Here is a 54141-nt window from a genome sequence, read left to right on the forward strand (position 1 = left end):
GCGTGGGCTGCTGCACCTCGCGTGGCGCGGGCTGCGGGGCGTCGCAGGCCGCGGGCCGCGGGGCGTCGCATGGGGCGGGCTGCGAAGCGTTGCAGGCCGCAGGGCGCGGGGTGTCGCGTGGGGCGGGTTGCTGCACCTCGCGTGGGGCGGGCTGCGGGGTGTCGCGGGTCGCGTGGCGCGGGGTGTCGCGTGGGGCGGGTTGCTGCACCTCGCGTGGGGCGGGCTGCGGCGCCACGTCCCGCGGGGCGTCGGCGGTCTCGGGCGAGGTGGGGCGCGGGGCGTCGGGGGGCAACCGAGGCAGATCTGGGCGGGGGTGTCTCGGTTCCGGGTGGGGCACGGTTCTCGTTCCTAGCGTCGACGCCATGAAGGCACTGCAATTCGCCGGGTACGGCGAACCGAACGTCCTCGTCGTCGCCGATGTTCCGGAGCCGCACGCCGGACCCGGGGAGATCCGGATCGCGGTCCGCGCGGCCGGGGTCTCGCCCGGCGACGCGGCGATCCGCTCCGGGGCCTGGCGGGACCGCGTCCCGCTGACGCTGCCGTACGTCGTCGGCCTGGACGCGGCCGGGGTCGTCGACGAGGTCGGGGACGGCGTGGACGACGTCCGGGTCGGCGACCCGGTGTTCGGGCTGCGGTTCCGGGGCGGGACCACGGCCGAGCACGCGCTGCTGGACGCCTGGGCGCCCAAGCCGGCCGGGATGACCTGGGAACAGGCAGGGGGCGCGGCCGGCAGCATCGAGACCGCCGTCCGCGCCCTCGACGCCCTCGGGATCGAGGCCGGGCGGAGGGCGCCGATCGACGGCGCGGACGGGCGCACGGTGCTGATCGACGGCGCGGCCGGGGGCGTCGGGGCGATCGCGGTGCAGATCGCGGTGGCCCGCGGAGCCCGGGTCATCGGCACGGCCAGCCCGGCGAACCACGCGTTCCTGGCCGGCCTCGGCGCGATCCCGATCGAGTACGGCCCGGGCCTTCCCGACCGGGTGGAGCTCCCGATCGACGCCGCTCTCGACGTGGCCGGCCACGGATCGATCGCGGAGCTCGTCCGCCTCACCGGCGACCCGGACGCGGTCCTCACGCTGATCGACCCCCGCGCCGGCGAGCACGGCGTCCGGCTGTCGCGCTTCGACCCGACCGCCGACCTGCGCGGCGCGCTGCGCTACGGCGCCGGCCTCGTCGACGTCGGCCGGCTCGTCGCCCACCTGGCCGACGTCTACCGAATGACGGAGGGGGCAGCCGCGCACGCGCGGGTCGCGACCGGGCACGCGCGCGGGAAAGTGGTGCTGACCGTGCCGTGACCGATCGACCTTGGTCGATCGGGGGTCGACCCCCGGCCGCGGCCCGGGAACGCCGTCCGGCCGAACGATGGTCCTACCGACCTTAGGAGGACCGATGTTCGTGCCCGTGGCCGCGCTCTGGGTGCTGGCGCCGTACGCGGCCGAGTGCTCCTGGGGCGGGTTCGCGCTGACCGACTACCCGGCGGTGATCCTGTTCCTCGGGCCGCTGTACGGCGGGGCGGCGGTGCTGATCCGGGAGACGGTCCGGCGGATCGGCGGTGGCTGGCCGGCGATCGTGCTGCTGGCGGCGGCGTTCGGGGTCTACATGGCCGGGCTGGTCGACCAGTCGTTGTTCAATCTGGACTATCTCGACGACACCGAGTTCGCCGGGATGATGGATGATCCGCGGGACACGCTCGTGCCGTGGGTCGGGGTGAGCCTCGGAGATGCGCTGAACTTCGTCGGGAATCACGTCGCGCTGAGCATGTGTGCGCCGATCGCGGTGATCGAGTCGTTCGTTCGGCCCGCGCGGCGGACCGAGCCGTGGCTCGGGCGGTGGGGGCTGGGGGTCGTGTTCGTGCTGTTCGTGCTGGGCAGCCTGCTGATTCATGCCGACGCGGCCAAGGGGTTCGGCGCGGCTCCGCATCAGCTGGGAATCGCGGTCGTGACGGCGGGAGCGCTGGTCGCGGCCGCACTGCTGATCGGCCGCCGTACCGCTGGGCGCGCGGCGGCCCTCGACGGTGACGCGGTGCTCGACGGCCCGGCGGCCCTCGACGGCGACGGGAACGGGGACGGCGACGGGGACGGGGCCGGGCAGCGGCGGGCGCCGGGGGCGGTCTGGGTCGGGGTCGTCACGCTGGCCGCGGCCGCGTGTCCGGGCCTCGCCCCCGGATGGGCCGGCCCGGCGATCTACGTCGCCGCGATCGTGACCGCGTCGGTGATCGTCGTGCGGTGGTCCCGGCGCCCCGGATGGGGGCAGCAGCACGTGCTGGCGGCCTGGTCCGGCCCCCTGGTGCTGGCCGCCGGCACCGCGTACCTGGTCCCGAACTACGCTCCGGCCTCCCCGGCCCAGGCCCTCGTCGGCGACCTGGCGATCACCGTCATCACGCTCAGCCTGGTCATCGGCGCCGCGATCGCGGCCCGGCCTGCAAAGATCGGGGTATGGCGACGTTCGGGTTGATCCCTGGGGCGGGCGGGCAGGCCTGGTACTGGCATCGGGTGGTGCCGCTGCTCGAGGCGGCCGGCCACCGCGCCGTTGCGGTCGACCTCCCAGCGTCCGACGACTCGGCCGGGCTGAACGACTACGCCGACGCCGTGGTGGACGCGCTCGGCGGCCATGACGACCTGGTGCTGGTCGCCCAGTCGATGGGCGGCCTCACCGCGCCGCTCGTCGCCGCGCGGATCCCGGTCACGCGGCTGATCCTCGTCAACGCGATGGTCCCGACGCCGGGCGAGACCGGCGGGGAGTGGTGGACCGCCACCGGGCAGGACCGCGCCCAGCGCGAGAACGACCAGCGCGACGGCCGCGACCCGGACGCGCCGTTCGACCCGCTCGTCTACTTCCTGCACGACACCCCGGACGACGTCACCCGGGAGGCGATGAAGGGGGCTCCGGAGCAGTCCGGCACCCCATTCGGTGAGCCCTGGCCGCTGGCGGCCTGGCCCGACATTCCGACCCGCGTGCTGGTCGGCCGCGACGACCGGCTGTTCCCGGCCGACTTCCAGGTCCGGACGGCACGCGAGCGACTCGGTCTCGACGCCGAGCTCCTCGACGGCGGCCACCTGGTAGCCCTCAGCCGCCCCGAGGACCTCACGGCCCTGCTACTTCACTGACGCCCGCGCTCCGCGGGCAGCTCAGACGGCTGACCGGTCCGGTGCCTCGGACTCGAGCGCGGCCCGTAACCGCGCCCGGGCCCGGTGCAGGCGGGTCCGGACCGTCCCCGGGCTCAGGTCGAGGATCGCGCCGATCTCGACCGAGTTGAACTGCTCCCACGCGGTCATCGTCACGATGGCCCGGTCGACGTCCGAGAGCCGCGCCAGCGCCGACTCCAGCCCCTCCGAGTCCAGATCGGACTCCGGCGCCCGGAACCGCCCCAGCGCCGCGGTCAGCTCGTCGACCAGCCGCACCCGGCGGCGTCGGCTCCGGGCGTGATTGGCCAGCGTGTGGTACGCGACGCCGAACAGCCACGGGCGCTCGGCGTCGCCGTCCGGGATGTCGTCGATCCGGCGCCAGGCCGTCGTGAACACGTCCGAGAGCGCGTCGGCGGCGTCGGCCGGCTGGGCGCACCGACGCAACAGGAAGGCCAGCATCGGCGCCCGGTGCTCCCGGTAGAGCCGCTCGAACCGCGCGGAGTCGCTCATCGGCCCTGCCGATCCGCGTCGGTGAGGTACCCGGGCGCGAAGACGGAGGGTTCCGGAGACGGCGTCGGCCCGGTCGCCGCGCCACACATGATCCCGTGGAGGTACCGGAACCCGGCCACGTCGCCGATCCGGACGGCCTTGGCGGCCCGCTGCTCCCAGTCGGTTCCGTTGTCGCTGGCCTGCTTCAGGCCCTCCCAGTCCGGGATCTCGTCCAGTACCTTCCGGGCCGCCGCCTGCTGGGCCGCGTCGTGCCGGTCGTACCCGTCCAGCCAGTACTTCTGCCACTGGCAGGACGCATCGTTGGCCACGTCCCACCGCAGGGTGCGCTCCTGGAACTCGTACGGTCCGTGGTCCGCGATGGCTTTTTCGTTGAGCCACAGCACGTGCGAGTAGTCCCCGCCCGGAGGCAGCGGATAGTCCCGACCCAGCTTCTCCACCAGCGCCGGGAACTCCGGCGAGTCGGCCCGCAGGAACTCGCTGGTGTCGTTCTCGGTCTTGCCGGGCAGCCCGAACTCACCGGTGTGCAGTCCGATGAAGTCGGCCGCCGCGGGCGCTCCGACCGCCAGCGCCACCGCCAACGCGGCCGACGCGGCAACCACCGTGCCCCGGCGACGCGGCCGCCGCGGCGACGTGGCTTCCCCGGCCACGATGCGGTCCCCCAGCGCGTCGAGCGCCGCGGTGATCTCCGGGGTGTCGAGCGCGTCGACGCCCGGTCCGGCGTGCTCGGCGAGCAGCCGGTCGAGGTCGTCGGGCGGTCGCTGCGGCATCGGTGCTCCTTCGGGTCGGTCGACACCCCTTCCTGTCCGGATCGGACCCCGAGCGTTACACGTTCGCCGCCGGATCGGTCCGAAGAACGGACCCGTGAGCCCTAGGCTCCGGCCCATGCCGGGCGATCCGTCGGACATCCGCGCCTCGTACGACCGGGTCGCCCGCGCGTACGCCGACGACCTCTACGACGAGTTGGACGCCAAGCCGGCCGACCGGGCGCTGCTGAACGCGTTTCTGGAACTGGCCGGCGACGGGCCGGTCGCCGACGTCGGCTGCGGCCCCGGCCAGGTCACGAGCTACCTCGCCCGGAGCCACCCGGACGTCGTCGGTATCGACCTCTCGCCCGCGATGATCGCCGAGGCCCGTCGCCGCGCGCCGGACGTCCGCTTCGTCGTCGGGTCGATGACCGACCTGCCGACGCCCACCGACGCGCTGGCCGGCGTCGTCGCGTTCTACTCGCTGATCCACCTGACCGTCGCGCAGCGACGGACCGCCTACCGGGAGTTCTCCCGGGTCCTGACGCCCGGCGGTCAGCTGCTGTTGGCCTTCCACGTGGACGACGCGCGGGTGAACACCGGCGGGGTGCGACATCTCAGCCAGTGGTTCGGCTCGCCGGTCGACCTCGACTTCCACTTCCTCGACCCGGACGCCGTCGCCGCCGAGCTGGCCGCGGCCGGGTTCACGGTCGTGTCGAGCACGATCCGGGGGCCGGGCGAGGGCGAATACCCGAGCCGACGCTGCTACCTGCTGGCCCGCAACCGGCCGGATCCGGCCGCACCGGCGGTCACCAGCGTCCGGCCGCCGGCCCGTCGCCGGTCCCGCACTTCCCGCCTGCTGACCACGCTGATCCCGCTGCTGCTCGTGGTCGCCTGCTGCTGCGGAGGCTGCGAGAAGCTCACCGGCCTGCCCAGTTCGAAGCTGTTCGTCGCCGCGCGGCCGGACGTCGACGGGAAAGCTTTCACGACGGCCCGCCACGACGCCGAACGACGGCTCCAGCGGGCGCTGGCCGTGCCCGCGCCGCCGGGCGCGGAGCAGGTGGCCGAGACCCATCAGGCGACCTGCTATCCCGGCTCGCACGGGATCAAGCACAACGACGAGTTCGACAACCTCTGCCTGGAGCGGATCACCACCTTCTACAGCATCCGTGGCTCGACGCTGGCCGCCGCCACCGAGGCGATGCACCAGCATCTGCGGGACGCGGGCTGGCAGGTCCGGCGTCCGGTGCGCACGGCCGGACAGGGGCTGCTCGACCCGGACGTGCGGGTCGTCCGGCCCGAGGACAGCGGCACCCCCCGCTCGGCGATAGCCGCCACCTACTACCGGGGGTCCGACGAGGTGGCGATCACGTTCGGGCCCGATGACGGCGAGTTCCTGTCGCAGGCGATGACCGCGCAGTCGGTCACCGGCTGGATGCTCTTCGATCCGTACTGGTCGGACGAGGCGCGGCTCGACCAGGTCGCGCTCTGGCGCAAGCTCGACGCCGCCGGCGGCGACGCCGCCATCGCGATCACGGCCCAGCGCGAGTTCTTCCGCAACGGTTAGATCGCAGGAATGGAGATCTTCCTCGAGACCGAGCGGTTGATCCTGCGTCGCTTCACTCAGGACGACGTCGATCTGATCTACCAGCTGAACGCCGATCCGGAGGTCACCCGGTTCATCACCGGTGGCATCCCGACGCCGTACGCGGTGGTGCGCGACGAGGTGCTGCCGTACTGGAAGTCGCTGTACGAGCAGTACGAGGGGTTCGGGTACTTCGCGGCGATCGACAAAGCGACCGGCGAGTTCCTGGGCTGGTTCCTGTTCCGGCCGAACAAGAAGCCCCAGCGGGCCGACGGGTCGGTCCGCGACGGGATCGAGCTCGGCTACCGCCTGCGCCGGGTCGCCTGGGGCCACGGCTACGCGACCGAGGGCTCCCGGGCGCTGATCGCGAAGGGCTTCACGTCGCTCGGGGTGGAGCGGGTCTACGCCGAGGCGATGACCGTGCACGGCGCGTCCCGTCGGGTGATGGAGAAGGCCGGCCTGCGGTTCGTCGCCCCCCGCCGGGACGACTGGCCGGAGCAGGTCCCGGGCGACGAACACGGCGACGTCGAGTACGCGCTGACCAAGGCGGAGTGGGAGCGGGCTACGTCGCCCGGATGAACCGCAGATAGTCGTCGAGGCGGGCGGCGGCGGTGAGCATGGCCCGGGCTCGGGCGGTGAGCCGCTCCCGCCAGCCGGCCAGCGACTCGACCAGCGGCTCGACCCCGCCCGCGGTGCGGACCTGGGCGACGACCGGCGCGATGTGCCCGAGCAGGTAGCCGCCCCGCCGGAGCAGGTGCGCCAGCTCGGCGTCCCGGATGTCGTCGGCGTCGTAGAGGCGGTACCCGGTGACCCGCTCCCGCCGGGGCGTCAGGATGCCGGCCCGTTCCCATTTGCGCAGCGTCGCCGGGGTGACGCCGAGCCGCCTGGCGACCGCGCTGATCGGCAGCGCCCGCGGCTCCACCGGGGCGGCCGCGGTGAGCACCCCGACGGCCGCCTCGACCGCGTCCAGCGTCTCCCGATCTCGCAGGAGCTGGGCGTGGCTGCGATCGACGGCGCGCAGAGCGACGTCCAGATCGTCGTCGTCGACCGCGCGCATGATCTCGCCCGCGGTCGCGTACCCGTGGGCGGGGAGTTGGGCGAGGAACGCGCGCAGCGCGATCCGGTGCCGTTCGGTGTAGGTCCGGTGGCCAGTCGCGGTCCGGCCGGCGGCCGGAATCAGGCCCTGCCGCTCGTAGTTCCGGACCGCCTGGGCCGACAGCCCGTGCTCCCGTGCGAGGTCCACCGGCCGGAAGGCGTGTACTCCCGTTTGAGGTTTTCGGACGTCTTTCACGGCACCATTTCACCAAATCCTCAATCGCTGGTTCAAAGATACGGTTCAAGCCATGGACACTCTGCTCTCGTCGTCCCCGGAGCTGGTCGCGCTGGGTGAGCCGACGCACGGTGAACAGGAATTCCTGCGGCGGCGCAACGCGCTCTTCGCCGACCTGGTCGAGAACCACGGGTTCCGGTCGATCGCCATCGAGTCCGACCGGGTCGCCGGGCTCGCGGTCGACGACTACGTCCGCGGTGGGGCCGGCACGCTGGAGTCCGCGATGGAGACCGGCTTCACCCACAACTTCGGACGCTTCGCCGCCAACCGCGAACTCGTCGAGTGGATGCGGGACCACCCCGAGCCGCTGGCTTTCCACGGCTTCGACGCGCCGACCGAGAACACCGAGGCGCCCAGCCCGCGACGCTTCCTGACCGCGGTATGCGAGTACGTGGCCCCGTCGGCCTGGGCCGAGATCGACGACCTGCTCGGCGACGACGAGCCGTGGGACGAGGTGCTGGAGGCCGAGCGTTCGATCGGCGGGTCGCCCCGGGCGGTCGCGCTGCGCGGGCGGGCCGAGGACCTGCTGTCGATGCTCTACGAGCGGGCGCCGGGGCTGGTCGCGGGGTCGTCGCTCGCAGTCTGGCGGCGGATGGAGGTGCTCGCGAAGGCCGCGGTCGGGATGTTGCGGTACCACGCGGAGGTCGCGCGGCCCGGGCCGGACCGTATCGCCCGGCTGCTCTCGGTGCGCGACGCCTGGATGGCGCGGAACCTGCTCGACATCCGGCTGATCGAGGCCGATCGCGGGCCGACGCTGGTGTTCGCGAACAACCGGCACGTCCAGAAGTACCCGGGCCGGATCGACGTCGGCGGCACGGAAGCCGAGTGGGCCGGCGCCGGCGCGATCCTGTCGACGCTGCTCGGGTCGCGGTACGTCGTGATCACCGGGTCGCTGGGGGAGAGCGGGGTGGCCGAGGTGAGGGCGCCGGCGGCCGGAACGTACGAGGCCGAGCTGGCCGACGGGCTGACCGTGCGGCCGGTGCTCGACGCGGTGCAGCGCGCGGACGGCTCGTACCGGTACTTCCCGCTGGCCGCGGAGGATCTGGCGACGACCGACGCGGTGCTGCACGTGGCCCACGGAACCGCGGTGGCCGCGCCGCTGCCGGTGGGGGACCTGCCGGTCGGGCCGTCGGCCGACGAGCTGGCGGAGTGGATCGGGTCGCTGCCCGGGGTGGGGACGGTGGTGGCGACCGAGGAGATGGGGGCACCGCAGAACAACTGGGGGAACTCGTTCTTCTCGATGACCGGGGACGAGTACCACCCGTTCGCGACGATCGTGCTGCAGGACATGGCCGGGTTCGACGAGGAGTCGGCGCTCGGGCGGGCCGGGGTGTACCGGGTGAACGTGCACGCCGGGCGGGACGCGTTCGGGGCGCTGTTCGGGTTCGCGCCGCGCGAGCTGGCCGAGCGGCGGGGGGAGTTCGACTACTCGGCGCTGGACGTGCTGCTGCCGCACCCGGTGTACGGAGCGCAGGGCTGGGTGTGCGTGCTCAACCCGAGCGCCGAGCGGATGCCCGCGGTGATGAAGCTGGTCGGCGACGCGCGCCACGCGGCCGCCGCCCGGACGGCCCGCCGCGCCGAGGCCGGACCGCCGGCCGGTTCCGGCGGGGTCACGGGCTAGGTGTCGGACGACGGTCCGGCGCCGGCTCGCGTCGGCGTCGGTGGGCGGGTGCGGACGGCGTAGCCGGCGGCCAGGGTGAGCGCGGTCCAGCCGGCGAAGAGCCAGAACTCGCCCTGCCGCAGCCACAGGAACGGCCGCCCGATCAGCGGGACCACGAGCCGCGCCTGGCCCCGCACGGCGGTCACCGGAACCGGCGTCGAGTCCGGGGCCGGGTTGGCGTCGCCCTTGGTGCGCAGCCGCCCGTCGGCGGTTCGTCCGACCAGGCGGTGGGCCAGTTCGCGGCCGCGGTCGGCCGGGTCGGTGAAGATGACGATCCGGCCGGTCGGCAGCTCGCGGACCTCCCGGGCGTCGAGCGGGCTGACCACGACCAGGTCCCCGGGCCGGATCGACGGCGCCATCGACCCACTGACGATCAGCGCCGGACGGGTGCCGAGCGCGAGCGAGACCCCGGCCCAGCACATCAGCGACGCCATCGCGCTCAGGTAGGCGATCGCGGCGAACCGCGCGGCGGTGGTCCAGCCGGTCATCGGGGCGCCGCGTTGTAGTGCAGGGCGATCCGCTCGGGGGCCAGCTCGGTCGGGTAGATCGCGACCTCGTCGATCGTCGCGGCGAGGTGCTGGTAGGTCGGGGTGTACGAGGTGCCCCAGTCGTCGACCTGCGAATAGCTGATGCACCAGGCGCCGCTGCCGGTCGTCCCGGTGGTCACGCTCGCGTTCGAGGCGGCGAGCGACCCGTCGACGAACAGCCGGAGCCCGTAGGTCGGGCCGACGCTGCCGACCGCGTGGTGCCAGGCGCCGTCGTTGTACTTGGCGGTCGTCCCGATGCTCGGATACGGGATGCTCGCGCCGGACGGGTAGACGCCGAACCGGAGCGTGCCGGACGTCGTGAGCCAGAGATCCCGGTCCTTCCGGTTGGAGCAGTTCGTCTGGGCGGCCAGCCCGACCAGCACGCCGCCGAACTGCGTCGTGGTCTTGAACCAGGTCTCGACCGTCGTCGCACCGCTGACCGAGGTGAGCAGCGGCCCGGACGCGTGCCCGTAGTACCCGGCGAACCGGACGGCCGCGTCCGAGCCGGTGACCGGACCGGTCAGCGCGCCGGTCGCGCCGGCCCGGGCCTGGGGGTCGATGCGGTACTCACCGGGCAGGCCGTTGGGCCCGGCGTCCGCCGCGGTCTGCCCCTCGGCGTCGTTGAGCCGCCAGTAGAAGCGGGGGACGTCGGCCAGCACCGCGCTCGGGTAGGACGTCCCGGCGGTGTAGTGGGCGGTGACCCGGGTGGCGCTCAGCGCGCTCTGGTAGACGGCGGCCTCGTCGAGCGTTCCGGTGAGGTAGTCGCCGTAGGTGCCGGGCCAGGTGGTTCCGGACGCGTCGCCGCCGACCCGCCAGTACGACGGGCTGATCGCGGTGAGCGTCCCGACGCCGGTCGTCGGGGTCTGGGCGACGCCGTCGACGTACAGGATCATCGTGCCGGAGCTGTAGGTGGCCACCGCGTGGTGCCAGTTGCCGTCGTTCACCGCGGTGGCCGAGACCACGGTCTTCTTGACCGTCGAGCCGACCGCCCCGGTGGAGAGCCCGAACACCAGCCGGCCGGCCGGGGCGCTCGACTGGATCGCCAGCAGCCGGAGGAGGTAGCTCGAGTCGTTCTTGACGTTGTTGCCCAGCGACATCAGCACGCCGCTGGCCGCTGTCGTGTTGAACCAGACTTCCATCGTGAAGACGCTGGTCGGGCTGGCCGCGGCGGGCATCGCGACCTGGTTGGTGTTCGTCGCGGTGAACGCGACCGCGGTGTTCGAGCTTCCGCCGACCGGCGCGCCGGGCCGGCCGAAGTTCGTGGCCGTCGCCGTGTTCACCGAGTACGTGCCGGTCCGGCCGTTGCCGGACGAGTCGGTGAGCGTCGTGCCGCCGGCCGCCTCGGACAGCCGGTAGTAGGCCGACGGGCTGTCCCGCAGGACCTCACCCGGGTAGGTGAGGAACGTCGCCGTGGACTTGAACGCGTTGCCGGTGTTGTCGGTCGTGTTCCAGCCGCCGGCGGTCGGCGTCGCGGCCACCCCGACCAGCGCCGCCCAGGCGACGAGCACGGCGGCACCGTGGAAGCGTTTCCGGTGGCCGTCCGTGCTCGCTCCTCAGCTGTGGGCTTCCCAGATGAAGTCGGCCGAGGCGGTCGAGCTCTGCTGGGTGTTCGGCGTCGAGGGGCTAAGCGTGTACGTGATCCGGTACGTGCGGGTCTGCGCCGCGCCGGTGGGCGTCCAGGAACCTACGCCGGACGCGAAATCGGTGGCTGACGTGCCGAAACCCTGGACCGTGCCGTTGTAGATCAGGTTGCCGCTGAATCCCAGGCAGGAGTTGAACGACCCGCCGTTGCCCTCCTCGATCTGGAGGTTGACGTACTGGGCCAGCGAGCCCGACTGGGTACCGCGCATCTTGACGCTCGCGGTCTGGCTCGCTCCGTACGTGACCTTGATGCACTTCGTGCCGGTGTCGCCGGGGGAGAGGTTGAGCGCGGTGAACATCGCCGACCCGGTGTCGTCGTCGGTCAGCGCGACGCTGCCGGACGTCCAGGAGTTGCCCGGGTTGGTGACGACGGCGGTGAACGCCGCCTCGGTCGACGTCCAGACCAGCGCGCCGCTGCCGAGCAGGCCGGCCACGACGGCGAGAGCCCCCAGTGAGGGGGCCTTCGAGCTCGCTGCCTGCAGAAACGTCATCCGAGTCCTTTGGTCCGATTGGTTACCAATTGACTCGGCAGGAACGGCTGTGATCTGAGGCGCGTCAGCGCTTGTGCCGCTCCAGCACCCCGATAGCAACGATCGCGACGGCTCCCGATCGAGAAGGCCCGCGCGACGCTGGCCACGTCGTCGCCCGGGTCGCGTCTAGATGAGCGCCAGGGCCGCTCGCAGCGCGTCCGCACAGTGACCACGGAGCCAGGAATGAGCGGGATCGCTGTCGTACCGCCGGTGCCACGACAGGACGACCGGCGCAGCCGGGAGGTCGAGGTCGAGCGGATGCGCGCGGACGCCGAACGCGGCCCGGACGGGCGCGGACAGCCGCTCGGCCACCACGACGACCGCGCTCCCGGACCCGACCAGCGCGATCGCGCTCGCGACGGTGGGCATCGTGGCCACCACCCGGCGGCGGAGCCCGCGCTCGGCGAGCCGCTCGTCGAGGCCGTCCCGGGTACGCCCGCGGCGGGAGATCAGGACGTGATCGGCGGCGGCGAACCGTTCGAGGGTGAGCGGGGCCGGGTCCCGGGACACCACGATCAGCCGGTCTTCCCCGACGACCTGGTGGTTGATCTCCGGCGCCGGAACGGCCGAGCCGAGCTCCAGATCGACGTGTCCGCGGGCCAGGTCGGGCGTGTCGACCGGGGCCTCGGCCAGGAACCGGACCGTCACGCCGGGCGCCTCGGTGGCCGCGGCCAGCACCTGTGGGGCGACCGCGCCGACCAGCGCGTCGTGGCCCTGGATCGTGAACGTGCGCCGCAGGGTGGCCAGGTCCAGGGCCTGGGTCGGGGTGAGCACCTCACCGGCCCGCTGCACCAGCGTCCGTACCTCGTCGCGCAGGGCCAGCGCGCGAGGGGTGGGCGTCATCGTGCGGCCGGTGCGGACCAGGATGTCGTCGCCGGTGGCCTTACGGATGCGGGTCAGCGTCCGGCTCATCGCGGGCGCCGACAGGTGCAGGCGGTCGGCCGCGGCCTGGACGCTGTTCTCCTCGAGGAGTGCGTCGAGTGCGGTGAGGAGGTTGAGGTCCACGCGGTGCAGGGTAAGCGGGACTCAATCCCAGAGCGCCAGCTGGCGCGGGCCGGTGCCGACGACCGTGCTGTACTGGCCGCTCTGCAGGCAGCGGGCACAGGTGACCGCGTCGTCGGTGGGCACCAGCGCGTCGAGCTCGAAGCCGGCCACGCCGACCCGGCAGGCCGGCGCCGGTACCCGGATCTCACCCAGCCAGCGTTCGGGGTGCACGGCATGGACGACCGACGAGCCTCGGACCCGCCCGTTACGCCCGGCGAACTTCTCGACGACGCTAGCCGCGACGCTCGCGAACGCCTCCACGACCGTAGTCATGCTCCGTGTGTACCACCGGGGTCCGACAACTAGGCGGAAACGAGGGCCGGATCGGGCTCCCGCGTAGCGTCCGCCTGGGTGTCGGTGGCCCGGACGACCGCCACCCCGACCAGGACGACCAGCCCACCGACCAGCTGCGGAACACTCGGCACCTGGCCGACCAGCAGCGCGGCGAAGAGCACCGCGAACAGCACCTCGGTGAGCCCGACGAACGAGGCGACGGTCGCGCCGAGCAGGCGCGCAGCGCCGACCCCGGTGCTGTACGAGAGCGCGGCCGCGATCACCGAGAGGCCGAGCACGGGGACGAGCCAGCTGACCTGCTGGCCGAACAGCTCGACCGAGACGTTTGTCGCGTGCATCGGCAGCACTCCGACCAGCGCGAACGCCCCGAACGTGAGCGCCCCGACGACCATGCCGCTCCAGGCCACGACCAGCGGCGGGAGCGCGTCGTCGGTGCGCGACGAGATGACGAAGTACGTCGCCAGCCCGGTGCCGGCGAGCAGCCCCCAGATGACGCCGACCAGGTCCAGCCCCCCGGACGGGTTCAGGACGAGCACCAGACCGCCGATCGCCGTCACCACCCCGGCCAGCGTGAGCCAGCGCGGGCGGCGCCGGGTGCGGGCCCAGACGTAGAGCACGACGAGCACGATGCCCATGTACTCGAGCAGCAGCGCGACGCCCACGTCGAGCCGTTCGACCGCGTTGAAGAAGAACAGCTGGCACCCGGCGACGGCGAGGATGCCGTAGAGCGCGACCGTGCCGAGCTTCGCGCGGAGCAGGCGCCAGCGGCCGCGCATCTGGAGCAGCGCGGGCGGGGTGAGGACCAGTGCGGCCAGCGAGATCCGGATCGTGACGACGGCGCCGGAGCTCCAGCCCTGCGAGAGCAGCGAGTCGGCGAAGCTCCCGGCGGTGCCGAACGAGGCCGCCGACACCAGCGCCAGACCGAGCCCGATCGCCCCACGGTGCTTTGTCGCGTAAGACCCAACCGCCGTTACACTCATGACGCCGACCGTAGGAGCTCCCGCCGTAAGGAGTCAAGATGCTTTTTGCTCATGACACCGAGGCGTCGCTGGCGGCGGCGGCCGAGCTGGTGAACACCGCTCACGAGACCCCGGACGGGCTACGGACCCCGGCCGACGTCGTCGCGTTCGTGGATCGGTGGAGCTACACCGGCCGGGTGGCCGGGGATGCCGAGGAGCTGGCCGCCGTCCGGGCGGTGCGGCCCCGGCTCGAGCGCCTGTGGCACGCCGACCGCGACGAGGTCGTCGAACTCACCAACGCGATGCTGCGCGAGACCCGCGCGTTGCCGCAGCTCGTGCGGCACGACACCTGGGATTACCACCTGCACGCGGTGCCGCCCGAGGCGGACCTCGCGGTGCGGATCCTGGTGGAGACCGGGATGGCGATGGTGGATGTGGTGCGGCTCGAGGAGCTGGGCCGGATGCGGATCTGTGCCGCCGAGGACTGCGACGACGTGCTGATCGACCTGTCGAAGAACCGGAGCAGGCGGTTCTGCGACAACGGCTGTGGCAACCGGACGAACGTGGCCGCGTATCGGGCCCGAAAGGCCGGTGGCTAGGCCCGGTGTCGCCGGGCGCGAGCGTGGCCGGGTGGCCTCAGGCCCAGCGGGCGAAGAGGGTGGCGGCGGTGGCGGCGAAGTCGGGGTCGAGGCCGGCTTCGGTGCAGGCGTCGGCGATCTCCTCCATCTCCGGCGCCCAGCGCCAGGCCTTGGGCCCGACCGAGGCCAGGGCCCGCGGGTCCGCGACCGGCGTCCCGGGCAGCGCGTCCGCGGTGATCGTCCGCAGTTCGGCCAGCACCCCGTGTGCCTCGGCCAGCGCGTTCGCCTGCGCGGCGAGCGCGTACGAGATCTTGTTGTACGACGCGAACGCCAACTTCAATGCGGACGCCTGCCCGACCGGCCCGTCGAGCACCAAGGTGCGCACCGACGTCCCGGCGAAGACCTCGGCGACCCCGCTGGCGCCCGGCCCGGACAGACACAGCGTGGTGGTGCCCGCCCCACCCGGCGGCGGCCCGATGATCCCGCCGTCGACGACCCGCGCGGTCGGCAGTACCGAAGCGATCTCCCGAGCCCGGGCCGGGCTGATCGCGTTGGCGTCCACGTAGACCCCGTCGAACCCGGTGGCGGCCACGTCGCGGGCCACGCCCCCGGCGAAGGCCGGCGGGCAGATGCTCAGGATCAGGTCGCACCGGTCGGCCAGTTCGGCCAGATCGCGAGCCGGATGGAAGCCCGCCGCCCGCTCCCGGGTGGCCGCACTCCGCCCGGCGGGAACCCACCAGACGTCGGGAGCCAACTCCCGCCCGATCGCCGCCCCCATGGCCCCCGGATGCAACACCCCAACCGTCATCCACCGACCGTACGGGCTCTGATGCCGGCCAGGACGAACTCCAGGCCAGTCGCGAACGTGGCGTCGGGGTCTTCGTCCGGGCCGCTCGTGATCACATGCGCCAACGTCGGATACCGGTCCAGGACCCCGGTCAAATACGGCGCCACCGACCGGCGCCACTCGTCTTCGCTCTGCCCACTGACCCGAGCCGCCCGCCCCTCCGCCACTTCCTGCCGCACCGCACCGATCGCGTACGCGGACACGGCCCCTACGGCCCGCCAGGCGGACGCCGGGTCGTCGGCTCCCCCGACGGCCGCGAGCGTCGCGTCCAGGTTCGCCAGCGCGTTCGGGCCGATCTGCGGCCGCCCGCCCATCAGGTCCGCGAACCACTCGTGCCGCCGGACGGCGTCCCGGATCGCCAGTGCCCGGTCGCGCAGGGCGTCCGCACCGGGCGGGGGCATCTCGCCGTAGACCTCGTCGACCATCAGGTCGAGGAGTTCCTCTTTGGTCGCGATGTAGCCGTACAGCCGCATCGGCCCGGCGCCGAGCGCGGCCCCGACCTTGCGCAACGACACCGCGTCGAGCCCCTCGGTGTCGGCCAGGTCGATCGCCGCCCGGACGATCGACGCCCGGCTCAGCGGCGTCGGCGCCGGCCGGCTCGGGGGTTCGGGTCGCTCCCACACCAACATGGAAACAGGCTACGCCGTCCACCCCAATACACTGTATTGTAAAAATACAACGTATCGAAGGAGGCATGACCATGCGCATCGCGATCATCGGCGGCGGCCCCGGCGGCCTGACCCTCGCCCGCACCCTCCACGTCCTCGGCCTGGAGTCGACGGTCTACGAACGCGACCCGTCCCGCGACGCCCGCGGTCAGGGCGGCATGCTCGACCTGCACACCGACACCGGCCAGCGCGCACTCCGGGTGGCCGGCCTGGAGGATCAGTTCCTCGTCCACGCCCGGCGCGAGGGCCAGGACTTCCGTCTGCTCGACGAGACCGGCACGCTCCTGCTCCGGGTCGACACCCCGGACGACGCCCCGCTGGCCCGGCCCGAGATCGACCGGTCGGACCTGCGTGACTTACTGCTCGACTCGCTCCCGGACGGAACGGTCCAGTGGGGCAAGGCCCTGACGACGGCCGGCGACGAACTCCTCTTCCACGACGGCACCGCCGCCGGCTACGACGTGCTGGTCGGCGCCGACGGCGCGAGGTCACGCGTCCGGCCGCTGCTCACGGACGCCGAGCCGGTCCCGGTCGGCGTCGAGCACGTCGAGCTCGGCATTCCGGACGTCGACCGGACGCACCCGCACCTGGCCGCGGTCCTCGGACGGGGCAACTACTGGGCGCTCGGCCCCGGTCAAGGGCTCGGGGCCCAGGTCAACGGCAGCGGACGCGTTCGCGTGTACCTGTCGTTCTACGAAGGCCACGACGTTCCACCGTTGACCAAGGACGCCCTGGCCCGGGCCTTCGACGGCTGGGGCCCGGACGCGCAGGACCTGATCCGGGCCTGCGACGACGAGATCGTGCGCCGGACGATCACGATGCTGCCGCCCGGCCTCACCTGGACGCCGAACCCCCGCGTCACGCTGATCGGCGACGCGGCCCACCTGTGCCCGCCGTCCGGCGAGGGCGCCAACCAGGCCATGCTCGACGCCTCCGAGCTCGCCCAGGCCCTGGCCGCGCAACCCGGCCGGCCGGACGAGGCGATCCGGGCGTACGAGGCGTCGATGTACCCGCGCAGCACCGCGGTCACGGAGGAGTCGCTCCGGATTCGCGACATGCTCCGGGCGGGCGCTCAGGAGACACTGCGATTCTTCGCGCGTTAACGTCAGCATCATGCCGGTACTCCTCGCGCCGACCGTCGCACTCCACGACAGCTGGCTCGAGGCGCGCACGGAGTGGAGCGACGACGAGTACCCGCACGGCAGCGGGCTGCGTCCGGAGTACGACGTGGACAGTCCGGCCGGCTTCGCGGCCTGGATCGACAGCCTGCACCGGCGGAACGACTACGACGTGCCCGCGACCTACTGGTGGATCGTCGAGGACGACGTCTACCTGGGGGCGATCGCCCTCCGGCACACGCTTACTCCGCCGCTCCTGCAGGTCGGTGGCCACATCGGCTACAACGTCCGCCCGTCGGCCCGCAATCGGGGCCTGGCCACCTGGGCGCTCGGGGCCGTCCTCGACGAGGCCCGGGCGATGGGGCTCAGCCGGGTGCTGATCACCTGCAAGACCAGCAATCTGGCGTCGGCCCGGGTGATCGAGCACCGGAGCGGAGTACTCGAAGACACCCGCATCACCGACGAAGGCCTCACCTACCGCTACTGGGTCGAACTGAAGGGCTGACAATGCACGCGTTCCGCCAGGCCGCCGAGGCCCGCGACACGGAGGCGATCGAGGCGCTGCTCGCCGACGACGTCGTGTTCACCAGCCCGGTCGCGTTCAAGCCGTACCCGGGCAAGGCGCTCACGCTGGCGATCCTCCGTGCCGTCCTGCGCGTCTTCGAGGACTTCCGGTACGTCCGCGAGTACGAGGGCACCGACGCGCACGACTCGGCGCTGATGTTCACGGCCACGGTCGACGGCAAGGCGCTGCAGGGCTGCGACTTCCTGCACACCGACGCCGACGGCCTGATCGACGAGCTCACCGTGATGGTGCGTCCGCTCTCGGCCGCCCACGCGCTCGCCGAGGCGATGAACGCTCAGTTCGACCAGATCACCCGCGAGGCGACGGCGAGCTGAAAGCCGCGATCAGCCGGGCCCAGGCGTCGTCCAGGTCGGCGTCGGCCGGGAACCGTCCGGCCAGTTCGAGGTCGACCAGGCCGTGCGCGGCCCCCCACACCACCCGGGCCAGCCCGTCGTCGCCTCCGAGCGCGTCGATCAGCGGGACCGCGGCCGTCTCGCACCGGAGCGGGCGGCGGGTCGCCAGCGCGTACAGGCGCGGGTGGTCCAGCGCCCACCGGCGGTAGGTGGCGGCCAGCGCGGCCAGGTCGCCGTCCGAGCCCTCGAGGGCCTCGGCCAGCAGCCGCAGCGCGCGGTCCTGCAGCGCCGCCTCGATCTCGGTCTTGTTCGCGATGTGCTTGTAGAGCGACGGCGCGCGCATCGAGAGCGCGGCGCCGAGCCGTCGCATCGTGAGGCCTTCGAATCCTTCGGCCTCGAGAATCTCCTCCGCCGCATCGACGACGTCGTCCCGCCGGCTCATCCGTTCTCCTCGTCAGGGCAGACTGTCCGGCGTCTCCGCTCCACGTCTGAAGGAGGTACCGGTGTTCGCGGTGGAACTCGGCGACGGTGCGCAGCTCCGTCCCCTCGAACCTCGACACGCGGACGAGTTCCTGCGGCACATGGATCGAGGGCGCGAGTTCATCGGGCGCTTCATCGGCCTCGCCGACGCCGTGAGCGACCCGGCGTCGAGCCGCGCGTTTCTCCGCTCGTACGCCGAGAAGGCCATGGCCGACAGCGGCCGCATCTACGGAATCTGGCTCGACGGCACCCTCGTCGGCGGTGTCCTGTTCCGAACGATGGACGTCGAGCAGGGCACCGCCGAGGCCGGCTGCTGGCTTGAACCGGCGGCGGTGGGACGCGGGCTGATCACCAGGGCCGCGCGTCGCATCATCGACTGGGTGATCGACGAGCGCGACATCCATCGGGTCGAGTGGCTGGTGTCGTCCGGGAACACGCCGAGCATCGCGGTCGCACGCCGGTTGGGGATGCAGCGCGACGGCGTTCTGCGTGGGGCCCGTCTGCACCGCGGGCAGCGCGCCGATCTCGAGGTCTGGTCGATCCTCGCTCCGGAGTGGCGCGCCGCCCGCGTCCTCCCGCCTACGAGCGGGTGATCACCGGGCATTCCACCTGGGAGCCGTAATCGCGGAGCGCGCCGCTGTAGACCCACCCGTTCACGCCCCTGTCGTGGTCCCGCAGGTACGTCCACCGCCCGGTCGGCGCGGTCGTGCTACAGAAGTAGATGAGCAGGTCGGCCGGGCTCACCACCGTGATCGCCGCGCACTCGGGCCCGGGCGCCACCCGCAGTTCGGCCGGCGCCGGGAAACGCACCCGGCTGCCGGGTTGCGGCGCCGTCGTGTTCGCGTAGGCCGGGACGCACCCGGTCACTCCGGTCGCGGCGGCGTCCGCCGCCTGCGCCTGCTGCGCTCCGAGGCCGACCACGGTGAGCGGTACGAACGCGGCCACTCCGACCGCTCCCGCCACCTTCCGTCCGACGTTCATTCACTGCTCCCTCTGTGTCACGGACCTACAAACAGACAATCTGGACGCACACCCGCGCGCAATGAGGGAATCGCCGATAGTCCGGCCAGGCCGACGGGATGAACGGCGGCAACTTCTCGGCGGCACCATGGCGCAGCTCACTAACCGGGTCTTTCCTGGCATAAGGGAAATCCCTTAGTTTTGCCTCGACCCCACCCAGCAATCCGAGTAGGTGCACGATTCCTACGGTGTCTCCGGACCGCCCCCGCCTGAGCGCAGACGTCGAGTTCGTCGGCCGCGACCGGGAACGCACGTCCCTCGAACAGCTCTTGGACGGCCTGCCCACGGCCGGCGGCGCCCTGCTCGTCCGCGGCGATCCGGGGGTCGGCAAGACGACGCTGCTGGACTACGCGGAACAGCTCGGCGCCCCGAAGTTCCCGGTGCTCCGGGTGCGTGGGGTCGAGACCGAGATGTCGCTCCCGTTCGCCGCGCTGGGCGAGCTCCTCCTGCCGCTCCGCCGCCACTTCGGCGCGGTACCGCGGGCCCAGCGGGAGAACCTCGAGGCGGCGCTGGCGCTCAGCGAGCGGACGCCCCGGTCGGGCGTGAACCCGTACGCGGTCTGCGTGGCGACGTTGAACGTGCTGGCGTCGGCGGCGAACCCCGATCCGCTGGTGATGCTCGTCGACGATCTGCAGTGGGTGGATCCCGACTCGGGCCAGGTCTTCCGGTTCCTGGCTCGCCGCGTAGCGTCCGACCGAATCGCGTTCGTGGCCGCGAGCCGCACCACCCTCGACGACCCCGGCGGATTCACCACGGTGGAGATGCGGGGCATGGACGAGGCCGAGTGCTCCGAGGTGCTCCGCAGCCGCGGGCTGGCCGTCGAGGCCGGCGTCCTGCCCGCGTTGATGTCGTTCTCGCGGGGCAACCCGCTGATCCTGCTCGAGTTCACCTCGCGGCTGAGCCCGGCGCAACGGCGGGGTGACCAGCCGCTGCCCCGGTCGCCGGCGGCCGGTCAGCGGGCCGAGGAGGGGTGGGCCGCGCGCCTGCGGGCGCTGCCGGAGCCGACGCACCGGGCGCTGGCGCTGGTCGCCGCGGCCCGGGAACCGACCATCGACGCGCTGGAGCAGGCGCTGACCGCGACCGGCCTGTCCCTGCACGACCTCACCCCGGCCGAGGAGGGCCGGCTGGTCACGATCGACGAGGACCGCTACGAGTTCGTGCACCCGATCCTGCGGAGCGTGGCGTTGCGGACGGTGACCGCGGCGGTCCGCCGGGGCGCGTACCGGGTCCTGGCCGAGGGGGCCACCGGCGCGGTCCGGGCCTGGTACCGGGCCAGCGCGGTGACCCGGCCGGACGAGGACGTGGCGGCCGGGCTGGTGACCGCCGCGGTCGAGGCCGGGCAGTGCGGTTCGTACCTGGCCGCGGCCCACGCCTGGCACCGCGCGGCCGAGCTGACCCCCGAATCCGAGCGCTCGGCCACCCGCCTGCTCGACGCGGCCCGGAACGCGCTGCTCGGTGGCGCCTGCGACGAGGCCGCGGCCTGGTGCCACCGGGCCCAGGCGGTGGCGACCGACCCGCGCCTGCGGGCCGACATCGCGCTGCTCCACGGGCAGGCGCTCACCTGGATGGGGCGGATCCGGGAGGCGCTGAGCCTGCTGGTCGCCGCGGCCGAGCTGGCCGCGCCGCTGGACACCACCCGGGCCGCCCTGCTCGCCGCCGCCGCGGTGGTACCGGCGCAGATGAGCGCCGAGCCGGTCGCGGCCGAACGGTCCGCCAGGCGAGCGATGGAGCTGAGCGGCGGCGACAGCAGCGCCCGGCTGGCCCTCTGTCAGGCGCTCTGCATGACCGATCGGAACGAGGAGGCGAACGTCGCGATCGACCGGATGATCGCCGAGCTCGCCCCGGCCGACCCGGCCACCGCGGCGATGGTGTTCGGCGGTGTCGCCCATGCGTCACTGGCGCTGGACCGGTTCGACGACTCCCAGCGACTGCTGCACCAGCTGCTCGACGGCGCCCGCCGCACCGGCGACCCGGCCGCGTACGCCTACGCGTTCGGCCTCCGCAGCGAGCTCGGGTGGCGGACCGGTCAGTGGTCGGCCGCCTATGCCGACGGGCTGGAGTCGCTCGCGAAAGCGGCCGCGCTGCGACACCGGGGCACCGAGGCGGTCGCGCACCTCGCCCTGGCCAAGGTCGACGCGGCCCGCGGCGACCACGCGACCTGCGAGCGGCGCGTCGCCGAGGCGTTCGAGTCCACCGACTTCTCCCACGTCCGGTCGATGCGGTTCCTGCGGGCCGGGGTGCTCGGCCTGAACAGCCTGAGCGCCGGAGCCTGCGCCGACGCCGCCGTGCACCTGGCCCACGCCCACGAGCTGTTCGTCCGGTGCGAGCTCGGAAACCTGAACACCGGCTGGTTCGCCGGCGAGCTGGTGGAGGCGCACGTCCGGGCCGGCAACCCGGCCGCGGCCCGGGACGCGATGGTCTGGATCGAGGGCTGTGCCCGCCGGACCGGGATGCTCTGGCAGATCGCGATCGCGGCGCGCGGCCGGGCCCTGGTCGCCGACGATCCGGACGAGATCGAGGCCGCGTTCCGCACCGCCCTCGACGCCCACGAGCGCCACCCGGCGCCGTTCGATCAGGCCCGGACGCTGCTCTGCCAGGGTGAATGGCTCCGGCGGGCGCGGCGCAAGGCCCAGTCGCGGGCCCCGCTGCTGGCCGCGCACCGGACGTTCTCGCAGCTGGGCGCCCGTCCGTGGGTCGAGCGCTGCGTGGCCGAGCTCGCGGCCAGCGGGCACGCGCCACCCGGCGACCAGCCGGCCGGCGGACTCGACCGGCTCAGCCCACAAGAGCTGCAGGTGGCCCGGATGGTGGCCGAGGGCCTGACGAACGCCGAAGTGGGAGCGGCGCTGTTCATCTCGGCCAAGACCGTGGAGGCGCACCTGACCCACGCCTACCGCAAGCTCGGCGTCCGCTCCCGGGCCGGCCTCACCCGGGTGGTCACCGAGTGCGGGCTGGACTAGGGCAGCGGTACCACGATCCGGCCGCCCGGCTCGGAACTCTCAGCCGCGTCGAGCATCGCGGCAGCGATCGTCGCCCGGCTCACCGACGCCGGGTGCCGAAGGCGCCGAGCCAGACGACCCGGGCCGGGCCGGCCGCCACCACCGCCCGAGCTCCCGCGGTCAGCACGCCGGGTGCGTCGGTGACGCCGAGCGCCGAGACGACGGTCTCCCGGCCGGCCAGGGCCTGCGCGATGCTCTCGGCGTCGAGCACGTCGGCGGCGACGCGGGTGAGCCGCGGGCCGTCCGGCAGGCGTTCCGGATGTCGCGAGATCGCGGTGACCTCGTGCCCGCGATCGAGCGCCTGCCGGGTCAGCTCGACGCCGACCGCTCCGGACGCGCCGAGGATCGTCAGGTTCATGCCAGCCATGCCAGCGCTGCCAGCACGGCCGCGTGCAGGCCGGACGCGACGACGAGCAGCGGGAACGTCGTCGGCACGGTGTTGCGGACGAGCAGCGCGCGGTCGGACAGGGCGGCGAACGTGCGGCCGAAGCGGGCGTGCACCTCGGGGGTGTTGCCGGCCTGGCTGGCGGTCACGATCGCCGCGTCCAGATCGGTCTTGGCCGACACCCGCAGCGGGCGGCCGTCGAGGAACGCGCCGCCGCCGCGCACGGCCGTGTAGGTGAGGTCGCCGATCGGCTGACGGACCACGGTCAGCTCGGGGACGCCGTCGTTGAGCAGCGTGATCGTGACCGCCCAGTCCGGCAGCCCGCGGACGAAGTTGACGGCCCCCTCGGCGCCGTCGACGACCCACCATTGGCCCGGCGGGACCTCGGCCCCGGTGTCCTCGTCGAACCACTGGACGCCGGGTAGTAAGTCGCGCACGACCTGAATCAAATGCATCCTTGCTAGGCCTAGAATTACCCAGATGCATTCGTGCGTCGGTGCCTCCAGCGGTTGACCAGGCGGGTCAGGACGCCGGTCAGCAGTAGCAGGAGTAACGCGCCCCAGTTGATCTGCTTCACCACGACCGCGATCAACGAGATCGCCACCAGCAGGAACGTGCTCACGGCCGACGGCACGATCCGGTCCCCGTAGGCCTCGACGTCGGCACCCTCCTTGAACAGCGCCGGCCGGCGGGCCAGGTAGGCGCTCAGCGCGGTCAGACACCCCGAGCTGATCACGAGCGTCACCAGGTAGAGCCCTCGTGCGCCGGGGTCCGTGTCGTAGATCTCGATCAGCGCCGTCGGGTACGGCAGAAAGACGATCGTCATCGCCCAGACCATCGTGATCCCGACCAGCACGCTGTCGTAGGACTCGATCGGCTCCAACAACCGGTGGTGCACGCGCCAGAACCGGAAGATCACGACGAAGCTGAGCACGAAGCTCCCGTACTTCGTGATCGCCTCGGTGCTCAGCACGAACTCGCTGAACGGCTCGTCAGACGTGAGGTTGGACGTCATCTCGACCAGCGGCAGGATCAGCAGCGTGACCGCGATGGCCACGATCGCGTCGATGAACGTCAGGTACCGATCGAGGCTGAGGGGTGTGCGCACCCGGCGAGCGTAGAACGTCGGATGCGCCGACCAACTTCAGCGCCGTCGCGCTGCCGTAGCGGCCACCGCGACCGCGGCCCCCGCCAGCACCACCGCCCACCGGTCATGAGCCGCCCCCCAACCCGGATCACCCACCCCGACGAACAACGCGACGCCGCGCGGCAGCAACGCCAGCCCCCCGAACAGCCCCAACAGCGCCGGCCCGGTCACCGGCGACGCGACCCCGCGCTCCACCAGCCCCGTCCCGAAGACCGCCAGCGCCAACGCCACCGCGACCATCGCCGCCGCCTCGAGCCCGGTGCCGGGCAGCCGCAACGCCCGCCCGACCCCGTCCTCGGCCCCGGCCAGCACGATCCCGACCGCCACCGCCCACCAGACCCCGGACGCCACCACCGCGAACACCACCCGTACCGCCGTGGGAACCCACGCCGGAACCGGCACCACGACGGTCGTCGGCTTGGCCGGATCGTCCAGCAGGAACACCACCCCGACGGCCGCGCACACGGTCGCCAGCCGCAGCTGGAGCGTCAGCGACTCCGGGTCGAGCGCCGTGGCCAGCACGGCCGGAATCGCCAGCAGCACCCACCCGGCGATCGCCCCGGCCAGGAACGACCCGACCCGCGCGGCCCGGACCGTCGGCCGGGCGGCCACCGCGAGCAGCGTCAGCGTTCGCATCCGACCCGCTCCGACTCCGGCGGCTGCGCGGCCACCGACACCCCGGTCAGCTCGGCGAACCGCTCGACCCGGGTGTCCGGCGCGGTCAGTTCGGCCCAGTGTTCCCGAACCGTGGCCGACGCCCCCGGTGCATCGAGCAGGGCGAGCCCGGAGTACGCGTCCGAGTCCGGCACCGAGATCCCGCTGTACCCGGACAGATCGCTGAACACCAGCGCGTTCCAGCTCTGCTCGTCCAGCTCCCGTAACCCGTCCGGGGCGGCCTTCCCGACCAGCCACACGAGCAGCGCGCCCCGGGCACCGCAGACCGACATCCCGCTCCGCGTCGGATGCCCGGCGATCAGGCGGTACGCCACCGCGGCGGCGAAGACGGCCTCGTCCGGTGGCGAGCCCCAGGTGGTTCCGACCGGGATCGCGTCCGGCGTGCCGGCCGCCGCGCTCGCGCGCTGGTCGGTCGCCAGCCGGTCGCTCTCCTTCGCGGTGCTGCTGGTCAGGATCGGCTGACCGTCGACCCACACCCGCTGCCGGACCGCCAACCCGGGCGACGACACCCACGGCACCGCCGCCCGGACGTCCCGCACGACCTTGTCCCAGCCCGGGATCCACGGCGTGAAGTCGTCGAACGCGCAGTACTTCACGCCTCCGACGCTCCGGCACGTCTGCAGAGCCGCCGGGTCGTCCGTCGCGGTCTTGCGCAGCGCCGCCACCGACGACGACGTCCGGAACTGCGTCGTCCCGCCGAAGACCACCAGCGTCACCGCGATTCCCGCGGCCAGCCACACCCGCCGGGCGCCCGAGCGCAGCAGCGCCAGCACGCACACGACCAGCAGCAGGCCGATCACGTACACCAGGTGCCGCCCGGCCGGCCGGTCCAGCAGCTCGGACGGCACCGGCATCGTGAACTCCGCGGTGACGGTCGGGAACAGCAGCCGGGACCGGGACGGGTTCGAGGCGCCGATCGGCAGCACGAACGCGGCCGCGACCAGGAACAGCGCGATCAGCGGAGCGACGATCGCCGACCGCACGACCCGCCCCAGCAGGACGCCCACCGCCCCCAGCAGCCCGACGACGACCGGCGCCGTGAGCAGGTCGAAGACGTTGATCCGGCCGGCCGCCCCGGGCAACGCGGCCAGGATCGCCATCCGCACCCCGACCAGCAGCAGCGCCAGCCCGGCCGGGCCCGACAGGGCCAGCAGCAGCGCCCCGGTGCGCCACTGCGCCGGGAGCACCAGCACGTCGAAGAACTCGTCGGCCCGGTGGCGGTGCGGTCGCAGCGTCGCCAGGTTCGCGGTGATCAGCGCCCCGCTGCCGAGCACGAGCAACGCGATGAACTGCGTCGTCGCCATCTCCGTGCTGAGCACCGGATAGGAGTTGGGCGACAGCGCCAACCACCCGTACACCCAGGGCGTGACGAACAGCATCCCCGCGACGGCCGTCACCGGCGACTGCAGCATCCGCCTCGCCTCGACCCGGGCCAGCGCCCGCATGGCCCGGCCCCGGTCGGGCGCCGACACGTCCAGTGCCGGTACCGCCAGCGTCGTCATGCCAGGTCCACCAGCGTGAGGTACCCGTCCTCCAGCGAGGGCGGCAGCAGGTCGGCGTCCGGCGGAGGCGTGCCGACGTTGCGGAACAGCCCGGTGCCGGTCCGCCAGGACGCCAACGCCCCCTCGCCCCGGGCGGTACTCGTCCACACCCGACCGTCGGCCAGCGCGGTCAGCTCGGCGGGCGTCCCGGTGAAGCGGACCGCGCCGTGGTCCAGCACGATCACCTCGCGGCAGAGCGACATCACGTCCTCGGTCTGGTGGGTGGAGAGCAGCACGGACCGCTGTTCGCCCAGGTCGGCGATCAGCTCGCGGAACCGCATCCGCTGCTCGGGGTCGAGCCCGACCGTCGGCTCGTCGAGGATCAGCACCGGCGGGTCACCGACCAGCGCGGCGGCCAGCGCGACCCGCTGCCGGGCCCCGCCGGACAGCGTCCGGATCCGGCTCCCGCGGCGGTCGCCGAGCCCGACCGCGTCCAGCGCGTCGCGGACGGCCGCGTGCCGCGACCGGCGCTCGGTCAGCTCCTTGAGGATCGCCACGTAGTCGACGAACTCGAACGCGGTGAACGACCGGTGGAAGCCCGGGTCCTGGGGCAGGTACCCGATCCGGCGACGGGTCGCGAGCCGGCCCGCGCCGGTCAGCGGGTCGAACCCGAGCACCCGGAGGTGGCCCGAGTCCGGCGTCGCCGCGGTCGCGACGACCCGCAGCAGCGTCGTCTTGCCCGCGCCGTTCGGCCCGAGCAGCCCGGTGACCCCGGTGCCCAGTTCGAAGGACACGTCGTTCAACGCCACCGTGCGGCCGTAGCGCACGGAGAGACCGGCGCCGGAGACGGCCACGTCGGTCGTCGTCATCGAGACCTCCAGGAAAAAGTGCGGGTGCGGTCGAACGCGGCGGCCTGCCGCCGGAGGGCGACCGCGGCCACCGCGGTCGCGACCGCGACCGCCAACTGGCCGGTGACCGTGTAGAGCGGCGAGCCCAGCGACCGGGCTCCGGCCAGCACGACGACGCCGAGCCAGCCCAGGCTCACCACCGCGGCGGCCGGCACCGACCCGAGCCGCGGGGTGAACAGCAGCGTCAGGAGCGTCAGCGCGAGCGATGGCAGGAACCAGCCGACGATCCGCAGCCCGTAGCCGGTCATGAACAGGCTGGCCACCCCGGCCAGCACCGTGTTCACCGACAGCACGGCCAGGCAGCGCAGCAGCAACAGCCGGAACGTCGAGAACGGCGCGACGACCGTCGTCTCGTACGTCGGATCGATGCCTGGCCCGAACGACACCGCGACGCCCAGCAGCGGCAGCAGCGGCGTCAGCGTGAGGAACACGACCGGCTGGAAGACGTGCGCCATCAGCGCGGCCAGCGCCAGCGTCACGGCGACCGCGGTCAGCCACGACCCGCGCAGCGCCGGCGTCGCCACCAGCAGCCGCCCGGTGTGCGACGGCACCCCACACGCGGTCAGCGCGCGTTCGAACACCCCCGGACGCGGTGCGTCGAGCGCGGCGTCGAGCCGTTCCCACCCGGCCTCATCGTCGAAGGAGAGCCGGGAACGGCAGGAAGCGCACGCCATCAGGTGGGTCTCGACCGACCACAGCGCCGGGGCCGGCAGCGCACCGTTCTCGTACCCCTCGAGCAGGGACTCGTCGATGTGCCAACTCATGCCAGCTCCTGACGCAACTGCTGGCGGGCGCGCATGGCCCGCGTCTTCACGGTCCCGGCCGGGATGCCGAGCAGCACGGCCGCCTCACCGGTCGTCAGCCCGTCGAGGACCGTCGCCTGCAGGACGGCCCGCAGCTCCGGTGAGAGGCGGCCGATCGCGCCGGCCAGGTCGCCGTGCTCGACGCCCCGGAGCACGAGGTCCTCGGCCGACGGTTCCGGAGTGGACACCCGGAACCGCGCCAGCACCTGGCGCAGGCGTTCCTTGGCCCCCTGCTTGCGCAGCGCGTCCACCAGACGACGGGAGCCGATCCGCCAGAGCCAGCCGGTGACGTCGCCCTGTTCGCGGTAGCGCGCGGCCCCGCCGCGCCAGATACCCAGGAACGTCTCCTGAACGACGTCGTCGACCATCGTCGGATCCGCGCAGCGGTGCCGCAGGCGCAGCACCAGCCATCCCGCGTGCCGTCGGTAGAAGGTCTCGAACGCCGCTCGATCACCCGCGGCCACCCGGGCCAGCAGGTCGTCGTCGCGCGGTGAACCGTTCACACCCCTCCATCGCACCGGGACGGCAATTCGGTTCTCCGACCGTACGATCTGGAGATGACGCTGCCCCGGTTTCGCCATACCGTGCTGGACTGCGTGAACACGCGCGAGCTGGCCGAGTTCTACCGGCAACTGCTCGGCTTCGAGTACCGGCCCGGGCACGAGGCGCCCCCGGCCGGGCAGCCCGACCCGAACGAAGACTGGCTCGTGCTGCGCAATCCGACCGGTCCCGGCCTCGCGTTCCAGCGCGTCGAGAGCCTGCCCGAGGTCACCTGGCCGGAGGGCCCGATCCCGCAGCAGCTCCACCTCGACCTGACCGTACCCGACCACGCCACGCTGGCCGAGGTCCACAAGCGAACGATGGCCCTCGGTGCGACGTTGCTGGACGACACCCGTTCGGATGACCCGGACGAGGCGATCTACGTCTACGCCGACCCGGCCGGTCACCCGTTCTGCATCTTCCTGGCGGCGGGCTGATCCCGGGTTACGGTGACTTCACCGGCGGCGAGAGGAGAGCGGCGTGGCGGGATGGTCCCTCCCCGGGCGTGCCCACGTCCCTTCCGGGCGCGCCAACGTCAAGCCGGCGCTGAGGCTCGCGGACGACCGCGGCCGTCCGCCCCGCGTCTCCGACGTGCGGCTGGCCGACCTCGGCGTCCACGCGCCGCACGGTCGGTACGCGCCCCGGGAGGCCGATCGAGCGCTGGCGACGCTGCTCACCGGCGATGCGCCGCTCGTCGTCGTCCACGGAAAGAGGTTGACCGGGACGACCCGCACCGTGGCCGAGGCGGTCCGCACCCACCTGCCCGACCACACCCTGCTCGCGTTCCATCCCGACCCGCGGGTGCCGCTCGCCGCGCTCGTCGCGGCCGCGAAGCGGCACGCGGCCGACGGCGCGGTCCTGTGGATCGACGCGGCCGGCACCACCGCGTTACGACAGCTCGGAGACATCGAGGTCCCCGACGGCGTGCGGGTCCTGGTCACGGCCCACTCCGGCCTGCTGGCCGGAGCCCGGCTGCCCGACCCGCTCGTGGGTGCGGCGGTCCAGGTCGGTTCGCTCACGGCCACCGATCTGGACGCCCTGCGAGCGGTCGATGTGGACGTACCGGCCGAGCCGAAACCGACCAGGCTCGGGCGGCTGGTCGTGCCGCTGGAGCCACTGCGCCGGGCCTTGGACGGGGACGCCGGGCTCGATCGGCAGGCGCTGCTGCGGGTGTTCGCGGACTGGCAACGGCTCGATCCGCCGGTCCCGCTGACGACCGAGGCGCTGGCCGCGCTCTACGTCGACTACCGGCGCGAGTTGGGGCCGGTCGGGGTGCCGACGCTCTCCCGGGCGCTGGAGTGGGCGGTCGACCGCGGGCTGGTGACCGCGGTCGGCAGCCGCGGTTTCTACTACGGCAGCGGGCTGCTCTCCGCGGTGGCCGACCAGCAGCGGACGCCGGTCAGCGGCCGGTTCTGGCGGTACGCGGCCCGCACGTTCCCGGCCGACCTGCGCCGGGAGGTGGGCCTGGCCGCGTTCGACCGCGGCGACTACCCGCACGCCCGGGACCTGCTCGACGACGTCGCCGACGTCCCGCCCCGGGTGATGTACGGCATCGCCTACCGGGCTCATCGCAGTCGCAGCGTGGCCATCGCCCGGCGCTGGTACGAGAAGGCGATCGCGGCCGGGTCGGTGCCGGCCCGCGTCGACCTGGGGGTGCTGGAGGCCGCCGAGGGGCGGGCGTCCGTGGCCCGGACGTGGTTCCGGGCCGCGATCGACGGCGGTGACCCGGGCGAGGCGTCCCGGGCCATGCACGGCCTCGGCGTGCTGGAGCGCGAGCACGGAAACCTGGACGAGGCCCGGCGCTGGTTCACCGGCGCGGCCGCCAGCGACGACCCGGTGCAGGCCGCGAGCGCGATGGTCGATCTCGGGGCGCTGGCCGAGGACCTCGGCGACGTCGACGAGGCCCGCTCCTGGTACGAACGAGCCCGAGCCCACTCCGGCCGCCCGATCAGCGTACTGAGGCCGGTCTGAGTGCGCCTGCGTAACGTCCGCCTCGACGATGTCGACGCCTACGTGCGGATGCGCTGCGACCCGGTGATGATGGCCGAGTTGGGCGGCCCGGTGCCCCGCGCGGGCATCGAGGACAAGGTCGCCCGGGACGTCCGCGAGGCCGAGGCCGACGAGAGCTGGATCCTGATCGTCACGCCGGACGACTCCGACGAGGTCATGGGACACATCGCGCTCTGGACGCACGAGCAGGTCTCTGAGATCGGCTGGATTGTGCTGCCCGAGTACCAGGGCCGCGGGGTCGGGAAGTGGGGCGTCCGGACGGTGCTCGACCGGGCCGCGGCGGACGGGCGGTGGGAAACGATCCACGCGTTCCCCGCCGTGACGAACGCCCCGTCGAACGGGATCTGCCGGTCAGTGGGCTTCACGCTGCTCGGCGCGGGAGTCACCGACTACAACGGGCACCGGCTCGTCACGAACCACTGGGTCGTCGGTCCGTCCGGGTAGGAGCAGGGCTACGAGTACGGCCAGTGCGGTGAAGGCGATCGTCCACCAGAACGTCGTCTCGTAGGCGGAGACGGCGCCGGAGGCGGCGGTGGCGCGGGCCAGCACGACGGCGAGGACCGCGCCGCCGAACGAGCCACCGACCTGCTGCGCGGTGCGGGTGAGGATGCTGGCGTGCGGGGCGTCGGCGGGGTCGAGGCCGCGGTAGGAGCCGGCGATCAGCGGGATCACCACCCCGCCGAGCCCGAATCCACGGACCACCAGCGCACCGGCCAGCAACCACTCGTTCGTACCGGCGTCGGCCAGCGCGAACGGAACCGTGCTGAGCGCGACGATGATCAGGCCGCCGAACACGAACCAGCGGGGCCCGTACTTGTCGGTGAGCCGGCCGGCGGCCGTGCGCGAGAGCAGCGACCCGAGGCCCTGCGGGGCCAGCAGCAACCCGGCGGCCAGCGCGTCGTGGCCGCGGACCTGCTGGAAGTACAGCGGCATGACCAGCATCGCCCCGTAGAGGACGAACCCGGAGAGGAACAGCAGCACGGCCGACGCGCTGAACGTCCGGTACCGGAACAGCTTCAGGTCGACGAGCGGCTCGGCCCGGCGGCTCAGCGCCCGCACCGCGAACGCGGCCACCAGCCCGGCCCCGACGACGATCGGCCCGACCACCGACGCGTGCCCGAACCCCTGGTGGACGCCGACCTCGGACAGCCCGTAGAGGATCGCCGCGATGCCGGGGGAGAGCAGGGCGAGCCCGGTGACGTCGAGTTTCGCGGAGGCGGACTCCGGACGGTCGGACGGCAGCAACCGCCAGGCCAGGACCAGCGAGAACAGGCACAGCGGGACGTTGACCCAGAAGATCCAGCGCCACGAGAACGAGTCGACGATCAACCCGCCGATCACCGGCCCCAGCACCGGGCCGAGCACCGCGGGCAGCCCGATCGTCGCGGTCGCCTTGCCGAGCCCGCGCTGGCCGACGGCCTGGACCGCGAGCGTCTGCATCACCGGCAGCATCAGGCCTCCGCCGGCGCCCTGCAGGATCCGGAAGCCGATCAGGCTGCCCGCGCTCCAGGCGAACGCCGAGCCGATCGAGCCGAGCAGGAACAGCGTCATCGCGAGGATCCAGGACCGCTTCCCGCCGATGCGGCGCAGCAGCCACCCGGTGATCGGAATGACCATGCCCAGGGCCAGCAGGTAGCCGGTGGTGACCCACTGGATCGTGGCCAGCGGGGTGTCGAGTTCGCGGGCCAGCGTGCGGAGGGCGACCGCGACGATCGTCGTGTCGAAGAGCACGGCCAGGACGCCGGGCACCATCACGATCGCCAGGGTCTTCAACTTGAGAGACATCGGCGCTCCTTATTTAGGAGACAAGCGTGTACCTTGAGATCGGCAGATGTCAATAAGAGGCAGGGGTGTATCTAATGGCGCAGACCCGCCGCCGTGGCGAGGAGCTGGAGGACGCGCTGCTCGCGGCGGCCTGGGAGGAGCTGAAGGAGGGCGGCTACCAGGGCTTCACGATGGAGGCGGTGGCCGAGCGGGCCCGCACCGGCCGGCAGGTCCTGTATCGCCGCTGGCCGAACAAGAAGGACCTGGTGATCGCCGCGATCAGCCGGTACTTCGACACGAACACGGTGGAGACGCCCGACACCGGCACGCTGCGCGGTGACCTGATCGCCTACCTGGTCTCGGCGTCGACCGCGCGCCTCGAGCTGATCGCGGTGTTCACGGTCGCGCTGGCCGAGTACTTCGACGACAGCGGTGAGAGTCCGGCCGACCTTCGGGCGCAGGTGCTGGCCGGGCGCCGGAGGGGTACGGATGTCATCTTCGAACGGGCGGCGGCCCGGGGTGAGGTGGAGCCGTCGCGGCTGACGCCTCGGATGGTTGCGCTGCCGTTCGACCTGCTCCGTAGTGAGCTGATGATGACCCGGCGCCCGGTTCCCGAGCAGACGATCGTCGAGATCGTCGACGACGTGGTGCTGCCCGCGGTCACGTCCGGCGCGCCAGCCAGGCTGTCGTCTCCCTGATCACCAGGGCCTGCCACTCGCGGGTCTGGGGATGGGCGTAGGTGGGGTCGTCGTGGACGGCGAAGCCGTGTTGGGCGCCCTCCAGTTCGATCAGGGTGGAGCGGGCCAACTGCGCGACGGCTTCGCGCGACGAATCGATCGGGACGAACGTGTCCTTGGTGCCGTGGACGATCAGCGTCGGCACGGCGATCCGGGGTAACGCCTCCCGCGCCGAGACCTGAAAGACCTCGTTGAGCATCGCCCGCCCCAGCCGGAACGTCGGCGAGTGCTCGACGAACCCCGCGCGGTCGAGGCGGGCCGCGCCGTCGGCGTCGATGTGATCGCCGGACCAGTACGGCTTCTCGTCGACGAACCGGCGCTTGTAGTCCAGCAACGGGTTGAACAGCACCAGATCGCGCACGTCGCCGGCCGCCGCCACCAGCGCGCACACCCCGCCGCTGAAGCTCGTCCCGATCAGCGTCGGTGCGCCGCCGATCGTCCGGACCTCGTCGAGCGCGGCGCGCACGTCGTTCGCGGCGGCCGAGAGCGTGAGCTCCTCCTGGCGCCCGGCGCTCCCGCCGTGCCCCCGCAGGTCGAAGCGGAGCGACGCGACGCCCACGTCGGCCAGCCCCTCGGCCAGCCGGACGTAGAACCCGCCCTCGTCCCGGGTGACGCCACCGCCGTGGACGAGCACCGCCGATCTCTCGACGGGGGACTCCGGCTGGGTCAGCGTGCCCTCGAGCCTGGTGCCATCGAAACTACGGAAAGTGACGTCCACATGCGACATTTGTTGCCTCCCGGTGCCGCAGCTCACTTCATCAGACCACTGAAGTGACTTTGCGTACACCAATTACGGTGGGGGCATGCGAGTGGGCATCGGATTGGGGATCGCGCTCGGAGCCGCCTTCGGGCTGCTGTTCCACAACCTCGCGCTCGGCGTCGCGTTAGGTGTGGCGATCGGCATGGGCTGGGGCGTCAGTTCCCGCAAGCGCTGACAAGATCGGTCCAGAGACCGATTGCCCCCGCGCGACGCGCGGACCGGTAGCGGCGCCGGAGCCCGCGGCGAGCTACCGTCACTCCATGGACCACGGGGAATACTGCAAAGCGCTGTTCCGCGAGATCGATCGGTTAGCTGCCCTCCTGCCGGACACCGATCTGACGACACCGGTCCCGAGCTGCCCCGCCTGGGATCTGGGCAAACTGGGCGGCCACGTAGGTGCCACCGAGCGGTGGGTCACCGCGATGATCACGTCGGGCTCCACCGAGAAGCTGCCGTTCGCCGAGTTCGAGGAGAACATCCCGACCGAGGCCACCGCTCTGTCCGACTGGGTCGCGGCCGGCGTCGACGGGCTGATCAGCGCACTGGTCGCCGCGCCCGCGCACCAGCAGGTCTGGACGCTGGGCGGCACGACCCGGCCGACCGCGTTCTGGGCCCGCCGAATGCTCCACGAAGCCGCCGTCCACCGCACGGACGCCGCTCTCGCGCTCAACGTCCCGGCCTCGGTCGACCCGGTCGTCGCCCGGGACGGCATCGAGGAAATCCTGACGATCCTGCCGTACGCGCCCCGCCTGGCCGGGTTCGGCGCGGTCCGCGGCGACGGCCAGTCGATCGAACTTGTGGCGACCGACGTCGACGCCCGGTGGCGCATCGACATCGGTGCGGCCAGCTTCGCCTGGCGTCCGACTGCGGCCGGTCAGGAGCCGGTCGAGGCGACCGTCACCGCGACCGCGACCGTCTCGAACCTCTACCTGTTCCTGTGGGGACGCCCGGCGGTCCCGCAGATCGCCGGGGACTCCAGCCTGCTGGCCCGCTGGTCGGCCACTACGGCTTTTTGACGTATTCGGAGAAACGAACAGCATTGCCGGACGGATCCCGGAACGCGCAGTCGCGGACGCCGTACGACTGCTCGACCGGTTCCTGCACCACCTCGGCGCCGGCCGCGGCCAGACGCTCGAACGTGGCCCCGCAATCGTCGGTCGTGAAGATCAAGGCGGTCAGGTTGCCCTTGGCCACGATCGCGCTGAACGTCTCGGCGTCCGGGCCGAGACGCATGGCCGGCGTCTCCAGCACGATCTCGACGTCCGGCTGATTCGGGGCGTGGAGGGAGAGCCAGCGGTTCGGGCCGAACGTCAGGTCTTCCTTGACCACCAGGCCGAGCAGGTCGCGGTAGAACGCGAGTGCTTCGTCCTGGTCGTCGACGACGACGAACGTGTGCGAGAGCGAAAGTTCCATGCCGGCCACGCTAGGCGCGGGCCGGTACCGCGCGCTTCTCCGAAACTGCTCGATCCAGGGCCAGCCGTTCGTAGTGGGCCCGGACGCAGCCCGGGACGCTGGTGACCGGATGCGACCGGGCCCGGTACGCGCTCGGCGTCTCGCCGACCAGCGCGGTGAAGCGGGAACTGAACGACCCCAGCGAGGTGCATCCGACCGCGAGGCAGACGTCGGTGACGCTCAGGTCTCCGCGCCGGAGCAGCACCTGCGCCCGTTCGATCCGGCGCGTCATCAGGTAGCCGTAGGGCGTCTCGCCGTAGGCGGCCCGGAACTGGCGGGCGAAGTGCGCCGGTGACATGAGCGCGGTGCGGGCCAGCGCCGGGACGTCGAGCGGCTGGGCGTACTCGCGGTCCATCCGATCGCGCGCGCGGCGCAGCCCGTCGAGGCTCACGAGGGCGTCACGGTGAAGAACTCGTAGCTGTGGCCGCCGCGGTCGTCGAAGTCGAGCGTGAGGTCGTCGTTGACCCGGACCGGCGCGAACGGTCCGGCGTCGGGGCCGGGTTCGAGACCGAGCAGCGCGCCGAAGAACCCGGCGGCCGCGTGCCGGTCACAGGCCCGGACGATCGTGTCGTTCAGCGTGACTGACACCTGGCCTCCGGGAAAGACGTATGCGGATCGCCTACGACTAGACCATGAACGACGGAGGCCCGGCGCCGGGAGTTGCGGCTCACCCCGGCCGGAACCGAACTGCTGGCCGCCGCCCGGGACTGGCAGCGCTCGACGTTCACCGAGCTCACCGCCGACTGGCCCGCCGACGACCGGGAGCGGTTCGGGGCCTACCTGGCCCGGCTGGCCGAGGATGTCGGAGCGTGATCAACGCACCTTCGGTGTGACCATGCGGAACTCGGCCGGTACTCCGGGTGCGCCGCCGGGCCGGTTGCGATACGCGGGCACGCCGACACATGTGAACAGCAGCGTGACCAGGTCCGACGGTTCCCGGAGCAGGGCAGGCACCTCGGAGTCGAGGAACGTCATGCCGGTGGCCCCGGCGCCGAGCGCGTAGGCGGCCAGGTGCAGGCGCCCCTCGACCAGGCCGGCTGCGAGCTGCGCCTCGCGGTAGGTGTGGTCGTCCAGGTCGGCGTCCCGGACGGCGGCGATGACGACATAGGACGCTTCGCCGCCCAGCTCCTGGCCGACGCAGATCCGGACCAGCTCGTCGCGGGACGTGTCGGTGTGCACCGGCGTCGACAGGTCGGGACAGCGGTACAGCCCCGGCTGTACGTCGTCGACGCCGTGCACGACGACCCAGTGCGGGACGTCGATACCGCGCAGCGCGGCGCGCAGCGACCACTCGAACGTGGCCCGGGGCAGGTTCCGGGCCGGGTCCATCCGGCGCTGCGAGCCCCGCTGCAGGATCACGACGTCGAGCGACTCCGACGGCGGAGCGTCGTCGAGCGGTGCCCCCGAGGACCACGGACGACCGAGCTCGTCGCGCTCACCGGCCCGCTGGGCCAGCGTGCAGAGCGGGAACTCGACCGACGGCAGCTCGCCGCACTCGGCCGGCCCGGTCGGGGCGATCGCCGGTTCGTCCGGGCCGAACGTCAGCAGGGCCAGCGGGTACTCGTGGACGCCGTCCGCCCCCACGAGCGCGCGCAGCGTCGCGTCGGGAAAGAGAGTTCGAAGGGACGGGGACAGCCCGGCGCTCGCCGTGGCCGCGGAGAGCTGCGCGAGCAGCGTGCCCGCGTCCCAGTAGAGGTGACGCCAGCCGCGCTCGGCGTAGCGCCAACCGGTGCGCCACGGAACGCCGGTCACGACGAGCGTGGTGGCGCCACCTACGGCGGGCGGGCCGACCTGCACGAGCGCGTGCGCACGGGGGTCGTACCAGTGGACGCCGTCCGGGACGCCCGGTACCGACCGCGTGCTGGCGTAGACCTCCAGCGGGAAGCGGGCCCCGGCCGAGCCGGAGGCGCGGAACGGGTGCGGGCGGCCGCGCCGCTCGGTCACCCGGGTGATGCCCGCGCCGAGGTAGAGGATCCGCCCGAGCTGCCGAGCATCCAGCTCGGACGCCGGTGTGGACGCTCCGGCCAGGGTCTCGGTGGCGCTCAGCGCCGGGGGCGGGAGGTCACGGGGGAGCGGGGTGACCGGGAGCCCGCGGTAGGTCTTGGTGAACGGCGGGCTGATCGCGACGTCGTTGGGGACGATGTCGTGACGCACGCGCGGATCGTCGGCGGGCACGTCCCACTCGCGGTCGTCGGAGTACGACGTGAGGCGGTGCAGCAGACCGGCCCCGCTATCCCCGTTCATCCACCAGACACTAGCGACGAACCGCGTCGAACAGCCGCTGGACGGCCAACGGGCGCTCGCTTCCCCGGCGCAGCACCCCGGCCAGCCGGCGCAGCTCGTGCCGGATCCGCGACGAGCTGAGATCGGTCGCCACGTCGTACGCGGCCAACCCGACCCGGGCCGCCTCCTCCGGACGCCCGGCCCGGGCCAGCGACGTGCCCAGCAGCGTGAGCGAGTAGGCCCGGTCGCGCCGGGAGAACCCGTGATGAGCCTGCCAGCGGGCGTGCGCCTCCAGCGCGCGCTCCGGCTCGCCGGCCTCGGAGTAACAGAGCGCGGTCTGCAGGGCGAACAGCGGATACCCGTAACCGGCGCCCAGGTCGTCGGGCGCATCGGCCGAGAGCAGGTCCTCGGCCTCGTGCAGCTTGGCCTGCACGGCCGGCAGCCGGGCACCCAGCATGGCCTGGGCGCGGGCCTCCTGCTGCGCGGCCTCGGCCCGCACCCGGTCGGGGACGTGCCACGGCCCCTCCTGCACCGCGCGGGAGAGCGTCAGCATCCGGGGTGCGTCCCGGTCGTCCCACGCGGCCTGGCTCTTGCGCAGCAGGACGTAACCCTGCATGGCCAGGTCACCGGCCTCCTGGGCCCACTCGGTGGCGCGGTCCCGCCAGTACGCCGCCTGGCTCGGGCCGCCGGCGTCCCGGTAGAGCCAGCCGGTGAACTCGGCCGCCCGCGCGCCCACGCCGAGCAGCGCGCCGCGGACGTCGCTGCGCACCGAGCGGGCACTCCGGTCGATCGCGCCGACCAGCCCGAGCGCCGCGGGCAGCGCCGCGCGGGGGCCCAGCGACCCGTCGTCCCGGGCCAGCGCGTCCAGGCGCTCGCGGAACTGGCCGACGACGTCCCCGTCGAAGTAGCGGCGGGCGTCGTCCAGGGCGGCGCTGATCTTGCTGAGGTCGTCCGTGCTGAGCGCGGGCAGCGAGGTCGGGATCTCGGGCTCGGGCGCGAACAGCTCGTCGGACATCAGATACGAGAACCGGTCGCGGGCCGGGCCGGACGCCTGGGCCAGCGCGGTGTCGAGCACCGCCTGCATGTCCGGCCGGGGACGGATGTCGGTGCCCGCCGACTCCCAGTTCGAGATCGTTCGGGCCGCGACGCCTAGCCGGTCGGCGAAGTCACGGATGGACAGGCGCAGCGCCTCACGCAGCGCACGCGCCTCACGTCCGGTCCAGTGCGTGACAGCAGTCATCCGGCCTCCGGGCGCGTCGACGTCAGACGGTGCCCGGATGCCGTGTTTTCAGCGGTGATGCAGCGTGGTTGCAGCGCAGTGACCTACCTGCTGCGTCCCCCGGGTATCAGGCTAGAGGTATCCGTTCCGTCGCGTTGTCCGGGAACTGCGGCGAAGGCTGCTCTCCGACTCCAGTTCGGAGGGTGGCCGCGGGCACAGCCCCTCTCCCGGCGGTGCGTGGGTTCGCGCGGCCCGGCTTACCCGGTCGCCGGCCCTGCGTCCTCCCTGCCGCCGGGAGAGGACCCCTCACCCCTTGGCGGAAGGAGCCCTCCGATGGCAGTCACGGACCCGGTAAGAACCAACTTCCGGCCACCGGGCTGGACGCGGAACGCGACCACCGAAGACGTGGACACTGCCCACCGGATCCTGCCGATGCACGCCCCGACCGAATCGTCGCGGGGATGTTGTGCCAGCGCACTGCACCTGATCAACGCACCGGCGTGGCCGTGCGAGCAATACCTCTGGGCCAAGGCCGTGATCGACGCGGCCGAGCGCCAGGAGATCTAGCGGGACGGGACCGTGACGTCCACCGCGGACTCGGAGATCGTCAGCAGGCCGCCGGCCGCGCGGATCCGCAGGGCCATCGCGCTGGAGTCGGTGCCGGCCAGGTCGGCGCCGTCGATCCGGAGCCGCAGGACCCCGTCGGACAGGGTGCCGACCACCTCGACGCCGCCACGTCGGTGGTTCGCGAACACCCAGCAGGCCGCGTAGTAGGCCAGCGTCTCGGCGTCCGGGGCGAGACGCTCCGGCGGCACGGTGATCAGGGCCGGGACGCCGTACCGGCTCGCGGCCGCGTCCAGCGCCGGGCCGAGCCCGGACTCGGTGAGCGTCATCGAGTGGATGCCGTGGGCCAGCTCGCGGAGCTCGCGCAGGGCCAGCCCGAGCTGCGCCTGGGCGTCGGCGAGGACGCGGCCGGCCCGCTCGTCGGTCTCGTGGCTGCGGGCGACGCCGAGCCGGACCGTCAGCGCGGAGAGCCTGGTCTGGGCGCTGTCGTGCAGGAGCTGTTCGAGCTCGCGCCGCTCGGCCCACCCGGCCTGGAGCGCCCTGGCCTGGGTGCGGTGTGCGTTCGACACCGCGTGCAGGCGAGCGGCGGCCAGCGCCGGAGTGATGAGGTCGAGTACCGCGAGCACCCGTCTTCGGGCCGTGACCGACAACACCGCCAGGTCGGGGACGGCCACTCCTTCGGGTTCGGGTACCTCGTGCCCGTCGGCGTCCAGATGGACACCGACGCCGGGGGACCAGTACGCGATCTCGAGCGCGGGGTCGGCCAGCGCCTGACGCAGCGCCGCGCGCAGCGCGTCGCCGGTGATCGGCCGGGGCAGCTCGGCGACCCGCTGGACGACCCGGAGCTGGAAGATCCGCGACCGGAGCGTCGCCGCCACCACCGCGGTGGCCAGCACGAGCAGAGCCGCCACGACGGAGATCGGGAGCAGAGGGACGGCGAGCACCGGGGCCCACCGGGCCGCCCCCCGCACCGCCGTCACGTAGAGCCCGACCGCGACCGCGAGCGCGATCCAGAACGCGATCTCCCCGAGTCGCTCGACGCGTGCGGTACCCCACGCTCCGGGCCGCCCCAGCGGCCACAGCAGACCACATGCCCACCAGGCCGCGGGCAGCGCGAGACCGGGCCGGAACCCGTTCAACACCCCGGCGACGAGCGCGAACGCCACCGCGACGACCACCGGCCCCAGCTCGGGCGGGCGCTGCGCCTCGACGGCCTCCAGTCCGACGACGACGACCCCCAACGCGGCGGTGACGAGGATTCGCGAGCGGCCTACCAGTTGCACCCTCCCAGGGAACGATGTCCCGAAGCTCCCGGCCAGGGTGCGGGCACCCAATAAGTCAGGGGGCCAGCGCGTGGATGATGTCGGCCGCGGGGGCGTCCTGGGCGGAGGCGTGGCCGGTGCCGGCCCAGAGCGCCATCCGGTCGGTGTCACCGGCCTTCGCGGCGGCCGCCCGCAGCGGGCGGGTCAGGTTGTGGACCTGCGGGTACGCCTCGATCGCGTCGCTCTCGTGGGCCCGGATGAACTCGTTGACCAGCCCGCGGGCCCGGCGGCCGGTGAAGGCGCGGGTGATCGTCGTTTCTCCCTTGACCAGGGCGTCCTTGTGGGCCGGGGACGCGCCGGACTCGGGGCTTCTGAGCAGCGCGGTGCCGACCTGGGCGTACCAGGCGCCGGCCCGGAGGACGGCGTTCACGGCGTCCCGGTCGGCGAGGCCGCCGGCGGCCACCAGCGGGAGGTCGGTGACGGTCTTCACGGCGTCCAGGAGCTCCCGCAGCGGCACCGGTTCGGCGTCCGGCGTCCAGGACCCGCGGTGGGCTCCGGCCTCGGCGCCCTGCAGCAGCAGCGCGTCCGCTCCGGCGGCCGCGGCCGCGCGGGCCTCGTCGAGCGTGGTGACGGTCACCGCGACGGCCGAGCCGGCGTTCCGCAGCGCGGCGACCGCGCCGGCCGGGCACCCGAACGTCAGGCCGACGACCGGCAGCGGGTCGGTGAGCAGCAGCTCGAGCTTCCCGGCCCAGTCGTCGTCGTCCCAGCGCGGGGTGCCGAGTTCGACGCCGAGCTTTTCGGCGTCCGGGGCGAGCGTGGCCGCGTAGGCGTCGGTCCGGGCGTCGGTGTCCCGCCAGGGGACGAACAGGTTCACGCCGAACGGCCGGGACGTCCGGTCGCGGACCGCCGCGATCTGGTCCCGCAGCTGCCCGGCGCTGAGGTACCCGGCCGCGACGAACCCCAGCGCCCCGGCCCCGGCCACGGCCGCGACCAGGTCGGGAGTGGTGGCGCCGCCGGCCATCGGCGACTGGACGATCGGCAGGTCGAGCGGGGGCAGCGCAGGCACGTCCCCAAGCTTTCCACACCTGTGGATAGAACCTGTGTACGAAGAATTCAGCCTTCGGGGCGGCCGAGCGACGACGGGGTGGCGCAGTGGGCGTTGCCGCCGGTCATGTCGTCGCGGAGAAGCGCGAGTAGCCGGGTCAGCTCGGCCCGGTCACCGGCGGTGAGAACGCCGAACAGCTCGTCCTCGACCGCCCGCTGGGCGTCGCCGGCCTCGCGCAGTCGCTCGCGGCCGGCCTCGGTCAGCAGAACGACGTGCCGACGCCGATCGGCCGCGTCCCGCTGACGGCTGACCAGGCCGTCGGCCTCCAGCGGGTTGAGCTGGGTGACGAGCATGCTCGCCGCGGTCTGGGTGCGGGCGGCCAGGTCGGTCTGCCCCAGCGGCCCATGGTCGTGGAGCAGCCCGAGGATGTGGAACTGCTGCGGGGTGAGCCCGTGAGCGATGTGCGCCTCGCGCAGACGGCGATTCGCCTCTCGTCCGAGAAGGGCGAACATCAGCCCCGGCCGGTCGCGCTGGATGAAGGACACCACTGCACCTTACCGAGTTCAATCATGTAGGTTCATAAACGATTCTGGAACATGCATGGTTGAGGGAGCATCGTGAGTTTAGGACTCGAGGGAGCGCGGGCGGTCGTCACCGGCGGGACGCGGGGCATGGGCGCGGCCACCGTGCGGCGCCTGGTCGACGAGGGAGCGCGGGTGGTCGCGATCGCCCGGAACGCCGCTCCGGTGCCGGCCGGGGTGCACCTGGTGACCGCGGACCTGAGCACCGCCGACGGCGTCGAGGCGGCCGCGGCGGCGGCTCTCGATCACCTCGGCGGGCTCGACGTGCTGATCGACAACGCCGGGCAGAACTCGCCGGTCCCGGCCGGCGTGCTCGCCGCCGACGACGAGGACTGGCGCGTCAACCTGGACACCAACCTGCTCTCGGTCGTCCGGCTCGACCGGATCCTGGTGCCGCACCTGGTGGCCCAGGGCTCCGGGGCGGTCGTTCACGTCTCGTCCGGTGCCGCGCGGTCGCCGCAGCCCAACGCGATCCCCTACGCAGCGGCGAAGGCCGCGCTCAACGCGTACAGCACCGGCCTGGCCACGGCGGTCGGTCCGCACGGCGTCCGGGTGACGGGGGTGCTGCCCGGCATCGTCGAGAACACCGAGTCGTACGCCCGGGCGGCGGCGGACACCGGCCGCACGGTCGAGCAGATCCGCGCGGATCTGCTGGCCCGGCTCCCGGTTCCGCTCGGCCGGATCGGCACGCCCGAGGAGGCGGCCGAGGTCATCGTGTTCCAGGCTTCCCCGCGGGCGTCCTACCTGACCGGGATCTTGGTTCCGCTCGACGGCGGGCTGCTGGCGTCCCGGTAGCGGTCAGGGCCAGCGGTAGATCCGGGCCCGGGGCGGCCAGGGGCGGGCCGCGCACGGCTCCGCTTCGGCGAACGCGACCCACGACTCGGTGCGCTCGTCACCGACGACGTCGGCCAGGCCGGCCCACTCCCGGGCGTCGACGTAGGGCCGGCAGTCGTCGCAGGCGTACCAGTCGCCGGCCGGAACCGAGGCGGCCGGGCCGGCGCGGTAGGCCCAGCGGGGCACCGCGGTCTCGCAGAAGTCACAGATCAGCCCGGCGCCGGCGGCCGCCGGCGCCGCGAGCTGCGCCATCCAGGCGTCGACCGACGCCTCGAGCTCCAGGCCGTCCACCCACCGACGCACGAGCGCCGCGACCTCGTCCAACTGGGCCGTGGTGTCGATCTGCCCGTTCACCGCGAACCAGAGCACGATCGGGCCGCCCGTCGGGTGATCGAGGTCGCAGCCGGCGCAGAGCACCGCGCTCTCCACCGCCAGCAACCCCGGCCCGCCGCAGCGGGTACAGCCGGTCACTCGATCGCCGACGGTCCCAGCAGGGCCTTCAGGTCGGCCATCAGCGCCGGGGTCGGCGTGACCCGGACGTTGTCGCCGAGCTTCCAGCGGGTCGCCCGCGCCTTGTGCTGCAGCTTCAAATGCACCTCGGTCGTCCCGGGGTGGATCGAGAGCGTCTCCCGCAGCGACGCGACCAGCTGGTCGTTCACCCGGTTGGCGGTGACCACGATGATGACCGGCTTCTCCGAGTCGGCCTCGCCGAGATCGAGCAGCGCGAGGTCTTGAGCCAGCAGCTGAGGCTGGTCTTCCCGCTTGTCGAGCCGGCCCTTGACCAGTACGACCGCGTCTTCCACCAGGTGCTGGCCGACCAGCTCGTACGTGGCCGGGAAGAACCGGACCTCGACACCGCCCTCGAGGTCTTCGATGCGGGCGCTGGCCCAGAGCTTGCCCTGCTTGGTGACCCGCTTCTGCAGCCCGGAGAGCAGACCGCCGACCGCGACCTGCCGGCCGTCGGGGTAGTCGTCGCCGGTCAGGGCCGAGATCGGGCAGTCGACCTTCGCGGCCAGCAGGTGCTCGACGCCGGAGAGCGGGTGGTCGGACACGTACAGGCCGAGCATCTCCCGCTCGGTGGCCAGCTTCTCGTTCTTCGGCCACTCGTCGGTGCCGATCGGCGGGGTGAACGCCGTGCCCAGATCCTCGCCGCCGGACTCCCCGAAGGCCGCCCCGAACAGGTCGAACTGACCGACCGCCTCACTCTTCTTGATCTCGGCGAACGACTCGACCGCGGCCTCGTGCACCGCGAGCAGACCCTTGCGGGTGTGCAGCAGCGAGTCGAACGCGCCGGCCTTGATCAGCGCGTCGACGACCTTCTTGTTGCAGACGATCGCCGGGGTCTTCTTCAGGAAGTCGTAGAAGTCCTTGTACGCGCCCTTCTCGGCCCGGGCGGCGATGATCGCCTCGACCGCGTTGGCGCCGACGTTACGCACACCGGCCAGGCCGAAGCGGATGTCGGTACCGCGCGGGGTGAAGTTCGCGTCGGACTCGTTGACGTCGGGCGGGAAGACCTTGATGCCCATCTTGCGGCACTCGTTGAGGTACACCGCCATCTTGTCTTTGTCGTCCCGGACGGACGTCAGGAGCGCGGACATGTACGCGGCCGGGTAGTTGGCCTTGAGGTAGCCGGTCCAGTACGAGACCAGCCCGTACCCGGCGGTGTGGGCCTTGTTGAACGCGTAGTCGGAGAACGGGACCAGGACGTCCCAGAGTGCCTTGATCGCCTGGGCGGAGTAGCCGTTGGCCGCCATGCCCTCGGAGAACGGCTTGAACTCCTTGTCGAGGATCTCCTTCTTCTTCTTGCCCATCGCCCGGCGGAGCAGGTCGGCGGCGCCCAGCGTGTAGCCGGCGACCTTCTGCGCGATCGCCATGACCTGCTCCTGGTACACGATCAGGCCGTGCGTCGTGTCCAGGATCTCCTTGAGCGGCTCGGCCAGCTCCGGGTGGATCGGCGTCTTCTCCTGCTGCCCGGTCTTGCGCAGCGCGTAGTTCGTGTGCGAGTTCGCGCCCATCGGGCCCGGCCGGTACAGCGCGAGCACCGCGGAGATGTCTTCGAAGTTGTCCGGGCGCATCAGCCGCAGCAGCGAGCGCATCGGACCGCCGTCGAGCTGGAAGACGCCGAGCGTGTCGCCCCGCGCGAGCAGCTCGTACGTCGGGCCGTCGTCGAGCGGGAGCTTGAGCAGGTCGATGTCGGGGCCGCCGTCGGCCACGATCGCCTTCAGGCAGTCGTCCAGCACCGTGAGGTTGCGCAGGCCGAGGAAGTCCATCTTCAGCAGGCCGAGCGTCTCGCAGGTCGGGTAGTCGAACTGCGTGATGATCGCGCCGTCGGAGGCCCTCATCCAGACCGGGATGTGGTCGGTCAGCGTCTCCGACGACATGATGACGCCGGCCGCGTGCACGCCGGCCTGGCGGATCAGGCCCTCGAGGCCCCGCGCGGTGTCGATGACCTTCTTGACGTCCGGGTCGCTCTCGTAGAGGCCCCGGATCTCGCCGGCCTCGTTGTACCGCTTGTGGCTCGGGTCGAAGATGCCGGAGAGCGGGATGTCCTTACCCATCACCGCCGGGGGCATCGCCTTGGTGATCCGGTCGCCGACCGCGTACGGGTAGCCGAGGACGCGAGCCGAGTCCTTGATCGCCGCCTTGGCCTTGATCGTGCCGTACGTGACGATCTGGGCAACCTTGTCGGCGCCCCACTTCTCGGTCACGTACCGGATGACGTCACCGCGCCGACGCTCGTCGAAGTCGATGTCGATGTCGGGCATCGAGACGCGGTCGGGGTTGAGGAACCGCTCGAAGATCAGGCCGTGCGGGAGCGGGTCGAGGTCGGTGATGCCCATCGCGAACGCGACCATCGAGCCGGCCGCGGACCCACGGCCGGGGCCGACCCGGATGCCGTTGGCCTTCGACCAGTTGATGAAGTCGGCCACGACCAGGAAGTAGGACGGGAAGCCCATCTGCAGGATGATGCCGATCTCGTACTCGGCCTGCTTCTTGTGCTCCTCGTCGTAGCCCTCCGGGAAGCGGCGCTTCATGCCCTCCCAGACCTCGTGCCGGAACCAGCTCTCCTCGGTCTCGCCCTCGGGCGTCGGGAACACCGGCATGAGGTTCTTCTTGGTGAACATGCCGGTCGTGTCGACCTTCTCGGCGATCGCCAGCGTGTTCGCGCACCCGGCCTGCCAGGCCTCGGACGAGTCGATGCCGTACATCTCGGCGGCCGACTTCAGGTAGTAGCCGGTGCCGTCGAACTGGAACGTCGGCGCGGCCAGCGTCGAGCCGGTCTGGACGCACAGCAGGGCGGCGTGCGACGTCGCCTCGGCCTCGTGGGTGTAGTGCGAGTCGTTCGTGACGACCGGCGGGATGCCGAGCTTCTTGCCGATGTCGAGCAGACCGTCGCGGACCTGGCGCTCGATGCGCAGCCCGTGGTCCATCAGCTCGAGGTAGAAGTGCTCCTTGCCGAAGATGTCCTGGTACTTCGCGGCGGCCGCGAGCGCCTCGTCGAAGTGGCCCAGCCGGAGCCGGGTCTGCACCTCACCGGACGGGCAGCCGGTCGTGGCCATGATGCCGTTGGAGTGCTGGGCCAGCGTCTCGGCGTCCATCCGGGGCCATTTGACGAAGTAGCCCTCGGTGTACGCGCGGGACGAGAGCTGGAGCAGGTTGTGCAGCCCGTCGTTGTTGCGGGCCCACATCGTCATGTGGGTGTACGAGCCCGACCCGGAGACGTCGTCGCCCTTCTGGTCGGGGCGGCCCCACTGGATGCGTTTCTTGTCGTATCGGCTGGCCGGGGCAATGTAGGCCTCGGTGCCGATGATCGGCGTGACCCCGGCCGCGGTGGCCTGCGTGTAGAAGTCGTAGGCGCCGTAGGTGTTGCCGTGGTCGGTCATCGCGATCGCGGGCATCTCGAGGCGCTGGGCCTCGGCGAACATCTGCTTGAGGCGCGCCGCTCCGTCCAGCATTGAGTACTCGGTGTGAACGTGCAGGTGGACGAATCCATCGGCGGCGCGGGGCATCGGACGAGCGCCTCCTGGGGCGTGAGTGGCCGGGGAGCACCTGGCACATTACCCGTCCGCCGCACCGCTCGGAGCGAGCGACGGGCCGCTCCTACGGGTGGTGCAGTACCTTGGCTCACATGACGCAGCAGGGCGATTCCACGCCGCTGCTGGACGAGGCTCGTTCGCTGCGCACCGCGCTCGACGAGGTGGCCGCGAGGCGTCGCGAGGTCCTCGATCGGTACGACGTCCTGAGCCTGGCCCTGATGCTGATCGGGGTGTCGGTCTTCGCCTCGGTGGCCGCGTTCTCGTTCTCGTCCGGGCAGACCGGGCGGGGGCAGGCGTTCCTCGTGCTGACGCTGCTGGCGGTGCCGTTCGTGCTGTTCGCGGCCTGGACGTCGGTGGGCCGGTTCCTGGTGCTCTCCCGGCGGGCCGCGCGGATGGAACAGCGCCTGGTGACGCTGCCGAGCCCGGTAGAAGAAGCGGTGACGACGATCGAGGCCGCGCTCCCCGCCTACGTGGTCCGCCGCGGCCTGGGCCAGGGCGGGTGCGGCGTCGTCTACCTGGCCGAGCACCGCCGGGCCGGGTGGAGCCGAGCGGTCAAACTTCTCACCGAAACGGCTCTGCCCGACTCGCAGGAACGGTTCCTGCGCGAGGCCCAGGTGATGGAGAGCCTCGACCACCCGCACATCGCCCGGGTCTACGAGTACGTCGAGAACTGCATCGTGATGGAGTACCTGCCCGGCGGCACCGCGGTGGCCCGGGCCGGCCAGGGCCCCGGCGTCGTCTGCGCGATCGGGCTCGGGGTCGCGTCCGCGCTGGCCGCCGCCCACCAGCGCAACGTCGTCCACCGCGACATCAAGCCCGGCAACCTGCTGTTCGCCGACGACGGCACGGTCAAGGTCACCGACTTCGGCATCGCGAAGCTGCTGGCCGCCGGGGCCACCGGGGAGCCGGCCAGCGTGCTGGCGCTCACGCCCGGCTACGCGGCTCCCGAGCAGCTCAACGCCGACGACATCACCGCGCGCACCGACCTCTACGGGCTGGCGGCGACGCTGTACCGCCTGCTCACCGGCAGTACCCCGCCGCTGCCCGGCCCCGACGGCGCGCCCCGGGCCGACCTCGCCGGCATCCCGCCCCGGATCGCGGCCGTGCTGGCCCGCTCGCTCGACGCGTACCCGGAACGGCGTCACGCCGACGCGCAAGCGTTCGCGCTCGATCTGGCTCGAGCGGCCGCCCGGGACATGCACCCCGGCTGGCTCGACGCCTCCGGCGTCCCGTTCCGCGGCGACCCGGAGATCCGCGCCGCCGCTAGTCGATAGTGGCCGCCACCCGCGCGGCCGCGTCCGCGTAGTCCGACGCCATCTCGTAGACGACGTCGCGGGTCGACTTCACCTCGTTCATCAGCCCGACGCCCTGCCCGACCCAGTACGTGGCCAGCTCCTGCGCCCCGGCGTCACCGGCCGCGGCCAGCGCGTCGACGTGGCGCAGGGCCGGCTCGCTGATCAGCGTCTGGAACGGCATCGGCAGCGGCTGGGGTGCGTCCGGCTGGGCCCAGGCGTCCGTCCAGGGCGAGCGCAGCTGACGCGACGGCTTCCCGGTGCGTCCCTTCGACCGGACGGTGTCCCGCGAGGTCGCCCGCAGCAGCTTCTCCCGGGTGTACGGGGCCGTCTCGGCCTCCGGCGTGGTCAGCCACACCGATCCGGTCCACACCCCGGCCGCCCCCAGCGCGATCGACGCGGCCATCTGCGCGCCGGTCACGATGCCCCCGGCGGCCAGCACCGGCACCGGTGCCACCGCGGCGACCACCTCGGGGATCAGCACCATCGTCGTCACCTCGCCGCAGTGCCCGCCGGCCTCGGTGCCCTGCGCGACGATGATGTCGACCCCGGCCTCGACCTGCCGGATCGCGTGCTCCCGGGCACCGACCAGCGCGGCCACCGGCACCCCGGCCGCGTGCCCGCGCTCGAGCATCACCGCCGGTGGGACGCCGAGCGCGTTGGCGATCAGCTTGATCGGGTGGCTGAACGCGACGTCGAGCAGGTCGTCGGGCGAGGGGACGCTCCACGCGTCGGCCGACCGCCCGGCGGGCGGCACCCCGTGGGCAGCGAGAATCTCGTCGACGTACGCCCGGTGTTCCTCGGGCACCGCGGCCAGCAGGTCGGAGGCGTCCGCGTGCGCACCCGGCTGCATCGCCGAGACCCGCTCGGGAACGATGATGTCGACGCCGTAGGGCCGCCCGCCGACGTGCGCGTCGATCCAGGCGAGCTCGGCCTCGAGCTGCTCGGGCGTGAACATCGAGCCGCCGAGCACCCCGAACCCGCCGGCCAGGCTCACCTCGGCGACGACGTCACGGCAGTGGCTGAACGCGAGTAACGGCAGGTCGACGCCGAGCAGGTCGCAGATCGCGGTCTTCATGTCGGCAATCGTGAACGCCCACGTTCATGTTGTAAAGTGCCCTTCACGATGGCCAGAGTGTATGGGGGAATGAGCTCCGAGCAGCGGGTCGCCCGCCGCCGCGAGCAGTTCCTCGACGCCGCCGTCGAGGTGTTCGGCACGGTGGGCTGGGCCGGTTCCACGGTCGCCGACCTGTGCCGGGCCGCGAAGCTCTCCCCGCGCTTCTTCTACGACGAGTTCCCCAGCCGCGAAGAGCTGTTCCTCGCCACCACCGACCGCATCGCCGCCCAGGTCGAACAGGTGGTGCGCGACGCGCTCGCCACCGGCGGGGGTGACGTCCGGGCCCAGGCCCGGCACGTCTTGAGCGCCCTGGCCGACTACTTCATCGACGATCCGCGCACGGTCCGGGTCGCGTTGATGGAGTCGCTGGCCACCCCGGAGTTCCGCGAGCAGCGCCGGGTGCTGCTGGCCTCGTTCGTCGAGCTCACGGCCCATCTCATGTGCCCCGGGGGAGCCGATCGGCGCAGCCGGCTCTCGGCCGGTCTGATCGTCGGCGGAGTCGCCGAGGTGCTGATCGCCGGCGCCACCGCCAACGAGAGCCGGTCCCGGCAGGACGACCTGGGATCGCTGGTCGTGCACCGCAGCGGGGCCGACGAACTCGTCGAGCACCTCACCGAACTGTTCACCGCCGTAGCGAGGAACTTCCCAGCCGCTACGCCCCCCACCCAGCCACCCGGAACCGGAATGAATGCTCTATGAACGACCGCCTCCCCGTCCTAGTCGGCGTGGGTCAGGTGCGGGGCAACCGCGGCCGGATCGTCGGCGAGGCCCGCGAGCCGCTGGCCCTGATCTGCGAAGCGCTCGACCTGGCCGCGGCCGACGCCGGCGCCCCGGCCCTGCTGGCCGCGGCCGACGCGATCTACACGGTCCGGGTCGCCAGCTGGGCCTACGACGAGCTGTCCCGCGAGGTCGCCACCGCGGTCGACGCGTCCCCGGCGCACCGGGTCGACAGCCCGATCGGCGGCCAGTGGCCGATCCGTCTGCTCGACGAAGCGGCGGCTCGGATCGCGTCCGGAGAAAGTACGGTCGCGTTGCTGGTCGGTGGCGAGGCCACCGCGTCCGCCTCGGCCCTACGGAAGACCGCGGTGGATCCGGTCCGTGACCTCGGCTGGAGCGCGCGGCCCGGAGGGCCGAGCCCGATCGACGCGGCCGACCTCGGCAGCCCGGCCATGCAGGCGGCCGGCCTGATGCTGCCGACCCGGGTGTACCCGCTGTACGAGAACCGGCTGCAGGCCGACCTCGGCCTCACCCCGGCCGAGAACGCGGACTGGTCGGCGCGCCTCTACGCCGACCTCAGCGCGGTCGCCGCGACCAACCCGATCGCCTGGAACACGACCGCCCGAAGCGCCGACGACGTCGGCACGGTCACGCCCGAGAACCGCATGGTCTGCGAGCCCTATCCGCTCTCGATGAACGCGCTGCCGTTCGTCGACCAGGCCGCCGCGGTGATCGTCACCTCGCTGGGTGCGGCCCGGGCGGCCGGAGTGCGGCCGGAGCGGATCGTGCACGTCCACGCGGCCGCGGGCGTCGACGATCTGGCCGACGTCGTGGCCCGCCCCAAGCTCGGCCGCTCGACCGCGCTCGCCGACGCGCTCACCACCGCGCTGAGCCGGGCCTCGGCCCCCGCCATGGACTTCGTCGACGTCTACACGTGCTTCCCGATCGTGGCGAAGCTCGCCGGGCTCGCGCTCGGCCTCCCGCGCGAGGCGGTCCTGTCGATCACCGGTGGCCACTCGTCGTTCGGTGGCCCGCTCAACAGCTACTCGCTGCACGCGCTCGCCCGCGCGGTCGAACGCCTCCGCGGTGGTGACCGCTTCGGGCTGGTGCACGCCAACGGTGGGTTCCTCACCAAGCAGCACGCGGTCGTGCTCGGGTCCGCGCCCGCGTCGGAGTACGTCACCGGTCCGGTCCAGGTCCGCGACGGTGCTCTCCCGGTTGTTTACGCTGATCAGCTCACCGATGGCCCGATGCTCATAGAGACCGTCACGGTGGAGCACGGCAGAACGGGCACGCCGACGCAGGCCTTCGCGATCGTCAGCACGGCGGACGGCGCGCGAGCTGCGGTGTGCACACCCCCCGGCGACGAGGCGGCGGCGTCGGCGTGGTCGCTGGATGGCTGCCTGACCCATGTCGGCCGCCCGGCCGTCCTCCGCGACGGAGTACTACGCCCGGCCTAGCGCCGCCCGGAGCTGCGTGAGCAGGCGGTCGAACGCCGTTTTGTCGTGGAGATCCGCGAGCGTGGCGTGCAGAACGGTCCACCTGTCAGCGGTCAACGCGTTCAGCCGGTGTCGGTCGTGGATGAACTGGCCGCGGTCGGCGTGCCAGAGGCCGTCGTACTCCAGCGCGACGCGGTAGGCCGGCCAGGCGAAGTCGACCCGGCCGAGTAGGACACCGCCCCGCGTGATCTCGAACTGCGGGACCGGGGCCGGTAGACCGGCGAGCACGATCCGGACGCGCGTCCGGGACTCCGGCGGTGACTCGGCGCGGCCGTCGGCGAGCGCGATCGCCCGCGCGGCCCGGCTCTGCGGGTGCGCCGACGCCCGGGCGGTCAGCTGCTCGGCGCGGACGTGCCGGTGCCGCAGCAGCACGTCGAGTGCGACGACCGCCTCGACCAGGTCGCGCTCGCCGGCGATCTCCCAGGCCGTCCGGATCGGGACGGTGGTCGGCAACCGGCCGCGGCGGATCTCCTCGGCCTTCAGGACCGCACGCCGCAGCCGTATCCCGCGCCCGGATCGCGCCCCCGTCCCCGGCGGCGCAATGGCGACGACCGGATCGCGCGGTTCACCGAGCGGCAGCCCCCGCACGCAAGCCGCCGAACGCCCGCTGAGCACACTGCCCGCAGGCAACACGAGCAGCGCGCCCGCGCGCGCTGTCCACAGCCCTTCCGTTTGCGGGCTCGTCAACGTCAAAGGGGGTCGGATGGCGGGCTTTTGCCGACAAAGGCCCGCTAGATGATTGGCAGGGGTCGGCGGGTGGGGAGTAAGGCGGTGAGGGTTAGGGTGGCGGCGACGGCTATCAGGGCGGCGGCCACGGCGAAGGCCACGTGGTAGCCGGCCAGCAGCGCTCCGGGGGTGGTCGAGCCGGCGGTGCGGGAGGCGGCCAGCGTGGCCAGGACGGCCAGGCCCAGGGCGCCACCGACCTGTTGGCCGGTGTTGAACACGCCCGACGCCAGGCCGGCGTCCTCGGGACGGGCACCGGCCATCGCCAGCGCGGTCAGCGCCGGGATCGCGGTACCGAATCCGATCGCCACCAGCAGAACGGCAGGCAGCATCCGGGTCGCGTACGGCCCGTCGACCGGCACCTGGGTCAGGACGAGAAACCCGGCGAAGATCAGCCCCAGCCCGGCCGCCAGCACCCGCGGCTCACCGAACCGGGTGTTGAGCCGGGGCGAGATCAGCAGCGTGACCACCGCGATCGCGACCGGGGCCGGTAGCAGCGCGAACCCCGTCCGGCTGACCCCGAAACCGAAGACGCGCTGCAGCAGCAACGTCGAGAGGAACAGGAAACCGAACATCGCGCCGATCATCAGCACCTGGACGGCGTTCGCGCCGGACAGCTCCCGCGACCGGAACAGTCGCAGCGGCAGCAGCGGGGCCGGCGCGGTGGCCTGGCGGGCCAGGAAAGCCACCAACAGCACCACGGCGACAGCGCCGAATCCCAGCGTGCGCACGGACGCCCAACCGTGCTCGGTCGTGCCCACGATCGTGTAAACCGCGAGCATCAGACCTCCGGTGACCAGCACCGCGCCGGGCAGGTCGGCGCCGGACCGCAGCCCGGTCCCGCGTTCCGGCGGCAGCACCCGGGCGGCCAGCACGACGATCAGCGCACCGATCGGCACGTTGACGAAGAAGATCCAGTGCCAGCTCAATCCCTGCGTCAGCGCACCACCGACGATCGGGCCGAGCGCACCCCCCACCGCGGCGACGAAGCTGAAGAACCCGATCGCGGTCGCCCGTTCCTTCGTCTCGGGGTAGAGCGCGACGATCATCCCGAGCGCGACCGCCGAGAGCAGCGCACCCCCGACGCCCTGGACGAGCCGCGCCGCGATCAGCGGCGCCGGCGCGGTGGCCAACCCGCAGGCGAGCGAGGCCAGCGTGAACAGCGCGGTACCGGCCAGCAGCACCCGGACCCGTCCGATCAGGTCACCGAGCCGCCCGGCCAGCAGCAGCAACCCGCCGAAGCCGACCAGGTAGCTGTTGACCACCCAGGCCAGGCCGGCCGGGCTGAAGTCCAGATCGTCCTGGATCACCGGCAGGGCCACGTTGACGATCGTCTGGTCGAGGACGACGAGCAACTGGCCGCCGCACAGGATCGCTAGGGCCGAACGGTTCCGCACGGGAGGCTCCTTGGGGCATGGTTTGTTACAGAACCCATGGTGTGTTCCTGAAGACGGATCCGTAAGGAGGCACTTTCATGTCCCTCTGCAACAGCGATGTGACCGTGCAGGACGAGCGGGCGCGGGCCTGCACGGTGTCCGAAGTGCTCGGTCGGGTGGGCAGTAAGTGGAGCATCGGGATCCTGGTCGAGGCGGCCAACGGCCCAGTCCGGTTCACCGAGCTCGAGCGCGCGGTCGAGGGCATCAGCCGGCGCATGCTCACGCTGACCCTGCGGAACCTGGAGCGGGACGGCCTGCTCACCCGCACGGTCTACCCGACGGTGCCGCCGAAGGTCGAGTACACGGCCACCGAGATGGCCCGCGAGCTGTACGGGACGCTCGTCCAGCTCACGTCCT

The 54141-nt window shown here is 72.6% G+C and carries 60 protein-coding genes and 1 pseudogene (1 of these 61 only partly in view); 25 read left to right on the forward strand and 36 right to left on the reverse strand.

Annotated elements, in window-relative coordinates; translation table 11 throughout:
• The first annotated feature begins 362 nt into the window (after window positions 1-362).
• The 3 genes from FL583_RS23865 (at window position 363) to FL583_RS23875 (ending at window position 3107) form a co-directional block, all read left to right on the forward strand.
• On the forward strand, window positions 363-1295 hold the full coding sequence (locus FL583_RS23865) for an NADP-dependent oxidoreductase (protein ID WP_142707047.1): 933 nt from the start codon (window positions 363-365) through the stop codon (window positions 1293-1295).
• Between the two features lie 94 nt (window positions 1296-1389).
• Window positions 1390-2454, forward strand: coding sequence for a hypothetical protein (locus FL583_RS23870; RefSeq protein WP_142707048.1), 1065 nt, complete (start codon window positions 1390-1392; stop codon window positions 2452-2454).
• On the forward strand, window positions 2436-3107 hold the full coding sequence (locus FL583_RS23875; RefSeq protein ID WP_142707049.1) for an alpha/beta fold hydrolase: 672 nt from the start codon (window positions 2436-2438) through the stop codon (window positions 3105-3107). The genes FL583_RS23870 and FL583_RS23875 overlap by 19 nt, the downstream gene beginning before the upstream one ends.
• Before the next feature lie 21 nt (window positions 3108-3128).
• Here FL583_RS23875 and FL583_RS23880 read toward each other — a convergent pair whose 3' ends face one another.
• On the reverse strand, window positions 3129-3635 hold the full coding sequence (locus tag FL583_RS23880; RefSeq protein ID WP_142707050.1) for an RNA polymerase sigma factor: 507 nt from the start codon (window positions 3633-3635) through the stop codon (window positions 3129-3131).
• Window positions 3632-4402 (reverse strand): hypothetical protein, encoded by a 771-nt coding sequence (locus tag FL583_RS23885; protein ID WP_142707051.1) that lies wholly within the window; start codon window positions 4400-4402, stop codon window positions 3632-3634. The genes FL583_RS23880 and FL583_RS23885 overlap by 4 nt, the downstream gene beginning before the upstream one ends.
• Before the next feature lie 115 nt (window positions 4403-4517).
• Between FL583_RS23885 and FL583_RS41085 the strand changes: the two genes are divergently transcribed.
• Both FL583_RS41085 and FL583_RS23895 read left to right on the forward strand, forming a co-directional pair.
• Window positions 4518-5945: a class I SAM-dependent methyltransferase gene (locus FL583_RS41085; protein ID WP_205752404.1), complete on the forward strand. Its 1428-nt coding sequence runs from the start codon at window positions 4518-4520 to the stop codon at window positions 5943-5945.
• A 9-nt stretch (window positions 5946-5954) separates the two neighbouring features.
• Window positions 5955-6542: a GNAT family N-acetyltransferase gene (locus tag FL583_RS23895; RefSeq protein WP_142707052.1), complete on the forward strand. Its 588-nt coding sequence runs from the start codon at window positions 5955-5957 to the stop codon at window positions 6540-6542.
• Here the strand turns inward: FL583_RS23895 and FL583_RS23900 are convergent.
• On the reverse strand, window positions 6526-7206 hold the full coding sequence (locus tag FL583_RS23900) for a TioE family transcriptional regulator (protein ID WP_240746781.1): 681 nt from the start codon (window positions 7204-7206) through the stop codon (window positions 6526-6528). The two genes, FL583_RS23895 and FL583_RS23900, sit on opposite strands and share 17 nt — an antisense overlap.
• A gap of 100 nt (window positions 7207-7306) precedes the next feature.
• Between FL583_RS23900 and FL583_RS23905 the strand changes: the two genes are divergently transcribed.
• Window positions 7307-8914, forward strand: coding sequence for a DUF6194 family protein (locus FL583_RS23905; RefSeq protein ID WP_142707054.1), 1608 nt, complete (start codon window positions 7307-7309; stop codon window positions 8912-8914).
• Here the strand turns inward: FL583_RS23905 and FL583_RS23910 are convergent.
• The 6 genes from FL583_RS23910 to FL583_RS23935 all read right to left on the reverse strand — a co-directional run bounded on the left by FL583_RS23910 (window position 8911) and on the right by FL583_RS23935 (window position 13969).
• Window positions 8911-9441, reverse strand: coding sequence for a signal peptidase I (locus tag FL583_RS23910; RefSeq protein ID WP_142707055.1), 531 nt, complete (start codon window positions 9439-9441; stop codon window positions 8911-8913). The genes FL583_RS23905 and FL583_RS23910 overlap by 4 nt on opposite strands.
• Entirely contained in the window at window positions 9438-10988 is a 1551-nt protein-coding gene (locus FL583_RS23915) for a LamG domain-containing protein (protein ID WP_142707056.1), read from the reverse strand. The genes FL583_RS23910 and FL583_RS23915 overlap by 4 nt, the downstream gene beginning before the upstream one ends.
• Window positions 10989-11033: 45 nt before the next feature.
• Entirely contained in the window at window positions 11034-11612 is a 579-nt protein-coding gene (locus FL583_RS23920) for a hypothetical protein (protein ID WP_205752405.1), read from the reverse strand.
• Window positions 11613-11777: 165 nt separating this feature from the next.
• Window positions 11778-12656 (reverse strand): LysR family transcriptional regulator, encoded by an 879-nt coding sequence (locus tag FL583_RS23925; RefSeq protein ID WP_142707057.1) that lies wholly within the window; start codon window positions 12654-12656, stop codon window positions 11778-11780.
• Window positions 12657-12677: 21 nt separating this feature from the next.
• Window positions 12678-12968 carry a hypothetical protein gene (locus FL583_RS23930; RefSeq protein ID WP_142707058.1) on the reverse strand — a complete coding sequence of 97 codons (291 nt, stop codon included), beginning with the start codon at window positions 12966-12968 and terminating at the stop codon, window positions 12678-12680.
• Between the two features lie 29 nt (window positions 12969-12997).
• Window positions 12998-13969, reverse strand: coding sequence for an EamA family transporter (locus tag FL583_RS23935; RefSeq protein ID WP_142707059.1), 972 nt, complete (start codon window positions 13967-13969; stop codon window positions 12998-13000).
• A 38-nt stretch (window positions 13970-14007) separates the two neighbouring features.
• Here FL583_RS23935 and FL583_RS23940 point away from each other — a divergent pair, with 38 nt between their 5' ends.
• Window positions 14008-14547, forward strand: a complete 540-nt coding sequence (locus tag FL583_RS23940) for a CGNR zinc finger domain-containing protein (RefSeq protein WP_142707060.1) — start codon at window positions 14008-14010, stop codon at window positions 14545-14547.
• Window positions 14548-14584: 37 nt separating this feature from the next.
• Here the strand turns inward: FL583_RS23940 and FL583_RS23945 are convergent, their stop codons facing one another.
• Window positions 14585-15334, reverse strand: a complete 750-nt coding sequence (locus FL583_RS23945; protein ID WP_142707061.1) for a DUF1932 domain-containing protein — start codon at window positions 15332-15334, stop codon at window positions 14585-14587.
• Window positions 15331-16002 (reverse strand): TetR/AcrR family transcriptional regulator, encoded by a 672-nt coding sequence (locus FL583_RS23950; RefSeq protein WP_142707062.1) that lies wholly within the window; start codon window positions 16000-16002, stop codon window positions 15331-15333. The genes FL583_RS23945 and FL583_RS23950 overlap by 4 nt, the downstream gene beginning before the upstream one ends.
• Before the next feature lie 71 nt (window positions 16003-16073).
• On the opposite strand from FL583_RS23950, the gene FL583_RS23955 reads away from it, so the two are divergent.
• From FL583_RS23955 to FL583_RS23965, 3 genes are read left to right on the forward strand one after another with little or no spacing between them, the layout of a single operon-like run.
• Window positions 16074-17144, forward strand: a complete 1071-nt coding sequence (locus FL583_RS23955) for an FAD-dependent oxidoreductase (protein ID WP_142707226.1) — start codon at window positions 16074-16076, stop codon at window positions 17142-17144.
• A gap of 10 nt (window positions 17145-17154) precedes the next feature.
• A complete protein-coding gene (locus FL583_RS23960; protein ID WP_142707063.1) occupies window positions 17155-17664 on the forward strand; it encodes a GNAT family N-acetyltransferase in 510 nt (169 codons plus the stop codon).
• A gap of 2 nt (window positions 17665-17666) precedes the next feature.
• Window positions 17667-18059 carry a nuclear transport factor 2 family protein gene (locus tag FL583_RS23965; protein WP_142707064.1) on the forward strand — a complete coding sequence of 131 codons (393 nt, stop codon included), beginning with the start codon at window positions 17667-17669 and terminating at the stop codon, window positions 18057-18059.
• On the opposite strand, the gene FL583_RS23970 is transcribed toward FL583_RS23965, so the two are convergent.
• The gene (locus tag FL583_RS23970; RefSeq protein WP_142707065.1) at window positions 18034-18519 is read right to left on the reverse strand and encodes a TetR/AcrR family transcriptional regulator; all 486 of its coding nucleotides are present in this window, start codon (window positions 18517-18519) and stop codon (window positions 18034-18036) included. The two genes, FL583_RS23965 and FL583_RS23970, sit on opposite strands and share 26 nt — an antisense overlap.
• A gap of 61 nt (window positions 18520-18580) precedes the next feature.
• Between FL583_RS23970 and FL583_RS23975 the strand changes: the two genes are divergently transcribed.
• Complete coding sequence (locus tag FL583_RS23975; RefSeq protein ID WP_142707066.1) at window positions 18581-19150, forward strand: GNAT family N-acetyltransferase; 570 nt, start codon at window positions 18581-18583, stop codon at window positions 19148-19150.
• On the opposite strand, the gene FL583_RS23980 is transcribed toward FL583_RS23975, so the two are convergent.
• Window positions 19137-19538 (reverse strand): hypothetical protein, encoded by a 402-nt coding sequence (locus FL583_RS23980; RefSeq protein ID WP_142707067.1) that lies wholly within the window; start codon window positions 19536-19538, stop codon window positions 19137-19139. The two genes, FL583_RS23975 and FL583_RS23980, sit on opposite strands and share 14 nt — an antisense overlap.
• Before the next feature lie 227 nt (window positions 19539-19765).
• Between FL583_RS23980 and FL583_RS23985 the strand changes: the two genes are divergently transcribed.
• Window positions 19766-22534 (forward strand): helix-turn-helix transcriptional regulator, encoded by a 2769-nt coding sequence (locus tag FL583_RS23985; protein ID WP_142707068.1) that lies wholly within the window; start codon window positions 19766-19768, stop codon window positions 22532-22534.
• Between the two features lie 91 nt (window positions 22535-22625).
• On the opposite strand, the pseudogene FL583_RS23990 reads toward FL583_RS23985, so the two are convergent.
• From FL583_RS23990 to FL583_RS24025, 8 genes and pseudogenes are all read right to left on the reverse strand, one after another.
• Window positions 22626-22931: pseudogene (locus FL583_RS23990) on the reverse strand (NAD(P)-dependent oxidoreductase); the annotation flags it as partial.
• A complete protein-coding gene (locus FL583_RS23995; RefSeq protein ID WP_142707070.1) occupies window positions 22928-23413 on the reverse strand; it encodes an inositol monophosphatase family protein in 486 nt (161 codons plus the stop codon). The gene FL583_RS23995 and the pseudogene FL583_RS23990, both read right to left, overlap by 4 nt.
• A 17-nt stretch (window positions 23414-23430) precedes the next feature.
• The gene (locus FL583_RS24000; protein WP_142707071.1) at window positions 23431-24066 is read right to left on the reverse strand and encodes a TMEM175 family protein; all 636 of its coding nucleotides are present in this window, start codon (window positions 24064-24066) and stop codon (window positions 23431-23433) included.
• 36 nt (window positions 24067-24102) lie between these two features.
• Window positions 24103-24741: an ABC transporter gene (locus FL583_RS24005; RefSeq protein WP_142707072.1), complete on the reverse strand. Its 639-nt coding sequence runs from the start codon at window positions 24739-24741 to the stop codon at window positions 24103-24105.
• Complete coding sequence (locus FL583_RS24010; RefSeq protein ID WP_142707073.1) at window positions 24729-26282, reverse strand: hypothetical protein; 1554 nt, start codon at window positions 26280-26282, stop codon at window positions 24729-24731. The genes FL583_RS24005 and FL583_RS24010 overlap by 13 nt, the downstream gene beginning before the upstream one ends.
• Window positions 26279-27130 (reverse strand): ATP-binding cassette domain-containing protein, encoded by an 852-nt coding sequence (locus FL583_RS24015; RefSeq protein ID WP_142707074.1) that lies wholly within the window; start codon window positions 27128-27130, stop codon window positions 26279-26281. Before FL583_RS24015 ends, FL583_RS24010 begins: the two co-directional genes overlap by 4 nt.
• The gene (locus FL583_RS24020; RefSeq protein WP_142707075.1) at window positions 27127-27933 is read right to left on the reverse strand and encodes a cupin domain-containing protein; all 807 of its coding nucleotides are present in this window, start codon (window positions 27931-27933) and stop codon (window positions 27127-27129) included. Before FL583_RS24020 ends, FL583_RS24015 begins: the two co-directional genes overlap by 4 nt.
• The gene (locus tag FL583_RS24025; protein WP_142707076.1) at window positions 27930-28475 is read right to left on the reverse strand and encodes an RNA polymerase sigma factor; all 546 of its coding nucleotides are present in this window, start codon (window positions 28473-28475) and stop codon (window positions 27930-27932) included. The genes FL583_RS24020 and FL583_RS24025 overlap by 4 nt, the downstream gene beginning before the upstream one ends.
• 54 nt (window positions 28476-28529) lie before the next feature.
• Here FL583_RS24025 and FL583_RS24030 point away from each other — a divergent pair, with 54 nt between their 5' ends.
• Genes FL583_RS24030 through FL583_RS24040 form a run of 3 tightly spaced genes read left to right on the forward strand, consistent with a single transcriptional unit; the run spans window position 28530 to window position 30966 of the window.
• Window positions 28530-28949, forward strand: a complete 420-nt coding sequence (locus tag FL583_RS24030) for a VOC family protein (RefSeq protein ID WP_142707077.1) — start codon at window positions 28530-28532, stop codon at window positions 28947-28949.
• Window positions 28950-28992: 43 nt separating this feature from the next.
• Window positions 28993-30483: a tetratricopeptide repeat protein gene (locus FL583_RS24035; RefSeq protein ID WP_142707078.1), complete on the forward strand. Its 1491-nt coding sequence runs from the start codon at window positions 28993-28995 to the stop codon at window positions 30481-30483.
• Window positions 30484-30966, forward strand: coding sequence for a GNAT family N-acetyltransferase (locus tag FL583_RS24040; RefSeq protein ID WP_142707079.1), 483 nt, complete (start codon window positions 30484-30486; stop codon window positions 30964-30966).
• On the opposite strand, the gene FL583_RS24045 is transcribed toward FL583_RS24040, so the two are convergent.
• The gene (locus FL583_RS24045; protein WP_142707080.1) at window positions 30874-32307 is read right to left on the reverse strand and encodes an MDR family MFS transporter; all 1434 of its coding nucleotides are present in this window, start codon (window positions 32305-32307) and stop codon (window positions 30874-30876) included. The two genes, FL583_RS24040 and FL583_RS24045, sit on opposite strands and share 93 nt — an antisense overlap.
• 74 nt (window positions 32308-32381) lie before the next feature.
• On the opposite strand from FL583_RS24045, the gene FL583_RS24050 reads away from it, so the two are divergent.
• Window positions 32382-32984 carry a TetR/AcrR family transcriptional regulator gene (locus FL583_RS24050; protein WP_142707081.1) on the forward strand — a complete coding sequence of 201 codons (603 nt, stop codon included), beginning with the start codon at window positions 32382-32384 and terminating at the stop codon, window positions 32982-32984.
• On the opposite strand, the gene FL583_RS24055 is transcribed toward FL583_RS24050, so the two are convergent.
• The gene (locus tag FL583_RS24055; protein ID WP_142707082.1) at window positions 32947-33750 is read right to left on the reverse strand and encodes an alpha/beta hydrolase; all 804 of its coding nucleotides are present in this window, start codon (window positions 33748-33750) and stop codon (window positions 32947-32949) included. The two genes, FL583_RS24050 and FL583_RS24055, sit on opposite strands and share 38 nt — an antisense overlap.
• 76 nt (window positions 33751-33826) lie before the next feature.
• Here FL583_RS24055 and FL583_RS42500 point away from each other — a divergent pair, with 76 nt between their 5' ends.
• Both FL583_RS42500 and FL583_RS24060 read left to right on the forward strand, forming a co-directional pair.
• Complete coding sequence (locus FL583_RS42500) at window positions 33827-33958, forward strand: glycine zipper domain-containing protein (protein ID WP_276611635.1); 132 nt, start codon at window positions 33827-33829, stop codon at window positions 33956-33958.
• Between the two features lie 85 nt (window positions 33959-34043).
• A complete protein-coding gene (locus tag FL583_RS24060) occupies window positions 34044-34799 on the forward strand; it encodes a maleylpyruvate isomerase family mycothiol-dependent enzyme (RefSeq protein WP_142707083.1) in 756 nt (251 codons plus the stop codon).
• Here FL583_RS24060 and FL583_RS24065 read toward each other — a convergent pair.
• The 3 genes from FL583_RS24065 to FL583_RS24075 are packed head-to-tail and all read right to left on the reverse strand — an operon-like array spanning window position 34786 to window position 35823.
• On the reverse strand, window positions 34786-35196 hold the full coding sequence (locus tag FL583_RS24065; RefSeq protein WP_142707084.1) for a VOC family protein: 411 nt from the start codon (window positions 35194-35196) through the stop codon (window positions 34786-34788). The genes FL583_RS24060 and FL583_RS24065 overlap by 14 nt on opposite strands.
• 10 nt (window positions 35197-35206) lie before the next feature.
• Window positions 35207-35590: a helix-turn-helix transcriptional regulator gene (locus FL583_RS24070; RefSeq protein ID WP_142707227.1), complete on the reverse strand. Its 384-nt coding sequence runs from the start codon at window positions 35588-35590 to the stop codon at window positions 35207-35209.
• Window positions 35591-35622: 32 nt separating this feature from the next.
• Window positions 35623-35823, reverse strand: a complete 201-nt coding sequence (locus FL583_RS24075; protein WP_205752407.1) for a VOC family protein — start codon at window positions 35821-35823, stop codon at window positions 35623-35625.
• A gap of 72 nt (window positions 35824-35895) precedes the next feature.
• Here FL583_RS24075 and FL583_RS40310 point away from each other — a divergent pair, with 72 nt between their 5' ends.
• Window positions 35896-36048 carry a hypothetical protein gene (locus FL583_RS40310; RefSeq protein ID WP_170323841.1) on the forward strand — a complete coding sequence of 51 codons (153 nt, stop codon included), beginning with the start codon at window positions 35896-35898 and terminating at the stop codon, window positions 36046-36048.
• On the opposite strand, the gene FL583_RS24080 is transcribed toward FL583_RS40310, so the two are convergent.
• Both FL583_RS24080 and FL583_RS41090 read right to left on the reverse strand, forming a co-directional pair.
• Window positions 36049-37479, reverse strand: a complete 1431-nt coding sequence (locus FL583_RS24080) for a SagB/ThcOx family dehydrogenase (RefSeq protein WP_142707085.1) — start codon at window positions 37477-37479, stop codon at window positions 36049-36051. It abuts the gene before it with no gap.
• 10 nt (window positions 37480-37489) lie between these two features.
• Window positions 37490-38698 carry a helix-turn-helix domain-containing protein gene (locus FL583_RS41090; protein ID WP_205752408.1) on the reverse strand — a complete coding sequence of 403 codons (1209 nt, stop codon included), beginning with the start codon at window positions 38696-38698 and terminating at the stop codon, window positions 37490-37492.
• A gap of 312 nt (window positions 38699-39010) precedes the next feature.
• On the opposite strand from FL583_RS41090, the gene FL583_RS24090 reads away from it, so the two are divergent.
• The gene (locus FL583_RS24090) at window positions 39011-39244 is read left to right on the forward strand and encodes a hypothetical protein (protein ID WP_142707086.1); all 234 of its coding nucleotides are present in this window, start codon (window positions 39011-39013) and stop codon (window positions 39242-39244) included.
• On the opposite strand, the gene FL583_RS24095 is transcribed toward FL583_RS24090, so the two are convergent.
• Genes FL583_RS24095 through FL583_RS24105 form a run of 3 tightly spaced genes read right to left on the reverse strand, consistent with a single transcriptional unit; the run spans window position 39241 to window position 42093 of the window.
• On the reverse strand, window positions 39241-40524 hold the full coding sequence (locus FL583_RS24095; protein WP_142707087.1) for a sensor histidine kinase: 1284 nt from the start codon (window positions 40522-40524) through the stop codon (window positions 39241-39243). The genes FL583_RS24090 and FL583_RS24095 overlap by 4 nt on opposite strands.
• Before the next feature lie 55 nt (window positions 40525-40579).
• A complete protein-coding gene (locus FL583_RS24100; protein WP_240746783.1) occupies window positions 40580-41569 on the reverse strand; it encodes a nitronate monooxygenase in 990 nt (329 codons plus the stop codon).
• Window positions 41570-41616: 47 nt separating this feature from the next.
• The gene (locus FL583_RS24105) at window positions 41617-42093 is read right to left on the reverse strand and encodes a MarR family winged helix-turn-helix transcriptional regulator (protein WP_205752409.1); all 477 of its coding nucleotides are present in this window, start codon (window positions 42091-42093) and stop codon (window positions 41617-41619) included.
• Between the two features lie 72 nt (window positions 42094-42165).
• Between FL583_RS24105 and FL583_RS24110 the strand changes: the two genes are divergently transcribed.
• Entirely contained in the window at window positions 42166-42924 is a 759-nt protein-coding gene (locus FL583_RS24110) for an oxidoreductase (protein WP_205752410.1), read from the forward strand.
• A gap of 3 nt (window positions 42925-42927) precedes the next feature.
• Here FL583_RS24110 and FL583_RS24115 read toward each other — a convergent pair whose 3' ends face one another.
• Together FL583_RS24115 and dnaE are read right to left on the reverse strand one after the other, a co-directional pair.
• Complete coding sequence (locus FL583_RS24115) at window positions 42928-43434, reverse strand: DUF6300 family protein (RefSeq protein WP_142707089.1); 507 nt, start codon at window positions 43432-43434, stop codon at window positions 42928-42930.
• On the reverse strand, window positions 43431-46973 hold the full coding sequence (dnaE, locus tag FL583_RS24120; RefSeq protein ID WP_142707090.1) for a DNA polymerase III subunit alpha: 3543 nt from the start codon (window positions 46971-46973) through the stop codon (window positions 43431-43433). Before dnaE ends, FL583_RS24115 begins: the two co-directional genes overlap by 4 nt.
• A gap of 119 nt (window positions 46974-47092) precedes the next feature.
• Between dnaE and FL583_RS24125 the strand changes: the two genes are divergently transcribed.
• The gene (locus FL583_RS24125) at window positions 47093-48274 is read left to right on the forward strand and encodes a serine/threonine-protein kinase (RefSeq protein WP_142707091.1); all 1182 of its coding nucleotides are present in this window, start codon (window positions 47093-47095) and stop codon (window positions 48272-48274) included.
• Here the strand turns inward: FL583_RS24125 and FL583_RS24130 are convergent.
• Entirely contained in the window at window positions 48264-49370 is a 1107-nt protein-coding gene (locus FL583_RS24130; protein WP_142707092.1) for an NAD(P)H-dependent flavin oxidoreductase, read from the reverse strand. The genes FL583_RS24125 and FL583_RS24130 overlap by 11 nt on opposite strands.
• A gap of 69 nt (window positions 49371-49439) precedes the next feature.
• Between FL583_RS24130 and FL583_RS24135 the strand changes: the two genes are divergently transcribed.
• Window positions 49440-50108, forward strand: a complete 669-nt coding sequence (locus FL583_RS24135) for a TetR/AcrR family transcriptional regulator (protein ID WP_170323842.1) — start codon at window positions 49440-49442, stop codon at window positions 50106-50108.
• Window positions 50105-51586 carry an acetyl-CoA acetyltransferase gene (locus FL583_RS24140; protein WP_142707094.1) on the forward strand — a complete coding sequence of 494 codons (1482 nt, stop codon included), beginning with the start codon at window positions 50105-50107 and terminating at the stop codon, window positions 51584-51586. The genes FL583_RS24135 and FL583_RS24140 overlap by 4 nt, the downstream gene beginning before the upstream one ends.
• On the opposite strand, the gene FL583_RS24145 is transcribed toward FL583_RS24140, so the two are convergent.
• Together FL583_RS24145 and FL583_RS24150 are read right to left on the reverse strand one after the other, a co-directional pair.
• Window positions 51572-52213: an endonuclease domain-containing protein gene (locus FL583_RS24145; RefSeq protein ID WP_142707095.1), complete on the reverse strand. Its 642-nt coding sequence runs from the start codon at window positions 52211-52213 to the stop codon at window positions 51572-51574. The genes FL583_RS24140 and FL583_RS24145 overlap by 15 nt on opposite strands.
• A 143-nt stretch (window positions 52214-52356) precedes the next feature.
• Entirely contained in the window at window positions 52357-53745 is a 1389-nt protein-coding gene (locus tag FL583_RS24150) for a DHA2 family efflux MFS transporter permease subunit (RefSeq protein WP_142707096.1), read from the reverse strand.
• A gap of 77 nt (window positions 53746-53822) precedes the next feature.
• Here FL583_RS24150 and FL583_RS24155 point away from each other — a divergent pair, with 77 nt between their 5' ends.
• A protein-coding gene (locus FL583_RS24155) for a winged helix-turn-helix transcriptional regulator (RefSeq protein WP_142707097.1) crosses the window boundary here: on the forward strand, window positions 53823-54141 show its 5' portion. 65 nt of this gene lie beyond the right edge of the window; the window shows 319 of its 384 coding nt (coding positions 1-319); its start codon is at window positions 53823-53825; the stop codon falls past the right edge of the window.

Source organism: Cryptosporangium phraense, from assembly GCF_006912135.1.
Taxonomy (GTDB): Bacteria; Actinomycetota; Actinomycetes; order Mycobacteriales; family Cryptosporangiaceae; genus Cryptosporangium; species Cryptosporangium phraense.

Bases quoted from the DNA above. Each gene is read 5' to 3' on its own strand.
- FL583_RS23865 (WP_142707047.1), top strand. From the start codon at position 363: ATGAAGGCACTGCAATTCGCCGGGTACGGCGAACCGAACGTCCTCGTC.
- FL583_RS23870 (WP_142707048.1), top strand. From the start codon at position 1,390: ATGTTCGTGCCCGTGGCCGCGCTCTGGGTGCTGGCGCCGTACGCGGCC.
- FL583_RS23875 (WP_142707049.1), top strand. From the start codon at position 2,436: ATGGCGACGTTCGGGTTGATCCCTGGGGCGGGCGGGCAGGCCTGGTAC.
- FL583_RS23880 (WP_142707050.1), bottom strand. From the start codon at position 3,635: ATGAGCGACTCCGCGCGGTTCGAGCGGCTCTACCGGGAGCACCGGGCG.
- FL583_RS23885 (WP_142707051.1), bottom strand. From the start codon at position 4,402: ATGCCGCAGCGACCGCCCGACGACCTCGACCGGCTGCTCGCCGAGCAC.
- FL583_RS41085 (WP_205752404.1), top strand. From the start codon at position 4,518: ATGCCGGGCGATCCGTCGGACATCCGCGCCTCGTACGACCGGGTCGCC.
- FL583_RS23895 (WP_142707052.1), top strand. From the start codon at position 5,955: ATGGAGATCTTCCTCGAGACCGAGCGGTTGATCCTGCGTCGCTTCACT.
- FL583_RS23905 (WP_142707054.1), top strand. From the start codon at position 7,307: ATGGACACTCTGCTCTCGTCGTCCCCGGAGCTGGTCGCGCTGGGTGAG.
- FL583_RS23910 (WP_142707055.1), bottom strand. From the start codon at position 9,441: ATGACCGGCTGGACCACCGCCGCGCGGTTCGCCGCGATCGCCTACCTG.
- FL583_RS23920 (WP_205752405.1), bottom strand. From the start codon at position 11,612: ATGACGTTTCTGCAGGCAGCGAGCTCGAAGGCCCCCTCACTGGGGGCT.
- FL583_RS23930 (WP_142707058.1), bottom strand. From the start codon at position 12,968: ATGACTACGGTCGTGGAGGCGTTCGCGAGCGTCGCGGCTAGCGTCGTC.
- FL583_RS23935 (WP_142707059.1), bottom strand. From the start codon at position 13,969: ATGAGTGTAACGGCGGTTGGGTCTTACGCGACAAAGCACCGTGGGGCG.
- FL583_RS23940 (WP_142707060.1), top strand. From the start codon at position 14,008: ATGCTTTTTGCTCATGACACCGAGGCGTCGCTGGCGGCGGCGGCCGAG.
- FL583_RS23945 (WP_142707061.1), bottom strand. From the start codon at position 15,334: ATGACGGTTGGGGTGTTGCATCCGGGGGCCATGGGGGCGGCGATCGGG.
- FL583_RS23950 (WP_142707062.1), bottom strand. From the start codon at position 16,002: ATGTTGGTGTGGGAGCGACCCGAACCCCCGAGCCGGCCGGCGCCGACG.
- FL583_RS23955 (WP_142707226.1), top strand. From the start codon at position 16,074: ATGCGCATCGCGATCATCGGCGGCGGCCCCGGCGGCCTGACCCTCGCC.
- FL583_RS23960 (WP_142707063.1), top strand. From the start codon at position 17,155: ATGCCGGTACTCCTCGCGCCGACCGTCGCACTCCACGACAGCTGGCTC.
- FL583_RS23965 (WP_142707064.1), top strand. From the start codon at position 17,667: ATGCACGCGTTCCGCCAGGCCGCCGAGGCCCGCGACACGGAGGCGATC.
- FL583_RS23970 (WP_142707065.1), bottom strand. From the start codon at position 18,519: ATGAGCCGGCGGGACGACGTCGTCGATGCGGCGGAGGAGATTCTCGAG.
- FL583_RS23980 (WP_142707067.1), bottom strand. From the start codon at position 19,538: ATGAACGTCGGACGGAAGGTGGCGGGAGCGGTCGGAGTGGCCGCGTTC.
- FL583_RS23995 (WP_142707070.1), bottom strand. From the start codon at position 23,413: ATGCATTTGATTCAGGTCGTGCGCGACTTACTACCCGGCGTCCAGTGG.
- FL583_RS24005 (WP_142707072.1), bottom strand. From the start codon at position 24,741: ATGCGAACGCTGACGCTGCTCGCGGTGGCCGCCCGGCCGACGGTCCGG.
- FL583_RS24010 (WP_142707073.1), bottom strand. From the start codon at position 26,282: ATGACGACGCTGGCGGTACCGGCACTGGACGTGTCGGCGCCCGACCGG.
- FL583_RS24015 (WP_142707074.1), bottom strand. From the start codon at position 27,130: ATGACGACGACCGACGTGGCCGTCTCCGGCGCCGGTCTCTCCGTGCGC.
- FL583_RS24020 (WP_142707075.1), bottom strand. From the start codon at position 27,933: ATGAGTTGGCACATCGACGAGTCCCTGCTCGAGGGGTACGAGAACGGT.
- FL583_RS24030 (WP_142707077.1), top strand. From the start codon at position 28,530: ATGACGCTGCCCCGGTTTCGCCATACCGTGCTGGACTGCGTGAACACG.
- FL583_RS24045 (WP_142707080.1), bottom strand. From the start codon at position 32,307: ATGTCTCTCAAGTTGAAGACCCTGGCGATCGTGATGGTGCCCGGCGTC.
- FL583_RS24050 (WP_142707081.1), top strand. From the start codon at position 32,382: ATGGCGCAGACCCGCCGCCGTGGCGAGGAGCTGGAGGACGCGCTGCTC.
- FL583_RS24055 (WP_142707082.1), bottom strand. From the start codon at position 33,750: ATGTCGCATGTGGACGTCACTTTCCGTAGTTTCGATGGCACCAGGCTC.
- FL583_RS42500 (WP_276611635.1), top strand. From the start codon at position 33,827: ATGCGAGTGGGCATCGGATTGGGGATCGCGCTCGGAGCCGCCTTCGGG.
- FL583_RS24060 (WP_142707083.1), top strand. From the start codon at position 34,044: ATGGACCACGGGGAATACTGCAAAGCGCTGTTCCGCGAGATCGATCGG.
- FL583_RS24065 (WP_142707084.1), bottom strand. From the start codon at position 35,196: ATGGAACTTTCGCTCTCGCACACGTTCGTCGTCGTCGACGACCAGGAC.
- FL583_RS24070 (WP_142707227.1), bottom strand. From the start codon at position 35,590: ATGGACCGCGAGTACGCCCAGCCGCTCGACGTCCCGGCGCTGGCCCGC.
- FL583_RS24080 (WP_142707085.1), bottom strand. From the start codon at position 37,479: ATGAACGGGGATAGCGGGGCCGGTCTGCTGCACCGCCTCACGTCGTAC.
- FL583_RS41090 (WP_205752408.1), bottom strand. From the start codon at position 38,698: ATGACTGCTGTCACGCACTGGACCGGACGTGAGGCGCGTGCGCTGCGT.
- FL583_RS24090 (WP_142707086.1), top strand. From the start codon at position 39,011: ATGGCAGTCACGGACCCGGTAAGAACCAACTTCCGGCCACCGGGCTGG.
- dnaE (WP_142707090.1), bottom strand. From the start codon at position 46,973: ATGCCCCGCGCCGCCGATGGATTCGTCCACCTGCACGTTCACACCGAG.
- FL583_RS24125 (WP_142707091.1), top strand. From the start codon at position 47,093: ATGACGCAGCAGGGCGATTCCACGCCGCTGCTGGACGAGGCTCGTTCG.
- FL583_RS24130 (WP_142707092.1), bottom strand. From the start codon at position 49,370: ATGAAGACCGCGATCTGCGACCTGCTCGGCGTCGACCTGCCGTTACTC.
- FL583_RS24135 (WP_170323842.1), top strand. From the start codon at position 49,440: ATGAGCTCCGAGCAGCGGGTCGCCCGCCGCCGCGAGCAGTTCCTCGAC.
- FL583_RS24140 (WP_142707094.1), top strand. From the start codon at position 50,105: ATGAACGACCGCCTCCCCGTCCTAGTCGGCGTGGGTCAGGTGCGGGGC.